Source organism: Luteimonas sp. GW821-FHT14E02 (genome assembly GCF_058803905.1).
Genome location: NZ_JBXAPK010000006.1, coordinates 113397 through 170346, shown reverse-complemented (window position 1 = coordinate 170346; position 56950 = coordinate 113397). Strand labels below are relative to the sequence as shown.

Annotated in this window: 52 protein-coding genes (2 of these 52 only partly in view); 22 read left to right on the top strand and 30 right to left on the bottom strand. The window is 65.4% G+C overall.

Features of this window, described 5'->3' with window-relative positions:
- From AC1RNP_RS11795 to AC1RNP_RS11785, 3 genes are all read left to right on the top strand, one after another.
- Positions 1–240, top strand: partial view of a DUF5671 domain-containing protein gene (locus AC1RNP_RS11795; protein ID WP_493051461.1) — the end only. The gene continues 405 nt to the left of window position 1, outside the view; only the last 240 of its 645 coding nucleotides appear in the window; its start codon lies beyond the left edge, outside the window; its stop codon occupies positions 238–240.
- Complete coding sequence (locus AC1RNP_RS11790) at positions 237–668, top strand: hypothetical protein (RefSeq protein WP_493051460.1); 432 nt, start codon at positions 237–239, stop codon at positions 666–668. Before AC1RNP_RS11795 ends, AC1RNP_RS11790 begins: the two co-directional genes overlap by 4 nt.
- Positions 669–755: 87 nt before the next feature.
- A complete protein-coding gene (locus tag AC1RNP_RS11785; protein ID WP_493051459.1) occupies positions 756–1571 on the top strand; it encodes an aminoglycoside phosphotransferase family protein in 816 nt (271 codons plus the stop codon).
- Between the two features lie 21 nt (positions 1572–1592).
- Here the strand turns inward: AC1RNP_RS11785 and AC1RNP_RS11780 are convergent, their stop codons facing one another.
- From AC1RNP_RS11780 to AC1RNP_RS11760, 5 genes are all read right to left on the bottom strand, one after another.
- Positions 1593–2720, bottom strand: coding sequence for an MvdC/MvdD family ATP grasp protein (locus AC1RNP_RS11780; protein ID WP_493051458.1), 1128 nt, complete (start codon positions 2718–2720; stop codon positions 1593–1595).
- 93 nt (positions 2721–2813) lie between these two features.
- Complete coding sequence (locus AC1RNP_RS11775; RefSeq protein ID WP_493051457.1) at positions 2814–2984, bottom strand: hypothetical protein; 171 nt, start codon at positions 2982–2984, stop codon at positions 2814–2816.
- Between the two features lie 100 nt (positions 2985–3084).
- A complete protein-coding gene (locus AC1RNP_RS11770) occupies positions 3085–3249 on the bottom strand; it encodes a hypothetical protein (protein ID WP_493051456.1) in 165 nt (54 codons plus the stop codon).
- Positions 3250–3347: 98 nt separating this feature from the next.
- Positions 3348–5483: a peptidase domain-containing ABC transporter gene (locus AC1RNP_RS11765; RefSeq protein WP_493051455.1), complete on the bottom strand. Its 2136-nt coding sequence runs from the start codon at positions 5481–5483 to the stop codon at positions 3348–3350.
- Positions 5480–6757, bottom strand: a complete 1278-nt coding sequence (locus AC1RNP_RS11760) for an HlyD family secretion protein (protein WP_493051454.1) — start codon at positions 6755–6757, stop codon at positions 5480–5482. Before AC1RNP_RS11760 ends, AC1RNP_RS11765 begins: the two co-directional genes overlap by 4 nt.
- A gap of 377 nt (positions 6758–7134) precedes the next feature.
- Here AC1RNP_RS11760 and AC1RNP_RS11755 point away from each other — a divergent pair, with 377 nt between their 5' ends.
- Complete coding sequence (locus AC1RNP_RS11755) at positions 7135–9843, top strand: TonB-dependent receptor plug domain-containing protein (protein ID WP_493051452.1); 2709 nt, start codon at positions 7135–7137, stop codon at positions 9841–9843.
- A gap of 74 nt (positions 9844–9917) precedes the next feature.
- Here AC1RNP_RS11755 and AC1RNP_RS11750 read toward each other — a convergent pair whose 3' ends face one another.
- From AC1RNP_RS11750 to AC1RNP_RS11735, 4 genes are all read right to left on the bottom strand, one after another.
- Entirely contained in the window at positions 9918–11384 is a 1467-nt protein-coding gene (locus AC1RNP_RS11750) for a DUF1501 domain-containing protein (protein ID WP_493051451.1), read from the bottom strand.
- A gap of 10 nt (positions 11385–11394) precedes the next feature.
- A complete protein-coding gene (locus tag AC1RNP_RS11745; protein ID WP_493051450.1) occupies positions 11395–13194 on the bottom strand; it encodes a DUF1800 domain-containing protein in 1800 nt (599 codons plus the stop codon).
- Between the two features lie 270 nt (positions 13195–13464).
- Positions 13465–14664, bottom strand: coding sequence for an esterase/lipase family protein (locus tag AC1RNP_RS11740; protein ID WP_493051449.1), 1200 nt, complete (start codon positions 14662–14664; stop codon positions 13465–13467).
- A complete protein-coding gene (locus AC1RNP_RS11735; protein ID WP_493051448.1) occupies positions 14661–16064 on the bottom strand; it encodes a GntP family permease in 1404 nt (467 codons plus the stop codon). Before AC1RNP_RS11735 ends, AC1RNP_RS11740 begins: the two co-directional genes overlap by 4 nt.
- A gap of 200 nt (positions 16065–16264) precedes the next feature.
- On the opposite strand from AC1RNP_RS11735, the gene AC1RNP_RS11730 reads away from it, so the two are divergent.
- Positions 16265–18493 carry a TonB-dependent receptor gene (locus AC1RNP_RS11730; RefSeq protein WP_493051447.1) on the top strand — a complete coding sequence of 743 codons (2229 nt, stop codon included), beginning with the start codon at positions 16265–16267 and terminating at the stop codon, positions 18491–18493.
- A 232-nt stretch (positions 18494–18725) separates the two neighbouring features.
- Complete coding sequence (locus tag AC1RNP_RS11725; protein WP_493051446.1) at positions 18726–22091, top strand: hybrid sensor histidine kinase/response regulator; 3366 nt, start codon at positions 18726–18728, stop codon at positions 22089–22091.
- A gap of 140 nt (positions 22092–22231) precedes the next feature.
- Here AC1RNP_RS11725 and AC1RNP_RS11720 read toward each other — a convergent pair whose 3' ends face one another.
- On the bottom strand, positions 22232–22897 hold the full coding sequence (locus AC1RNP_RS11720; protein ID WP_493051445.1) for a response regulator transcription factor: 666 nt from the start codon (positions 22895–22897) through the stop codon (positions 22232–22234).
- A gap of 96 nt (positions 22898–22993) precedes the next feature.
- On the opposite strand from AC1RNP_RS11720, the gene AC1RNP_RS11715 reads away from it, so the two are divergent.
- From AC1RNP_RS11715 to AC1RNP_RS11685, 7 genes are all read left to right on the top strand, one after another.
- Positions 22994–24847, top strand: a complete 1854-nt coding sequence (locus AC1RNP_RS11715; RefSeq protein WP_493051444.1) for a 3-hydroxybutyrate oligomer hydrolase family protein — start codon at positions 22994–22996, stop codon at positions 24845–24847.
- Between the two features lie 96 nt (positions 24848–24943).
- Positions 24944–25564: a CDP-alcohol phosphatidyltransferase family protein gene (locus AC1RNP_RS11710; RefSeq protein ID WP_493051443.1), complete on the top strand. Its 621-nt coding sequence runs from the start codon at positions 24944–24946 to the stop codon at positions 25562–25564.
- A gap of 86 nt (positions 25565–25650) precedes the next feature.
- Positions 25651–26892, top strand: a complete 1242-nt coding sequence (phaE, locus tag AC1RNP_RS11705; protein ID WP_493051442.1) for a class III poly(R)-hydroxyalkanoic acid synthase subunit PhaE — start codon at positions 25651–25653, stop codon at positions 26890–26892.
- Between the two features lies 1 nt (position 26893).
- Positions 26894–27961, top strand: coding sequence for a class III poly(R)-hydroxyalkanoic acid synthase subunit PhaC (locus AC1RNP_RS11700; RefSeq protein ID WP_493051441.1), 1068 nt, complete (start codon positions 26894–26896; stop codon positions 27959–27961).
- Positions 27936–28436: a YfeK family protein gene (locus AC1RNP_RS11695; protein WP_493051440.1), complete on the top strand. Its 501-nt coding sequence runs from the start codon at positions 27936–27938 to the stop codon at positions 28434–28436. The genes AC1RNP_RS11700 and AC1RNP_RS11695 overlap by 26 nt, the downstream gene beginning before the upstream one ends.
- A 32-nt stretch (positions 28437–28468) precedes the next feature.
- A complete protein-coding gene (locus AC1RNP_RS11690; protein ID WP_493051439.1) occupies positions 28469–28669 on the top strand; it encodes a PspC domain-containing protein in 201 nt (66 codons plus the stop codon).
- On the top strand, positions 28666–29154 hold the full coding sequence (locus tag AC1RNP_RS11685; protein ID WP_493051438.1) for a hypothetical protein: 489 nt from the start codon (positions 28666–28668) through the stop codon (positions 29152–29154). The genes AC1RNP_RS11690 and AC1RNP_RS11685 overlap by 4 nt, the downstream gene beginning before the upstream one ends.
- Positions 29155–29450: 296 nt before the next feature.
- On the opposite strand, the gene AC1RNP_RS11680 is transcribed toward AC1RNP_RS11685, so the two are convergent.
- Positions 29451–30242 (bottom strand): NRDE family protein, encoded by a 792-nt coding sequence (locus AC1RNP_RS11680; RefSeq protein WP_493051437.1) that lies wholly within the window; start codon positions 30240–30242, stop codon positions 29451–29453.
- A gap of 179 nt (positions 30243–30421) precedes the next feature.
- Between AC1RNP_RS11680 and AC1RNP_RS11675 the strand changes: the two genes are divergently transcribed.
- The 4 genes from AC1RNP_RS11675 to AC1RNP_RS11660 all read left to right on the top strand — a co-directional run bounded on the left by AC1RNP_RS11675 (position 30422) and on the right by AC1RNP_RS11660 (position 33436).
- A complete protein-coding gene (locus AC1RNP_RS11675) occupies positions 30422–30778 on the top strand; it encodes a DUF1428 domain-containing protein (protein WP_493051436.1) in 357 nt (118 codons plus the stop codon).
- Positions 30779–30873: 95 nt separating this feature from the next.
- Positions 30874–31473, top strand: a complete 600-nt coding sequence (locus tag AC1RNP_RS11670; protein ID WP_493051435.1) for a YceI family protein — start codon at positions 30874–30876, stop codon at positions 31471–31473.
- Positions 31474–31543: 70 nt separating this feature from the next.
- Positions 31544–31963 (top strand): YciI family protein, encoded by a 420-nt coding sequence (locus AC1RNP_RS11665; RefSeq protein ID WP_493051434.1) that lies wholly within the window; start codon positions 31544–31546, stop codon positions 31961–31963.
- The gene (locus AC1RNP_RS11660) at positions 31964–33436 is read left to right on the top strand and encodes an MFS transporter (protein WP_493051433.1); all 1473 of its coding nucleotides are present in this window, start codon (positions 31964–31966) and stop codon (positions 33434–33436) included.
- 147 nt (positions 33437–33583) lie between these two features.
- Here AC1RNP_RS11660 and AC1RNP_RS11655 read toward each other — a convergent pair whose 3' ends face one another.
- The 11 genes from AC1RNP_RS11655 to AC1RNP_RS11605 form a co-directional block, all read right to left on the bottom strand.
- Entirely contained in the window at positions 33584–34846 is a 1263-nt protein-coding gene (locus AC1RNP_RS11655) for an RNA polymerase sigma factor (protein WP_493051432.1), read from the bottom strand.
- A gap of 183 nt (positions 34847–35029) precedes the next feature.
- Entirely contained in the window at positions 35030–35449 is a 420-nt protein-coding gene (locus AC1RNP_RS11650; RefSeq protein ID WP_493051431.1) for a VOC family protein, read from the bottom strand.
- A 33-nt stretch (positions 35450–35482) separates the two neighbouring features.
- Positions 35483–35908: a YciI family protein gene (locus AC1RNP_RS11645; RefSeq protein ID WP_493051430.1), complete on the bottom strand. Its 426-nt coding sequence runs from the start codon at positions 35906–35908 to the stop codon at positions 35483–35485.
- 217 nt (positions 35909–36125) lie between these two features.
- The gene (locus AC1RNP_RS11640; RefSeq protein WP_493051429.1) at positions 36126–37343 is read right to left on the bottom strand and encodes a hypothetical protein; all 1218 of its coding nucleotides are present in this window, start codon (positions 37341–37343) and stop codon (positions 36126–36128) included.
- Between the two features lie 213 nt (positions 37344–37556).
- Positions 37557–38810, bottom strand: a complete 1254-nt coding sequence (locus tag AC1RNP_RS11635; protein ID WP_493051428.1) for a TCR/Tet family MFS transporter — start codon at positions 38808–38810, stop codon at positions 37557–37559.
- Between the two features lie 271 nt (positions 38811–39081).
- A complete protein-coding gene (locus tag AC1RNP_RS11630) occupies positions 39082–40098 on the bottom strand; it encodes an NADP-dependent oxidoreductase (RefSeq protein WP_493051427.1) in 1017 nt (338 codons plus the stop codon).
- Positions 40099–40132: 34 nt separating this feature from the next.
- Positions 40133–40921 (bottom strand): SDR family oxidoreductase, encoded by a 789-nt coding sequence (locus tag AC1RNP_RS11625; RefSeq protein WP_493051426.1) that lies wholly within the window; start codon positions 40919–40921, stop codon positions 40133–40135.
- Positions 40922–40967: 46 nt separating this feature from the next.
- On the bottom strand, positions 40968–41747 hold the full coding sequence (locus AC1RNP_RS11620) for an SDR family oxidoreductase (protein ID WP_493051425.1): 780 nt from the start codon (positions 41745–41747) through the stop codon (positions 40968–40970).
- Between the two features lie 23 nt (positions 41748–41770).
- On the bottom strand, positions 41771–42463 hold the full coding sequence (locus tag AC1RNP_RS11615) for a histidine phosphatase family protein (RefSeq protein WP_493051424.1): 693 nt from the start codon (positions 42461–42463) through the stop codon (positions 41771–41773).
- Positions 42464–42465: 2 nt separating this feature from the next.
- Positions 42466–43542 (bottom strand): phosphotransferase family protein, encoded by a 1077-nt coding sequence (locus AC1RNP_RS11610; RefSeq protein WP_493051423.1) that lies wholly within the window; start codon positions 43540–43542, stop codon positions 42466–42468.
- Entirely contained in the window at positions 43539–44747 is a 1209-nt protein-coding gene (locus AC1RNP_RS11605; RefSeq protein WP_493051422.1) for an acyl-CoA dehydrogenase family protein, read from the bottom strand. The genes AC1RNP_RS11610 and AC1RNP_RS11605 overlap by 4 nt, the downstream gene beginning before the upstream one ends.
- A 134-nt stretch (positions 44748–44881) precedes the next feature.
- Between AC1RNP_RS11605 and AC1RNP_RS11600 the strand changes: the two genes are divergently transcribed.
- The gene (locus AC1RNP_RS11600; RefSeq protein WP_493051421.1) at positions 44882–45817 is read left to right on the top strand and encodes a LysR family transcriptional regulator; all 936 of its coding nucleotides are present in this window, start codon (positions 44882–44884) and stop codon (positions 45815–45817) included.
- A 26-nt stretch (positions 45818–45843) separates the two neighbouring features.
- On the opposite strand, the gene serA is transcribed toward AC1RNP_RS11600, so the two are convergent.
- Positions 45844–47079, bottom strand: coding sequence for a phosphoglycerate dehydrogenase (serA, locus tag AC1RNP_RS11595; RefSeq protein WP_493051420.1), 1236 nt, complete (start codon positions 47077–47079; stop codon positions 45844–45846).
- 468 nt (positions 47080–47547) lie between these two features.
- Between serA and AC1RNP_RS11590 the strand changes: the two genes are divergently transcribed.
- Together AC1RNP_RS11590 and AC1RNP_RS11585 are read left to right on the top strand one after the other, a co-directional pair.
- Positions 47548–48936, top strand: coding sequence for an FAD-binding oxidoreductase (locus AC1RNP_RS11590; RefSeq protein ID WP_493051419.1), 1389 nt, complete (start codon positions 47548–47550; stop codon positions 48934–48936).
- A 135-nt stretch (positions 48937–49071) separates the two neighbouring features.
- Positions 49072–49395, top strand: a complete 324-nt coding sequence (locus AC1RNP_RS11585; RefSeq protein ID WP_493051418.1) for a hypothetical protein — start codon at positions 49072–49074, stop codon at positions 49393–49395.
- Between the two features lie 110 nt (positions 49396–49505).
- Here AC1RNP_RS11585 and AC1RNP_RS11580 read toward each other — a convergent pair whose 3' ends face one another.
- The 7 genes from AC1RNP_RS11580 to AC1RNP_RS11550 all read right to left on the bottom strand — a co-directional run bounded on the left by AC1RNP_RS11580 (position 49506) and on the right by AC1RNP_RS11550 (position 55602).
- A complete protein-coding gene (locus tag AC1RNP_RS11580; protein WP_493051417.1) occupies positions 49506–49892 on the bottom strand; it encodes a hypothetical protein in 387 nt (128 codons plus the stop codon).
- 1 nt (position 49893) lies between these two features.
- The gene (gene yeiP / locus AC1RNP_RS11575) at positions 49894–50460 is read right to left on the bottom strand and encodes an elongation factor P-like protein YeiP (RefSeq protein WP_493051416.1); all 567 of its coding nucleotides are present in this window, start codon (positions 50458–50460) and stop codon (positions 49894–49896) included.
- A 171-nt stretch (positions 50461–50631) separates the two neighbouring features.
- Entirely contained in the window at positions 50632–51402 is a 771-nt protein-coding gene (locus AC1RNP_RS11570; RefSeq protein WP_493051415.1) for an SDR family NAD(P)-dependent oxidoreductase, read from the bottom strand.
- A gap of 79 nt (positions 51403–51481) precedes the next feature.
- Positions 51482–52381, bottom strand: coding sequence for a hydroxymethylglutaryl-CoA lyase (locus AC1RNP_RS11565; RefSeq protein WP_493051414.1), 900 nt, complete (start codon positions 52379–52381; stop codon positions 51482–51484).
- A gap of 1 nt (position 52382) precedes the next feature.
- On the bottom strand, positions 52383–54413 hold the full coding sequence (locus tag AC1RNP_RS11560) for an acetyl/propionyl/methylcrotonyl-CoA carboxylase subunit alpha (protein WP_493051413.1): 2031 nt from the start codon (positions 54411–54413) through the stop codon (positions 52383–52385).
- A 1-nt stretch (position 54414) separates the two neighbouring features.
- Complete coding sequence (locus tag AC1RNP_RS11555; RefSeq protein WP_493051412.1) at positions 54415–54807, bottom strand: VOC family protein; 393 nt, start codon at positions 54805–54807, stop codon at positions 54415–54417.
- Positions 54808–54810: 3 nt separating this feature from the next.
- The gene (locus tag AC1RNP_RS11550; protein WP_493051411.1) at positions 54811–55602 is read right to left on the bottom strand and encodes an enoyl-CoA hydratase-related protein; all 792 of its coding nucleotides are present in this window, start codon (positions 55600–55602) and stop codon (positions 54811–54813) included.
- Between the two features lie 393 nt (positions 55603–55995).
- Here AC1RNP_RS11550 and AC1RNP_RS11545 point away from each other — a divergent pair, with 393 nt between their 5' ends.
- On the top strand, positions 55996–56244 hold the full coding sequence (locus AC1RNP_RS11545; protein WP_226468638.1) for a FeoA family protein: 249 nt from the start codon (positions 55996–55998) through the stop codon (positions 56242–56244).
- On the top strand, positions 56241–56950 hold the 5' portion of the coding sequence (gene feoB / locus AC1RNP_RS11540) for a ferrous iron transporter B (protein WP_493051410.1). Its footprint extends 1183 nt past the window's final position; the window shows 710 of its 1893 coding nt (coding positions 1–710); the start codon lies at positions 56241–56243; its stop codon lies beyond the right edge, outside the window. Before AC1RNP_RS11545 ends, feoB begins: the two co-directional genes overlap by 4 nt.

Here is a 56950-nt window from a genome sequence, read left to right as displayed (position 1 = left end):
CGTGAAGTGGCGAAGCATCCGATCAAGCGATTGTCGCCGGTTCGGCGCTGGCTGACCTATCTGACCTTGTTCATCGCCGCAGCGGTGCTGATCGGGGACATGACCACCTTGGTGTACAACCTGCTCGGTGGCGAACTGAGCACGCGCTTCCTGCTCAAAGTGCTAGTGGCGGCGGTGATCGCCAGTAGCGTCTTCGGCTACTACCTGTACGATCTGCGTCGCGAGGAAGGTGAGGCATGAGCACCAAGCCGGTGGGAAAGTGGATGCTGATTACGGCGTCGATAGCGATCGTTGCCGCGGTGGCAGGAGCGGTCGCGGTGATGGGATCGCCGGCGGCACAGCGTGAGATACGGCTGGATCAGCGCCGGGTGCGTGATCTCGACGAGATTGCGAACACCGTGCGTGCATACGCGAAGAAACATGGGCAACCACCGCCGGATCTGGGAACGCTGACCCGCCAGCCCGGCTCTCATCTGGACATCACCGACCCCATCGACGGCACGCCTTATGCCTACAGCACGGATGGAAAGGACAATTTCCAGCTGTGCGCGCATTTCACCACCGATACCGCCAAGACGCGTGACGTGGACTGGGTCGCCAGGAACTGGGAGCATGGAGCCGGCAAGCAGTGCTTCGACTTGAAGATCAAGGATGAAGACCTCAACTGATCCGGGTGGTTCCGATCTTCGTTTGCCAGTCGTCCTCGCGGACACGCGTAACTGGCATTCGAAGCGAATCTCCGGAGATGTCAGCTGATGCCTTTCGCGCCTTATCTCGACCGCTGGGAACTGACACCCGACGGCGAGGCTATCAACACCCATAGCAGCGATCTGATGCCGGTGCGATGCGCCGACGGCACGCCGGCAATGCTCAAGCTCGCGCGCGAGGCGGAAGAGAAGCTGGGTGGCCTGCTGATGGCCTGGTGGAACGGCAACGGCGCCGCGCACGTGCTGGCGCATGACGCCGAGTGCGGCGTCCTGCTGATGGAGCGTGCCACGGGAACGCGTTCGCTGACGCGCATGGTGCAGGAGGGCAGGGACGACGAAGCCTGCCGCATCCTCTGCGCCGCCGCCGGTCGGCTGCATGCGCAGAAGGCGCCACCGCCGCCCGGACTGCTGACGTTGCAGGAATGGTTCCGCGATCTGGAACCGATGGCGAACCAGTACGGCGGCGTGCTGACGGAATCGCTCGCCATTTCCAGGCAGCTGCTCGCCGATGCGCAAGACATCGTGGTACTGCACGGCGATCTGCATCACGACAACGTGCTCGATTTCGGCGAGGAACGCGGCTGGCTCGTCATCGATCCTAAGCGCGTCTACGGCGAGCGCGGTTTCGACTACGCGAACATGCTGTGCAATCCGGAAGAAGAATTCGGTCTCGCACCGGAACGAGTGGCGGATCGCCTCGAGATCATCGCCGAGGCCGCCGCGATCGAGCGGCGGCGGCTGTTGCAATGGTTGCTGGCCTACACCGGACTGTCCGCCGCGTGGTGGCTGGGTGACGGCAACGAGGAGGATGCTGCCCCTCCGCTGGCGGTCGCGTGGGAAGCCTCGCGGCTGTTGGCGGTCTGATCGGGGACTGATGCGGCGCAGCTATTCCAGGCTCACGCCAGGAATTCGTCCACCTTCGCGGATGCCCCCACTGACGCTATCCCACCATTCCCGGTGTTCCTCGCCAGCGAGATAGTCGGCATACGACACGTCCGCGATCGCATCCAGCGTGTAATCGGCGCGACCTTGCGCCAGCATCGCGCACATTGCCTGCAGGATTGGCAACTCCGGCACGGAATCTTCCAGGAACAGGAATTGCCCGGATTGATTGATCTCCAGGAAGTGGGCATCGCCATCGGCGTCGATGGCCAGATCGACACAGCCGAAGACGATGCCGAGTTCGCGCATCAGCGCGGAGATCTTTGTTTCCAGCGCCGTGGGCAGGGTCGCGACACCGCTGCGAACGCGATTGCCGATGGAGGAGGAACGCCAGTCGACGAAGGTCGGATCATCATCGCCTTCAAGCCTGGCGGCGAAGAAGTGATCGCCGATGACGGTGACGCGAACATCGTGTGTCTTGCGCACCAGCACCTGATAGATGCCGGGGCATTGGCGCAGGCTGTCATCGTCCTCGAGCATGCCGGCGTCGATGGTGCGCGCGTAGGTGCTGTACATCCGGCCATCGGTGTCCTGCCAGGTATGGGTCTGGAAAGGTTTGTAGACGACATGCTTGTGCTCGGCGACGAAGCGGCGGATTCGCGCCGGGTCCGACGACACCAGCGTGCGCGGGAACGTCAACCCGCAACGCTGCGCGGCGAGCAACTGCACCAGCTTGTTCTCGGCCTCGACGGCTGCGTTCGGACGATTCACCCAGAACGCGCCGGGAAGCGCATCGGCGACGGCGTAGGCGTTGTGGATGAAGCGCTTCCATTCGTTACGCACGAACGGGAGATCGCTCTCGCGAGTGTTGGGAAACTCTTCGGGAATCCTCGGACGCCGGAACCAGATGCTGCCGACCGATTCCGGCGCGAACGCTCCCGTGGCGGCGAGGCCGTTGTGATCATCGCATTCGAGCGAGATCGGCGCGAGCACATCGTCGGCCAGGCTGCGCGCCCAGACCGGCGCGACGCCGTTGCGGCGCAAGCCCCAGCACACCGCATGGGCATGGATGTCGTGGGCATAGACGGAAAGGATCAGCGGACTTCTGTTCATGCGGGATGCACTGCTCATGCGCGATGCGGACTCCGGCGTCTCTGGATACAAATGCGCCCCGGCTTGCGGGGCGCACGTTCTGCTGCCGCCCAAGCGGGCGGTGGGATAGCGTCAGACGCCGGGATCGCTGGGATCGTCGCCGTTGGCGCCCGTGGCATGGGTGTGATCCGGCGGCGGACGGCCGCCGGCGATGACTTCGATTTCTTCCTTCGTCAGCTCGCGTGCGGCGACGCGGGCGAACGGACGCGCCGACTGGTCTTTCTGCGTTTCAAACTTGCTCACGGATGTCTCCTGAAAGTCGCGGGCCGGCCCGTGCGGCCGGTGCGAATGCGTTGTGTCGGATTGAAGCAGGATGCGCGTCCGTGCGTCGGCCTGTGCGGCCTTAGGCGAGATCGCCAGGATCGGCCGGGTCGTCACCGTTCGGGCCGGTGGCGTGGGTGGTTGCGGGACGGCCGCCGGCGATGGCTTCGATTTCGGCCGGCGTCAATTCGCGAGCGACGTTGCGGGCAAGCGGGCGGCTGGTTTCGCTGTTGTCTTTCTGGCTCATGACATGTCCTCTTGTGCCGGAAACGAAAGCCGTCCGGCTTCGGCTGTGGTCGTGTTCGATGCTAAGACAAAGTTCGTCATTTGGTTGTTAGAAGCGTCTTAATCGTGATGCCTCGCACGCTCCATGATCGATACGCCTGCGTATTCTGATGCGCTTCGCACGATTGCTGCGCCGTTGCGCAATTCGATAACGCGATCGGTGCTGAGGATCGTCTCCGGACGATGCGCGATGACAATGCGCGTCATCGCCAATTCCGCGATGCAGTCGTTGATCGCGCGTTCGCGCGCGACATCGAGATGGCTGGTCGCTTCGTCCAGCAGCAGGAAGGCGGGCTCGCGATACAGCGCCCGCGCCAGCAGCACGCGCTGTTTCTGGCCGCCGGAAAGCGTGGAGCCCATGTCGCCGACCAGCGATTCGTAGCCCATGGGCATGCGCAGGATGTCGTCGTGGATCTGTGCGGCGCGGGCGGCGGCCTCGATGGTTTCCGGCGTCGCGTCGGTATCGAAGCCGCTGATGTTCTCCGCGATCGATCCCGCGAACAGGGCGTCGTCCTGCATCACGGTACCGAAGCGTGCGCGATAGTTGCCGAGGCCGTAATGGCGGATGTCGATTCCGCCGATCTTGATCTTGCCGTGCGCGGGATGCAGCAGCCCGAGCAACAGCTTGGCCAGCGTGGTCTTGCCGCATCCCGAGGGCCCGACGATGGCGACCGATTCGCCTGCCTCGATACGCAGGCTGCAATCGCGCAGGATCCACGGCTCGTCCTCGGCGTAGCGGAAACTGATGCTATCCACGACCAGCGTCGGCTCCGGCGCGGGGCCGGAATACTGGCCGATGACGTGCGGTTCCGGCGGTTCCAGCGCGACGTCGGCGATGCGCTGGCCGTGCAGGCCGAGCAGCCGCAGATCGACGAACTTGTCGATCAGGCTGCTCGTGCGGGTGGCGAAGAGATCGGCATAGGCGACGAAGACGACGAGCATGCCGGCGCTGAACTGTCCGCGCAGTGTCATCCAGGCCGCGATCCAGATCAGCAGCACGCGTTGCGTGCCGAAGACCAGCCGTGACAATCCGCCGAACAGTGCAGCCACGCGGCCGATCGCGGCTTCGCGGTTGGCGACTTCCACCGTGGCGTTGGCGACGCGTGCGCGTCGCTGCGCCTGTTGGTTCGCCAGCTTGATGGTTTGCACGCCGTGGATGGATTCGATCAGTTGGGTTTGCTGGCGCGCCACGAACGTCAGCTGTTCTTCCTTCAGCGACCACAGCTTGCGATAGGCCAGCCAGCGCAGCAGGGCATAGATGGCGAAGGCGCCGAGCACCAACCCGGTGAGCAGCGGGCTGTAGAGCAGCAGCAGGATCAGCACCAGCGATACCGTCAGGCCGTCCAGTACCGCTTCGACGAAGCTGCCGGTTAAAGTCTGCTGGATCGTCTGCAGTGACATGAAGCGCGACAGTACGCCGCCAACGCTGCGCTTCTCGAAATAATCCAGTGGCAGCCGCAATAGATGACCGAACAGGTTGGTCAGCCATTGCGAATTGAGCGAGGCGCCGATGCCCGCCACCACCCAGCCGCGCATCGCGGCGGTCGCGGATTGAAGCACGACGATGGCGAGGAAGCTGATGCCGATCAGTGTCAGCAGCCCGAGATCGGCCGAGACCAGGACATCGTCGACCACCCATTGCATCGACAACGGTAGCGCCAGCGTCAGCACTTCCAGTGAAACCGCCAGCAGCAACACTTGCACCAGCGCGCGGCGCACGCCGGTGACGCGGCCGACCAGCGACGACACGGAGATGCGCTGACGCTCGCGGGCTGGTTCGAATCCGGAAGCAGGCACCAGTTCCAGTGCCACGCCGGTGTAGTGACGTCCGAATTCGGCCAGGGACATCGACACTTTACCGCGTGCGGGATCGTGGACGACGGCGCGCTCGCGATCGATCTGCTTCAGCACGACGAAGTGGTTGAGATCCCAATGCAGGATGCAAGGCGGGGCGATCTCGCGCAGATGTTCCACTTCGGCGCGCAGCGGTCGCGTCTCGAAACCGAGCGTGCCGGCGATCGAGATCAGCCGCGACAGGCCGGCGCCTTTGAGCGAGATCGGGAAGCGACGCCGCATGCTGGCCAGATCGATATCGTGGCCGTGATAGCGGGCGACCATCACTAGACAAGCGAGGCCGCATTCGGCGATCTCGCTTTGCTGCACCACGGGCAGCCGCTTCTGGTCCGAAAGCTTCACGGCGTGCCTCCGGCCGTGCCTTGCGGCGGGTCAATGGTACGTAGCGGGGTGCGCAGTGGATCGAGGATGAACTGGTACAGGCGCCTGCGTTCAAGCAGAAGATCGGCGTCGAGCGTCATGGTCGCGCGCAGAGGCAGGGTGGCGCCGGGAGCCGCGTCCAGCGTGACGATCGCGCGATAAGCCGGCGCATCGAGGCGAATGCCGCTGCGTGTCAGGATTTCCTGTGCCGGCAACGCGCTGCCGGAAAGCTCGACGATGCGGCCGAAACGTTGTCCGTATTGCTGATAGGGAAAAGCGTGGTAGCGCATCGCCACGCGCGTGCCGGTCTTCAGCATGCCGGCGGCGCGGCTCGGCACCCACAGTTCCGCTTGCAACGCGGAGTGCTCCGGAATGAGCGAGAGCAGGCGCTGGCCCTGGCCGATGGCGTCGCCGGCCGCGACCGACAAGCCCGTGATCGTTCCCGCGCGAGGTGCCCGCAGTCGCAGGCCGCCTTCCACACGATTGCGTGCGCTGTCCTCGGAGATGTCCGCCAGCAGGCGTTCGATCTCGCTGCGGCGCGTCGCGGTGTCCAGCGGCAGCGCATCCAGCTCGGCGCGCGTCGCGGCGAGTGTCTGTTCGATGTCGAGTTGTTCCTGCCGACTGGTTTCCGCCGAGGCTTCGGCTTCCAGCGCGGCGGCTTCGTAGCCCTGGATCTGCACCGCGCTGACGATCTGCTGTTTTTCCAGGGGCTGCACGCGTTCCAGTAATGCACGCGCATTGCGGGCCTGGGTGCTGCGCAGGTGATGGCGTTGTTCGGCCGCCGTGCGCTGCTGCGACAGCGATGCGATCTTTTCCCGCAACGCCGCCGTGCGTTGTGCTTCGCTTTGGCGCAGGTCATGGAGGTCGGTTTGCAGGCGTTCGCGCTTCTGCTGCAATGCCGCGCCGATGGTCGCGCTCAGGCCGCCTTCCATGTCGGGGGCGTCGAGGTCCGAGGAGATTTCCGCAAGTTCCTGGCCGCGGCGCACAGCATCGCCCTCGCGCACCAGCACCCGCGCGACGACGCCCTTCGCCGGCGCGGCCACGCTCAACAATCCTCCGGACGGGATCAGGCGCCCCTGCACGCGCTCCTTGCGCGCGTAACTGCCGAACGCCAACACCAATAACAACGCCAGCACAGCGGCAGCGGCGATCAGCGCCATCGGCCAGCCCAGCCGCGACGTGGTCAATCGTACCGTCCCTAGCCATTGCTCCTTTCTGGCGTCGAGTACTTCGCGCCGGAACAATCCGTCATTCATGGCATCGGGAGGATGTGCGGAGATCGAGCATGGTCACGCGGTGCACGGAGTCCGGGGATCCGTCGGGGCAGGGGCGTGATCGGTCATGGTGTCCGCTGCAGAGGGAAAGTGCGGAGGCTGGCAAAAGCCGGCAAGTGTTGCAAGCGCTGGCTGTGCGTTCGCAGCACGAAGCGGACGCGGGTCGCAAATAAGTGTCGGGTATCACGACATGACGTGCCTTCATTGTATGCCGCGGTGCAGCAAAGACAGAATCGTCGCATGGCTCCCCGCACGATTGCGCGCGCAGGGGCCGCATTTTCCGTTGAGGACATCGAATGTACGCCGCAAGACGATCGCGACGCCCATTGTCGTGGGCATCCCTTTTTCTTCTCGCCGGGTTGTCCGGTGCCGCTGTCGCGCAATCCGTGGAGGACGCGAAACCCGCATCGCAGGGCGAGATCACCAGCCTGGAGAACGTCGTGGTCACCGGCTCGCGCATCCCGCGCGCGACACTCGAGGGGCCGTCACCGGTCACGGTGATCAAGAAGGAGGAAATCGATGCACAGGGCTTCCGCAGCGTGTTCGATGCGATCAGTTCGCTGGTCCAGAACAACGGGTCGGTGCAGGGCGAGGATTTCGGCAACACCTTCACCCCGGCGGCCAATACCATCAACCTGCGCGGTTTCGGGCCGAACCACACGCTGATCCTGCTCAATGGCCGGCGTCTGGCCGACTATCCGCTCGCATACGAGGGATCGCTCAGTATCGTCAATCTGGCCAATATTCCCAGCGCCCTGATCGAGCGCATCGAGGTGTTGGCGGGCGGCGCATCGGCCGTGTACGGATCGGATGCGGTCGCCGGGGTGGTCAACATCATTCTCAAGAAGCATTACGACGGCAGCGATCTCAACGTGCGCATCGGTGGCACCCAGGAAGGCGGCGGGCAGAACCAGCGCCTGCAGTTCACCAGCGGGTTCTCCAACGACACCATCGATGTGGTGTACGGCATTGAATTCCTGCATCGCAAGCCGATCTGGGGTTCGCAGCGTGATTACATGGATTCCTATGCCGACGAGCCCACCGGAGTGCCGGGATTGCCGTATGCGGTGTTCACGCGCCGTCGTGCCGACCTGTCGCGCAACAGCTATATCGATCCGGGCGAGGAAGCCTGCTCGGCGGCTGGCTATCTGGCGGGGGACAGCGTGTTCCGCGCCTTCAATCCGAGGCAGGGCTACTACTGCGGCAGCTACGAAGCGCGGCCGTTGTACTGGACTATCCAGACAGAGAAGAAGAACGCCGATGCCTACGGCGCCCTGACCTGGCACTTGAACGATCGCACTGAACTCTTCGCCGACGTCGCGCTCGGCATCGCCAGCATCCAGAACAACACCAGCGTGCCGACCTGGACTTCCGATGCCAGCAGCAATGGTTATTTCATCAACCAGGCAACTGGGAATACCGAAATCCTGCGTCGCGACTTCATGCCCGAGGAAATCACATCGGCGCATGCCAACAATCGGCGTTACTTCGAGAAAAGCTGGGCCTTCACGGTCGGGGCGAAGGGTAGCTTCGGTGATTCCGGCTGGGGATACGAGGCCGCCTACAATCGCGGGCGTTACGAGAACCGCACCAGGCGGCGCGCGTTGCTTGCTGGGGTCAACGAGTTTTTCCTCGGTCCGAAGCTGGGTGAGATCGATGGGATCAACGTCTACAACCCGGATCTGTCACGGTTCTACAGGCCGCTCAATCCTTCCGAATACGACGCGCTGACCGGCCGCTATGAGAGCGTCAACAGCTCCTGGATCGAGAATTTCAGCTTCACTGTCAACGGCAAGCTCTTCGACTTGCCGGCGGGCGGTGTGGATCTGGCCGCCGTGGTCGAGGCGGGACAGCAGGGCTACAGCAACAGGCCCGATCCGAGACTGGGGCAGGGCGTCTTCTGGAATACGACCGCGGGCGTGCCGGCCAGCGGCGAACGCGATCGTTATGCGATTGGCGCCGAAATCAAGGTGCCGGTCTTCGAGAAACTGACGGCGAACGCGGCAGCGCGCTATGACGAATTCCGTTTCGGCGGCCGCAAGATCAGCAAGAGCACATGGAATGCCGGCCTCGAGTTCCGTCCCGTGCAGAGCCTGCTGCTGCGCGCCACCGCCGCCACCAGTTTCCGCGCGCCGGACATGAACTATGTCTTCGCCGCCGAGACGCGCGGCTACAACCCCGGCATGACCGATTACTGGCGTTGCCGCACCGCCGGGCAGCCGTATGACGAATGTGATTACTCGGGATTGGCGATCGACTACACCAGTACCGGGAACCCGGAATTGAAGCCGGAAAACGGAAAATCCTACGGTGTCGGCTTCGTGTGGTCACCCTCGCAGAACTTCGATCTGTCCGTGGATTACTACAACGTCCGTCTGGACAATCAGGTCACCGATCTCGATACCGATCGCATCCTGCGCACCGAAGCGGATTGCCGCCTCGGCAGTACCCTCGGCGGCGAACCGCGCGACATCAATTCGCCGCTTTGCCAGGATGCGATCAGTCGCGTGCTGCGCAATCCTCCGGATGCTTCCGTGCAGCCGGACCAGGTCCGGCGCGTGCTCACCAATGCGATCAACGCGTCCTACGAGCGGGTCAGCGGCATCGACCTGAAGACCAACTATCGCTGGAATGCCGGCGCCTACGGCGATTTTCGTGGCGGCTTGGCCTACAGCCTGGTGATCAAGCATGAATATCGCCAGTTTCCCGACGATCCCGATACCACCGACATGCGCAACGGACTCGATTTCTACGACTGGCGCAGCAAGCTCAACGGCAATGTGAGCTGGCAGCGCGGACCGTGGTCGGCGACGCTCTACGGCATCCGCTACGGCAGTCTGCCCAATGCCGATGGCACCGGTCGCATCGCGCCCTACATGCTCTACAACGGCAGCGTCGGCTATCGGTTCGACGACAACAATACGCTGTCGCTCATCGTCAACAACCTCCGCAACACGCATCCGCCGTTGGACAAGACGGGCGAGGGCGGTTGGCCGTATTACCCGGTCGGCAATTACGATCCTTACGGACGGCAGTTCTGGCTGGAGTACAACCTGCACTTCGAGTGAGCCAAACGCAAAGCGCGCCGGCCAGAGATATGGCCGGCGCGCTCCGCTGCCGCGTCATCGGCGTGGCAGCGCGATTATTTGAACAGCAGCTCCAGCCAACGCAGCACATGCCAGTAGAACGTGCGCCGCTTCGTCGAGATGATTCTTCTCGTCGGAACTTCGATGCGGCGCGTAGGCGTGCCGGGCAGCGCGGGCAGCGTGCCTGTTGGGGGCGGCGTGAGGCCGCTGCCGGCGAACAGGCCGAGTGGCACGTAGCCGCTGTAGCCGGGGAACACTGTGCCGATCTGCGAGTTGCCCATGCGCTGGATCAGCAGTTCCGAGAGCACGCGCCGGTAATCGGTGGTGACCGGAATATCGCCGAAGTAGGACGACAGCACTTCCGGATCCAGTCCCTTCCATTGCCCGTACATCCTGCGGCCGTTGACCGCGCCGCCGAGCACCAGGAGCGGATTGCCGTAGCCATGATCGGTGCCGCCGCTGCCGTTCTGGCGCACGCGGCGGCCGAATTCGGATTGCACGATCACGGTCACGCGTCCGATCTCGCCGCCCGCCTTGAGATTGGCGTAGAACGCGGTCAGCGCCTGCGACAGCTCGGCGATCTTGTTCTGATAGTAGTGGTAGCCGCTGCCGGCGGTGCCCTGGCTGTCGTGCGTGTCCCAGCCGCCGAGATCGATCGCGGCATAGCGCATGCCGAGGTTGAAGCGGATCGATTGCGCCACCGTCCACAGCTGGCGCGCGAATTCGGTCGTCGGCCACCCTGTCGGCAGCGCGGCGTAGGGTTGTGCCGCGATCACGCGCAGCGACCGGTCGGCGCGTTGTCCGCTCGCTTCCAGCGCGGTGTTGCCGGCCCACAGCGACGCCAGCGTTTCGCTGACGCCCTTGTAGCCGGCCGGATCGCCGTCGCGTCGTTTCTGCCATGCCCAGGCGCTTGCATTGAGCGCGAAGTCCTGCGGGTTGCCCATGCTGAGCGCCTGCGTCGCGCCGAGCAGGTTCGCCGGCGTGCGGCTGTTGACGGCCAGCGCCGGCATGATTTCGTTGCCGATGGTGCCGGGCTGCGTGTTCCAGGCGCGGGTGATCCAGCCGCTGCTGCCGCTGTGCTGCCCGGGCGTGCCGAGATCGAGATAGAGCTGGGCATCGAAATGGCTGCGCGTCACCGTCGTCAGCATGCCGCAGGACTGCACGATCGCGAGCTTGCCGTCGACCCAGATGTCGCGCAGGCCAGTCGCGGAGGGATGCAGGCCGAAGCCCGTGGCGCTGCCGTCGGCGAGCGTCAGCGGCAGCGCGGCGTAGGTGCCGGTCGCGGCGATGGCGAGGTCCGGTCGCGCCTGTTCGTAGAACGTGCGGTCGTTGCCGGCAATCGGCGGCACCAGGTTGAGCCCGTCGATGCCGCCGCGCAGGAACACGTGCACGACGGTGTCGTAGGAGTTGACCGCGGCGAAGGCGGGATCGGAGAAGAACAGCGCGGGGCCGGCGACGCCGCCAGCGACCGTGGCGCCGCAGCCCTTGAGGAATTCGCGGCGATTGAGGATCAGTCGTGACATGGCATCCTCCTCAGCGCGCGAAGAATTCGGGCGACAGCAGGATCATCGCGACCATGCTGCGCAGCCGTTGCTGGTTGTAGTGCTTCCTCAGGTCGTTGAGCGACCACGTGTCGGTATCGGTGATGACCTCCGTCTCGGCGCCGTTCTGGCGCATGAAATCGACCAGGATCTGGCGGCGCGCCGGCAGGTAGCCGAGGATGCGCTGGCACCAGAAGTCGACGAGGTTGCGCGATGTCCACTGCGTCACGCTGCTGCGGGTGGTGGCCAGGATCGGTGCGATCGGCACGGTGTCGATCGACTTCTCCGTGAGCCAGCCGAGCAGGTTCCAGGTCATGCCGAACGTGTTCGAGCCCGACCATGCCGCCGCCGTGTCCGGATAACCGTTGGGCGAGGGCCAGTCGTAGGGCGTATGGCCCGCGAGTCCCATCCGCCATGCGTATTCGTCGCCGGGCTGGCCGATGGGTAGCGTCCATTGGCTGCCGAGCGCGCGCAGCGCAGCGGCGACGGCCTCGAACGGCCGCCGGATCTTCTGTCCCCAGCTGTTGTAGGCGGCGGAGGAGAGCAGGATGTGGCGCAGGGTGAGCTTGATCTGGTCCGTGCGCTGCCAGTTGGCGCGGAACACGGCCGCGGCGCTGTCGATCAGGGCCTGATCGGGCGTGTCGGTGAAGAAACGGCGAATCAGCTTTTTGCAGATGAACTTCGCCACGCGCGGATGCTGCGCGATGCGGTCGAGGATGTCGCGGCCGTCCTTGAGCGCGGCCTGTTCGGGATACAGGAACATGCCGAGCGGATACTTCGGCCCGGTGTCGTGCCAGGTGGAGCGATAGACGAAGGTGCCGTCGTTCTCGGTCGGGAATTGCCAGTGACCGTTCTTGATCGCCCAACCGGTGAAGGCCGCGGCGGTTTCGTAGACGTCGATGTCGGTGTAGCCGATCGGGAAGTTCGGGTCTTCCGGGCACGGGGGTACCTGGAACGGGTCCATCAGGCCCAGGTAGTTCTCGCTGCCGAAGGTGTGCAGTTCGAGCAGTTCGCGCGCGAAGTTCTCGTTGGGGCCGGCGCGCGTGTTCGACTGGTTGTCGAGGTAGTACAGCATCGAGGTGCTGGAGGCGACGGATTCGAGCATCGCGCGGAAATTGCCGAAGGCGTGCTGGCGGATCACGTCGCGGTCGTAATGCACGTAGACCGGACCGGTGGAGAAATCCGTGGCCATGACATTGAAGTGGTCATGCCAGAACATGACCATCACTTCGCGCAACTGCCGCTTGGAATGCACCGCGCGCACGAGAGCGGCGCGTTGCACTTCCCAGGCCGGTCGCATGCGGATGTCCCACGTCGGGTCGGGCAGCACGTGATCGGCCCAGAGCTGGGTGAGGCTCTTGCCGAGTGTGTTGTAGCCGGCGGCGGTGAGCCGTGATTCGACCGCGCTGTCGTCGATCGCGCTCCAGTTCAGCTGCTTGTCGACGTAGGCGGTGAGCCGCGCGGTATCGCTGCTGCCCAGCGCGTTGAATGCGGTGATTTCGGCGGCGGTCACGCCGAAACTCAGGTTGTTGAGCACGCGCACCGCGAATGGCGGTACCGGTAATTGGGGAACGGTGGGCTGTCTTGGGGGAAGCGGCGATGAGATCGGCGGGATCGCCATCGCCGAATTCAGGGCGGTGCCTGAACGGCTGGCCGCGCTCTGTTTGAGGGCGGACGGGCTCAGGGGAGGTTGCTTCAGATTGGGCCGGTAATGCAGCGGCTTGCCGTGGCCGTAGCGTTTTTCCAGCATTGCGCGGATGTTGGCCTGGCTGGGTGCGATTCCGCTAGGCATGCTTCCACCCGATGTGCTCCCGCTGTATGCGCTTGGCGCCGGCGGTGTCTTGCCCGAAGAATCAACAGGACCGGGACGACGGAGAAATCTCTCCGTATCCGTGAATTTCAGAGAAGACATTCGGTTTCCCCCTGGCATATCCCCTGTTTTCGAGTATAGGAGGGAAATGTTCAAAAAGAATGATCAACAGTCCGTTGTCGTTCGCTGAATTGACGCCGCTGCTACCTGATCACGATGCGGAATGTGGCATCTGTCATGTTTCTTGGCGGGTCACGCCAGCCAGCGTTTGAGCTGGCGATAGACGTCGCCTCCGCCGAGCAGGTCAAGATGGTGGATGTCATACAAGATCCGCTGCCGCGCTTTCGGGAGCTGCAGGTCGAACGCCGTATTGGCATGCTTGCCCAAAGCGCTGGAAACGGGAACCAGGCCATCGCCAGTGGGCAGTTGGTTTTTGCGCGCACGTTGTCGCGCGGTGCTGGCGGCCATCGTGTAAGCCGCTACATTCCGGGGCAGCGGCGTCGGCACGCGAACATCATCGAGATGATCGCCATTGTATTGGCGCCAATCCTCGTCGCGGATGTTGCCGTAGCGCAGGTCCTGGATTCCGGCACTGCGCATTTTCCCGAGCCTCACGAAGGGCGCGCTGTACGGGCTCATGCCGATCAGCATGTCGGCCCAGCCGCCGGCGCGTTCGAGCGGAGCGCCGTGGTGCGGCGTGCCGAGGAACACCAACGTGCTCAGGCTGCGCAGCCAGGCATGTCTTTCACGTTCCGCGACCAGGCAGGCGGCGCGTGTCACCAGGCCTCCCATGCTGTGGCAGACGATGTCGAGCCGTTCGACCGGAACCGGCCAATGCCGCACCAGTTGCTTCAGCAGCGCCGCGAAGTCGCGGCCGTTCTCGGAGATATGGCGGCCGCTGTTGTAGCGCAGATAGACCGGCGTGCAGCCGAGATCCCGCGCCAGCGCCGCGCCGTGATCGTGCCCGCCGTAGTTCCATTGCAGATCGTTCATGCACAAGCCGTGCGCCAACACCAGCAATCGCCCGCTGGATGCGGGCAGTGCGGCGGCGAGCCTGCCGCGATGCATGGGCAATGACGTACCGCCGCTGCGCAGCGCCATCGTGATGGCGAGCGGATTGCCGGAGGCGTCGAGATGATCGCCAAGGACGCCATTGAGTGCCGCGATGGCGGCTTCGCGTTGCGGTAGCGGTCCGATCCTGTCGAGAAGGGGCGAGAGCCTGCCGATGATCGCATCGAGTCCGTTGCCGACAACGCCGGTGACGCCGCGGATGCCGCGGTAGACCAATCCGGGGATACCGCGGGTCGGGCCCTGCACAGGCTTGGCCAGGATGCCTGGCAACTGCAAGATGCTGGCATGCATCTGTTCGACCAGATCGACGACTCCGGTGATCGCGTCGACGGTCAGCCGGTTGATACCGCGCAGATCGTCGCCGTGATGCGGTGGGGTCATGTCAGTCCGGTCAGGTGGAACAGGGCGATCACCACGAATACGGCCAGCGTCTTCACGATCGTGATGGCGAAGACGTCCTTGTACGCCTGACGATGGGTCAGGCCTGTGACGGCTAGCAGGGTAATGACTGCGCCGTTGTGCGGCAACGTGTCCATGCCGCCGGAGGCCATCGCGGCGACGCGATGCAGGACTTCCATCGGAATGCCGGCGGCATGCGCGTTGGCGATGAAGGTCTCGCCCATGGCGGCGAGCGCGATGCTCATGCCGCCGGAGGCCGAACCGGTGATGCCGGCCAGCGCGGTGACGGTGACGGCTTCGTTCACCAGCGGGCTCGGGATCGAAGCTAAGGCATCGGCGACGATCAGGAAGCCGGGCAGGGCGGCGATCACCGCGCCGAAGCCATATTCCGATGCCGTGTTCATCGATGCGAGCAGGGCGCCGCCGATCGCCGACTTGCTGCCTTCGGCGAAGCTCGTGAGCACGGGCTTCCAGGCGAAGGCCAGGATCGTGGCGATGCCGAGTAGCAGCGCGCCCTCGACCGCCCAGATCGCCGCGACCTTCGAGATTTCCTGCACCACCGGCGCCGCCTTGCCGGTAACGGCCGGGACGAATTCATGGCTGCTGCCGTAGGCCTGTGGAATCCAGACAGAGAGCAGTTTGTTGGCGACACCGACCACGATCAGCGGCAGGATCGCCAGGATCGGATTGGCGAGCCTGCCGCCGGTGAACGGCGCGGGTTCGTTCACCAGTGCGGCCGCATCGCCGTAGCCTTCGCCGGCCGCGAGCGCGCTGCGGCGGCGCCATTCGAGATAGGTCATGCCCACGATGAGGATGAAGACGCCGCCGAGCGTGCCGAGCCAGGGTGCGGCCCAGGTGTCGGTGCCGAAGAACGAGGTGGGAATGATGTTCTGGATCTGCGGCGTGCCCGGTAGCGCGTCCATGGTGAAGGTGAAGGCGCCGAGCGCAATGGTGCCCGGGATCAGGCGCTTGGGGATGTTGCCCTGGCGGAATAGTTCGGCCGCGAACGGATACACCGCGAACACCACCACGAACAACGACACGCCGCCGTAGGTGAGCAGCGCGCAGACCAGCACGATCGACAGCATGGCGCGGCGAGCGCCAACCACCTTGATGACGGCAGAAACAATTGCCTTGGAGAACCCGGAAAGCTCGATGAGCTTCCCGAACACGGCACCCAGCAGGAACACCGGGAAATACAGCTTCAGGAAGCCGACCATCTTGTCCATGAACAAGCCGGTGAACATCGGCGCCACCAGCGACGGATCGGTCAGCAGCACCGCGCCCAGCGCGGCGACCGGCGCGAACAGGATCACGCTGTAGCCGCGATAGGCGACGAACATCAGGAAACACAGCGCGGCCAGAACGATCACAAAAGCCATTCGACGATCCCTGCGCGTGGAGGCCGCGCATCGCGGGGGGCAGTGTCGGCGCGCGGCCGATACCGGCCCATTGTCCGAAGGTACGATGCGGGCATCCCCGCGCCAAGCCTAGAGTCTTGCCCCATCGGCGGCCGTTGGTCGCCACCGTCTGCGCGCGGCGATCGGTCGCGCGTATCGCCATATCCGTCGAGGGGACTTCGATGACGCGCGCCACCCGCAAGCACAGCACACTCAGTTTGGCCATCGCATTGGGCCTGTCGGCCGCTCCCGCGCTGCATGCGCAGGAGGCGGCCGCGCCCGCCGAGCCTGACCGTGCCGCCGCGACCACGCTCGACAGCATCACCGTCACTGCGCGCAAGCGCGAGGAAACGCTGCAGGACGTGCCGGTCGCGGTCACCGCGTTCACGCCGGCCCTGCTGGACAAGCTCAACGTGCAGGATCTGAGCGATCTCGACGCGCAGGTGCCGAACCTGACCATCTACGCCGCGCGCGGTTCCAGCAGCACCGCCACCGCCTACATCCGCGGCGTCGGCCAGGCCGATCCGCTGTGGGGCGTGGATCCGGGTGTGGGCATCTATCTGGACGACGTCTACATCGCCAGGCCGCAGGGCGCGCTGCTGGATGTGTTCGACGTCGGCCGCATCGAGGTGCTGCGCGGACCGCAGGGCACGCTGTACGGCAAGAACACCATCGGCGGCGCCATCAAGTACATCTCGCGCGAACTGCCCAAGGAGGTTCACGGTTTCGGCCAGATCACCGTGGGCAGCTACAACCAGCTCGACGCCAAGGCGGCGATCGGCGGCCCGATCGGCGGCAGCGAGGCATTGCGTGGGCGCCTGTCGGTGGCCAGCCTCAACCGCGATGGTTTCGGCAAGAACCTAGTCAACGATCAGGAAGTGAGCGACAAGGAGATCAACGCGGTCCGCCTCCAGCTCGGCGCGTTCGCCACCGAGCAGTTCGACGTGCAGTTCGCCGTGGACTGGCTGGACGATCAGTCCGGCGTGCGCGGCGCCAAGCTGCTGGCGCCCAATCCGCTGGCGCCGGCCTATCCGCCGCTGAGCGATCGCTACGACATCCGCAGCGGCATGCCCAACGTCAATGACACGACCATGAAAGGCGCCTCGGCCACGGTCAACTGGCGCCCGAACGCGGACTGGGCGTTCAAGTACGTGGTCGCCAAGCGCGAATCCGATACGGAGACCAACATCGACTTCGACGAGACGCCGCTGCCGCTGGTCGACGTGCTGGCGTTCTACAACGACGAGCAGGTCAGCCACGAATTGCAGGCCAACTACGACGCCGGCGGCCGCGCGCGTGGCGTGATGGGCCTGTACTTCTTCGACGGCGAAGCCGGCGGCCAGGTGCGCAACCATTTCGAGAATCCGTTCCTGCCGCCCTCGCTGACCAATCCGCTGTACGGCGATACACAAGGCAAGGTGCTGACCAAGAGCGTGGCGCTGTACGCGGACTGGACGTTCGATCTCACCGATCGCCTCAAGCTCGACGTCGGCGCGCGCTACACGGACGAGGAAAAGCACGCGATCGCATTGAACCGCTTCTACACCAACGGCAACTACGACACGGCCTGGGGCACGGCGGCCAATTTCGACAAGACGGTGAGCTTCGAGAACGTCTCGCCGAAGATCTCGCTGGATTACCAGGTGACGCCGGACATCATGATCTACGGCCTGGCCAGCCGCGGCTTCAAGTCGGGCGGCTTCAACATCCGCGCCAATACCACCGCGGTGCCGCGTTCGGGCGAGCCCTTCGACGACGAATCCGTGGACAGCTACGAGATCGGCAGCAAGATGTCGCTGCTGGATCAGCGCCTGTTCCTGAACCTGTCGCTGTTCCACAACGTGTACAAGGACATCCAGCTGTCGGTGTTCACCTCCTACACGTTGCCGGACGGCAGCCAGAGCTTCTTCGGCGACTTCACCAACGCCGGCAAGGGCACGGTTGATGGTGCTGAAGTCGAATTCCAGTACCTGCCGACGCCGAACTGGGTCGTCAGCGGCAACCTGGCCTGGCTCGACGCCAAGTACGACGAGTTCATCACCGCCGGCGTCAACGTTGCCGACACGCAGAAGTTCACCAATGCGCCGGATTTCTCGGGTGCGCTCAACGTGGAATACCGCACCGATCTGGCCAACGGCGGCAATCTGTCGGCGCGCGTGGGCTACAGCTACCAGAGCGAGGTGTGGCCGACCACTGACCTGAGCCCGCTGATCCGGCAAGGCGCTTACGGCCTGCTCGGTGCGGGTGTGACCTGGCGTCATGACGACCATTGGTCGTTCTCGCTGCAGGGCAGCAACCTCACCGACAAGGAATACCGCACCACGGGTTACAACATCGCCGCTTACGGCGTGCTCACCGGCTTCTACGGCGCGCCGCGCCAGTACATGCTCAGCGCGCGTTACGAATTCTGAGGCAGCAATCAAGGAAAGGGTTTCAGCAGGGGATGCTGCGGCCGCAGGGATGCGGCGACTGCCCCGGGTGGCCAGGCCGCATCACGGTGCCGTCGCTGCGACGCATCGCGACTTCCGTCGCGTCCGCCGCTATGCTCCCGCGTGAGGCGGGGGCAGGCATGGACAGGATCCAATCATCGCGAGCGCAGGCATCCCGGATGCCAGCATCCTGGGTGCAAGCAGGATCGCACCGATGCTGAGCATCGGCGTTGTCGTGCTGGCCGCGGTGCTGTGGCTGGCGCTGATGTTCGGCACGGCCTTGTACGGCGAGCGGCATCCGGCGACGCTGGCGCGTCACTGGCGCCACGTCTATGCGCTGTCGCTGGCGGTGCATTGCACCTCGTGGTCGTTCTACGGCACCGTCACCCAGGCTGCGCGCTACGGCTGGCCGCTGCCGCCGACGTTTCTCGGTGCGATCGCGTTCTACGCGCTGGCCGTCGCTTTCATGATGCGATTGGTCCGGCTTGCGCGCGAGACCAATGCCACCTCGCTGGCCGATCTGATCGCCACGCGCCTGGGCAAGGACGCGTGGCTCGCCGCGGTGGTCACGTTGATCGCCGCGCTCGGGCTGATTCCGTACATCGCGCTGCAGCTGAAAGCGGTGACGATGAGCTTTTCCACGCTGACCGGCGGTGGTGCCGTCGCCGAAGTGTCGTTCTGGCGCGACGGCGCACTGTACGTGGCGCTGGCGATGGCGTTGTTCGCGATGCTGTTCGGCACGCGCCGTGCCAGTGCGGTCGAACACAATCGCGGGCTGGTGCTGGCGATCGCGTTCGAATCCCTGTTCAAGCTGGCGGCGATGCTGGCGTTGGGCGCCTTCGTCTGGTTCGGACTCGATGCGTTGCCGCAGACGCCGCCTCCATCCGCACAACAAACCAGTGATGGTTTCGCGCCGCTGGTGCTGCTCGGTGCGCTGGCGATGTTCATCCTGCCGCACCAGTTCCACGTCGGCGTGGTCGAGTGCCGCGAAGAGGGTGACGTGCGCACCGCGCGCTGGCAGTTTCCGTTGTACCTGCTGCTGATCGCATTGCCGGCATTGCCATTGGCACGCGCGGGCGCGGCGTTGCTCGGCGACAGCGTGCCCTCGGACATGTACGCGCTGGCGCTGCCGTTCTCGCGCGGGCACGAAAGCGTGGCGCTGTTCGCCTTCCTCGGTGGCCTGAGCGCGGCCACCGGCATGGTGGTGGTGAGCACGCTGACGCTGAGCCTGATGATCGGCAACCACTGGTTCGCGCCGGGCCTGCTGCGCGGTGCGTGGTCGCGCGGGCGCAGAAGCGGCGACACCGATCGTCGCGGCGACGTACTGCTGCTGCGGCGCGGCGGCATCGTCGCGATCATGCTGCTGGCCTGGGCGTACAGCCGGTTGATCGCGGGCAACGACGCGCTCGCCGACGTCGGCGCGGTGTCGTTCTCGGCGCTGGCGACGCTGACGCCGGCATTGGCTTTCGCGGTGTGGCGACCGCAGACGCCGGCGCGCGCGGCCAGCATCGGCGTACTCGTCGCTTTCGCGACCTGGGCCTGGGTGATGCTGGCGCCGATGTGGGCGGGCGCGAGCGGGAGCACGGATGACGGCGCGGACTGGCTGCGACATGGCCCGATGGGCCTGACGTGGCTGTCGCCGGATGCATTGTTCGGATTGACCGGCTGGAGCCGGCTCGGTCGCGCGGTCGGCGCCAGCTTGTTCACGGGCACGTTGGCGACACTGTCGGTGGCGGTGGTGCGCGTGGCGCCACGCGCGGTCGCGCGCGGCGCCGATGTGCGCACGTTGCGTGGTGCCGGACGCCGTTTTCTTTCCGCGCGCAGCGTCGACGAATTGCTCCGCGATGCGCCCGAGAGCGGGCCGGTGCCGGCGGAGATCGAAGCGCGGCTCGAGCGTGAGCTCGCCGCCGTGCTCGGCAGCGCGTCTGCGCGGCTGCTGCTCGATGCCGCGCGTCGGCAGGCGGGGCCTGACATCGGTCCCGACCTTGACACCGTCGCCACGATCGTCGGCGAGGCCTCGCAGGATCTGCGCTTCAACCAGCGTTTGCTCGAAGGCGCGCTGGAGAACATGAGCCAGGGCATCAGCGTGGTCGATGCACAACTGCGGCTGGTGGCGTGGAATCGCCGCTACGCCGAATTGTTCGGCTATCCGCCGGAGTTGTTGCAGGTGGGCCGCCCGATCGCCGATCTCAGCCGCTGGACCTTGCGGCGATTGCTGCCCGAACACGAGATCGAGCACGCGCTGCAGCGGCGCCTGGCGTGGATGCGTGCCGGCACACCGCATTTGTCCGAGCGGGTAATGCCCGATGGCAACAGCGGGGAAGGCATCATCGTCGAAATCCGCGGCAATCCGCTGCCGGGCGGCGGATTCGTGGCGACCTTCACCGACGTCACCGCGTTCCGGCGCGTCGAACGCGGCCTGCGCCAGGCCAATGAAACACTGGAGCAGCGCGTGGGCGAACGCACCGCGCTGCTGGAATCGGCCAAGCGCGAGGCCGAGCATGCCAACGATGCCAAGAGTCGCTTCCTTACCGCCGTCGGTCACGACCTGATGCAGCCGCTGCATGCCGCGCGCCTGTTCACGGACACGCTCTCGCAGCAGATCGTCGGGCCGGCGCAGCGCGAGGCGGTGATCCAGATTCGTGGTGCGTTGGATTCGACAACCGATCTTCTCACCGGATTGTTCGACATGTCGCGGCTGGAAGCGGGCGGACTGGTGCCGCAGCCGCGCGAGTTCCCGTTGGCCGAGGTGCTCGATCCGCTGGCCTCGGAGTTTCGCGCATTGGCGGCGGAGCGCGGGTTGAGCTTCGCCTGCGTGCCGACCGCGGCCTGGGTGCGCAGCGATCCGCAATTGCTGCGTCGCGTGCTGCAGAACTTTCTTGCCAATGCCGTGCGCTATACGACCCGTGGCGGCGTGCTGCTCGGTGTTCGCCGCGACGGTGGTCTGTTGCGCATCGAGGTGCACGACACCGGCCCCGGCATCGCGGAGGAGCAGCGCGCGGCGATCTTCGAGGAGTTCCGTCGCGGCGAGGGCGCGGTCGGGCAGGGGTTGGGCCTTGGCCTGGCGATCGCCGATCGCATTGCGCGATTGCTGGAAGCGCCGTTGTCGCTGCGCAGTCGCGTCGGTAGCGGCACCGTGTTCGCGCTGTCGGTGCCACGCGTGGCTGCGCGCGCACAGGCGGTGGCGACGACGGGACGTGCCGGCATCGCCGGCACGCGCGTGCTGATCGTGGACAACGAGCCGGCGGCGCTGCAATCGCTGCGCGCGCTGCTGGAAGGGTGGGGCTGCGAGGTGACGGCGGCTGCCAACGGCACGCAGGCCGAGGCGGCGCTGACGCAGCGCGAAGCGGCGCTATGGCTGTTCGACTATCACCTCGACGATGGCGATACCGGCGCCGCGCTGCACGCGCGGCTGACGCAGCGCTTTGGCCCACGCCCGGTGCTAATCCTCAGCGCCGATGGCGGCGAGACCGTGCGCCGCGCTGTGCATGAAGCGGGGTTGCCGTTGCTGGCCAAGCCGCTCAAGCCGTTGGCGCTGAAATCGGTGCTCGACAGGTTGCTTGCCGCACGTGCGGCGTAAGGCAGTTAGAAGTCAAGCTGCTTGCAGCTGCGATCGCCCGGACTTTTGTACTCGTCATCCCGGCGAAAGCCGGGATCCAGTTTTTCAATCAATCGCCGAAGAGCTGGACCCCGGCTTTCGCCGGGATGACGCGTTGAAGCTCAGGATGCGATCTGCCGTGCCGGATCACGCAATTCCAATTCGCGCAGCACGACACCGGCTTGAGTGCGATTGCGCACGCCCAACCGATCGAAGATCGCCGAAAGATGCGCCTTCACCGTGCGTTCCTGCACGTCGAGCCGATCGGCGATCTGTTTGTTGAGCAATCCTTCCGCCACCAGCGCCAGTACCCGGAACTGCTGCGGCGACAGGCTGGCCAGCCGCGCCGCGAGCGCGCTGTCGTAGCCGGACGATTGCGCGCGCGCCACCGCCGCGCGCAGCGAGGCGGGCAACCACTGCTCGCAGGCCATCACGCTGCGGATCGCCTCGCGCAGTTCGTCCAGGCCCGCGCTCTTGGGCAGGTAGCCGGCGGCGCCGTGATCGAGCGCGCGCCGTACCACCTGCGGGTCGTCGTTGGCCGAGACCACGATCACCGCCACGCCGGGATGTTGCGCGCGGATGGCGGCCAGCCCGGCCAGGCCGTGATTGCCGGGCATGTGCAGATCAAGCAGGACCAGGTCGATGCCCGGTTCCGCGTCCAGCGCCGCCAACACGCCATCCAGCGAATCGGCTTCGCGCACCTGCAGGTCGTCGACGGCGTCGGCCGCGGCCTGGCGCAGGGCGGCGCGGAACAGCGGGTGGTCGTCGGCGATCAGCAGGAGCGGCATGTCCCGATTCTGGCAGGAATCGGAGCCGGTGCGCGCACGCGTGTCGTGGTACCAAAGTACGATGAACGCCCGCCCGGCGCCTGTTAGCGTTTCAGAATGACCAGACTTCCCATTCGCGCCAGCGCCGTCCTGCCCCTTGTCCTGCTGCTCGGTGCCTGCGCCAGCGGGCCGCAACGCAGCGCCACGGAGCCTTTCATGTTCACGTCCGAACGCAGCAGCGAGCATCGCGGCACCGACGATCTGCTCAGCGCCGGGCTCGGCCGCGACGGCCTGCGCGCGATGACGCCGACGGCCTTCGCCGATGCCGCCCATCCGAGCGCTTCCGAACTGCGACGGCGTGCGATCTGGCACAACTGGCGCGGCATCGCCGATCTGGCGCCGGGCGGCGGCTTCGGCGAGTTGTACGGAACGCTGGCCGCGGTGCCGGGCCGCGAATACTCGGCCTACGCCAAGGTGCCGGGCGCGCATCAGCCGCATCGCGTGCTGGTGCAGGTGCCCGATACCTTCGATGCGAAGAAGCGCTGCGTGGTGGTGACCGCGTCCTCCGGTTCGCGCGGCATCTATGGCGCGATCGCCGTCGCCGGCGCCTGGGGCCTGCCGAAGGGCTGCGCGGTGGCGTACACCGACAAGGGCGCGGGCACCGATTATTTCGATCTCGACGCGCAAGCAGGCGCGCGCGCCGACGGCACGCCGGGCGCGCTCGGCGTCGACACCGATCTGGCCTTCGTGCCCGATGCGCCGGTGAACGCCTCCGGCGTGGCTTTCAAGCACGCGCATTCGCTCGACAATCCCGAGGCCGACTGGGGCCGGCACGTGAAGCAGGCCGCCGAGTTCGCGCTGCACGCGCTCGGCGAGGCGATGCCCGGCGCCGCGCCCTTCACCTTCGACAACACGCGCGTGATCGCCGTGGGCATTTCCAATGGCGGCGGCGCGGTGTTGCGCGCGGCCGAACTGGAAGGTGACTGGCTCGATGCGGTGGTCGCCGGCGAACCCAACGTGCAGGTGGAGGGCGCGCGTTCGCTCTACGACTACAGCACCGAAGCCGCGCTGCTGATGCCTTGCGCCTTGCTGCATCTGAAGGATCTCGCGCAACCGCCGCAGCGCGCCCTGGTGGAGCCGTTCTGGACGGCCCGCTGCGCCTCGCTCAAGACCGCCGGCCTGATCGACGGCGACGACGTCGCCGCGCAATCGGCATCGGCCTACCGGCGCATGCTCGACAACGGCTGGAGCGAAGGCTCGCTGCGTGCCGGCGTGGCCTCGACCGGTTTCGATCTGTGGCGCGCGATCGCCGCCACCTATGCCTCGGCCTATGGGCGCTATGGCGTGGGCGAACACCCTTGCGGCTATTCCTTCTCGGCCCAGGGCGCCGACCCCGGATCCAGTCCAGGGCAGGCTCTGCGCCCGCGCGCGGCCACCGCCGAGGAGCGTGCGGCGTGGTGGAGCGATGCGGCCGGCATTCCACCGGGCGCCGCGGTGGGGCTGGTCGATGCCAAGGCGGCGTTGCCTGATCTGGGCTTCGCCGGCCTGCAATGCCTGCGCGCGCTGAACGACGGCGACAGCCCCGACGCGCAACGCGTGCGCAAGGGCATCGCCGAGGTCCGCGCCGGTTTGCCGCGCCGCGACCTGCCGGTGCTGGTGGTGCATGGCATCGACGACGGCCTGGTGCCGATCGCCTTCAGCAGTCGGCCATGGGTGACCAAGGCGCAGGCCGCCGGCCGCGATGTGCGCTACTGGCAGGTGCGGCACGCCCAGCATTTCGACGCCTTCCTCGGCTTCCCGGGCTATGCCGCGCAGTACGTGCCGCTGCTGCCGTATGTGTATGCCGCGCTCGACCGCGTCGACGCCGTGCTCGACGGCACCGCGCGCATGCCCGCCGATGCCGTCGTCGAGAGCACGCCGCGCGGCGCGGGCAAGCCGCTGGCCGCGGAGCATCTGGCGCTACCGCGCTAGCGGCGGAAAAGAGTGACGAATGCGGCGATCCTGGAGGGATCGCCCCACACGCACGCGGAATTTGGCACGCTGTCGCTTTCCACGCCGGACCCCGTCATGCAGCGCCCCCGCCATTTCTCCATGCTCCGCGACTTCCAGCTCGCCGACTGGTTCACCCTCGGCAACGCGTTCTGCGGCACGGGGGCGGTGTTCGCGGCGATGCGCTTCCTGCAGGACGGTGTCGTCCGCGACCTGATGATCGGCATGGCACTGATCCCGCTGGCTTTCATCTTCGACGCGCTCGACGGCCGGATCGCGCGCTGGCGCAAGGTGGCGTCCACGCTCGGGCGCGAACTGGATTCGCTCGCCGATGTGATCTCCTTCGGCGTCGCGCCGGCCGCGCTGGGCTACGCCTGCGGCCTGCAGGGCGGGTGGGACTGGGTGATCCTCAGCTACTTCGTCGGCTGCGGCGTCAGCCGCCTTGCGCGCTACAACGTCACCGCCGAAACCCTGGCCGACGGCGGCGACAAGGTGAAATATTTCGAAGGCACGCCGATCCCGACCAGCCTCGCCATCGTGATCGTGCTGGCGATCGCCGCTTATGGTGGCCACATCGGCGAGGCGTTGTGGCTTGGCGTCTGGTCGCTGGGGCCGTGGCAGCTGCATCCGCTGACGCTGCTCTACGCCCTGTCCGGGTCGATGATGATCAGCAAGACGCTGCGTATCCCCAAACTCTGAGGCCGCGGCCCGGAAACCCAACACCTGGCGAACGTTTCCTGTCGCCGGGCATTGTTATCATCGCGCACAGGTTTCGGAGGACGGTGATGCAGGACGGCTATCAAGGCGGCGCCGGCGCGCCGGACGGTTTCGACGCGCTCACCCGGCAGTACTGGAAAGCCTGGAACGAGGCACTGCGCGGCATGGCGTCCGGTGCCGGCTTCGCGCCGCCACGGCCCACGCCGGCTTCGCCCTGGCAGGCCGCGCTGGACGGTTGGGCGGCGTTCGCGCAGGGCGGCTTGCCGGAGGCGAACGACGCGGTCGGACGGCTCAGGACTCAGGCCGGCCATTGGCTCGGACAGATGCAGCAGCTGGCGGCGCAGTTCGCCGGCGGCGATGCGGGTGCGGGCGAGATCGCGCAGGCCTGGAAGCGCATGATGGGCGCGGCGGGTGGCAATCCAGGTGTTAATCCATTTGTTGCGCACGTCACCGGTTCGATGCACGGGCAGGGCGCGCAGAGTTTCGAGCGCTGGCTCGCCCAGGCCGCGCCCTGGATGAATACGATGGAGGCCTGGCGCCACGAAGGCGCGGCCTGGCTGCACATGCCGACGTTCGGCCTGTCGCGTGAACACCAGGAACGCTGGCAGCACCTGGCGCAGGCGCACCTCGACTACCAGCAGCGCACCCAGGACTACAACGTGCTGATGCTCAAGGCGACCGAGGGCGCCTGCGGACTGTTCGAGCGCAAGCTGTCCGAAAGCGCGGAAAGCGGCAAACCGATTGAATCGGCGCGCGCGCTGTTCGATCTCTGGATCGACGCGGCCGAGGACGCCTACGCGAAGATCGCCCTGTCGCGGGAGTTCCGCGAGGTCTACGGCAAGATGGTCGATGCGCAGATGCGTCTGCGCGCGGGCATCCAGCGCGAGGTGGAGCAGGCTTGCGCCTTGTTCGACATGCCCACGCGCACCGAACTGGATGGCGCGCATCGCAAGATCGTCGAACTGGAACGTCAGATGCGGCGTCTGCGCGAAAGCCAGGGACGTGCGTCCGCAGGCCAACCTTCGTCCAATGCCTCCGCCGCGCATGCGGACACGGTGACCGCCACCACGGAAGCGAAGAAGCCATCGCCACGCGCGCCGAAAACCGGTGCTTCCGCGCGACGCAAGCCGGCGCGCGCGCCGGCCACCGAACCCGCCAAGAAGAAGACGGCCGCCAAGGAAACGCATGCGGCGCGCAGCGTGAAGCGCGGCCCGCTGTTCGCCATGTCCGGCATTCCCACGCCGCTGGCACCGGAGCCGATGTCGGCAGGTACGACCAAGACGGCGAAATCCGCGAAGAAGGGGCGCTGAGATGAACGGTCCGCTCAATTTCAGCGCCGACGCGCTGGCGGAGGAAGCCGCCACGTTGCAACAGAAACTCGGCGCCGGCCTTGCCACCTTGCGCGAGGTGGACGATGTCGACTTTGGCGCCACCACGCGGCAGGAAGTCTGGCGCGATGGCAAGACGGTGCTGTACCGCTTCATCGGCGAGAAGGCACCCACCGCGAAAGTGCCGCTGCTGATCAGCTATGCGCTGGTCAATCGTCCGTACATGGTCGATCTGCAGAGCGACAAGTCGATCGTCCGCAATCTGCTCGCGTATGGCGAGGACGTCTACATCATCGACTGGGGCTACCCGGACCGTTCCGATCGCTTCCTCACGCTCGAGGATTACATCGAACGCTTCATCGGTGGTGCCGTCGATTATCTGCGCGACACCCACGGTCTCGATGCCGTGAACCTGCTCGGCATCTGCCAGGGCGGCGCGTTCGCACTGTGCTACGCCGCGCTGCATCCGGACAAGATCAAGAACCTGATCACCATGGTGACGCCGGTGGATTTCCACACCGATGACAACATGCTGTCGAACTGGGTGCGGGACATGGACGTCGACCTGTTCGTCGACACGCTCGGCAACGTGCCAGCCGATACGATGAACCTGTGCTACCTCACGCTCAAGCCGTGGCGGCTGTTCGTGCAGAAGTACGTCGGGCTCGTCGACATCCTCGACGACAAGCGTGCGGTCGAAGATTTTCTGCGCATGGAGAAGTGGATCTTCGATTCGCCCGATCAGGCCGGCGAGGCCTTCCGCCAGTTCGTGAAGCAGTTCTATCAAGGCAATGGCTTCGTCAACGGCGGCATCACGATCGGCGAGCGTGAAGTGCACCTCGGGCTGGTCGAAATGCCTGTGCTGAACATCTTCGCCGAGCAGGATCATCTGGTGCCGCCGTCGGCGTCCAAGCCGCTGAAGGGTCTGATCGGCAGTCGCGATTATTCCGAGCTTTCGTTCCGCGGCGGCCACATCGGCATTTACGTGTCGAGCCGCGCGCAGAAGGAAGTGCCGGGAGCGATCCATGAGTGGCTTCGGGATCGCGCTTAGCCGATGCCCTATCGGCATCGGCTGCGATTCCGAAGGCCCGGCCAGGGATTTCGAGCCGCGCCGTCAGCGCGGCGAGGGGGCAGGACCTTCCATGCTGATGATGTTGCACCATGGATGGCATCGAATATTTCTATTGGGAGTGCTTTGCGCAGTTTCCGTCTGCGTCAATGCTGCCGAAGCGCCGAAGGAAATCGATGGCTTGATCCAGGCCGTCGGCCGATCGGGTTGTCAGTTCGAACGCAACGGGAAGTGGTACGAGGCCGCCGCCGCACAGTCGCATCTGCAGCGGAAATACGATTGGTTGCGCAAGCGCGACACGGCCGGAACGGCCGAACAGTTCATCGAGCGCGCCGCGACCCGCAGCAGCATCAGCGGGAAGGCCTATCACATGCGCTGCGGCGATCAGGCGTCGATTCCGGCATCCGAGTGGTTCGAGCGCGAGCTGCGACGCCAGCGCGGCGGCGGGACGCGCTAGACTGCCTCCGTCGCCAGCCGCTGTCGTATCCGATGAGCCAGCCACGAACTCTTTCCCGTTCCATCAACGATCGCGTGCTGGCCGGCGTGCTCGGCGGCGTCGCGCGCCGCCTTCGCTGGAATTCGACGCTGGTGCGGGTGCTTTACGTCGCGGTGTCGGTCCTGTCGGCGGCGTTCCCCGGCATCCTCGTGTATCTGATCCTGTGGCTGTTGATGCCGGAAGGCGACGATTGAGCGCCGAGCCGACGCGCACGTGGTTCGCGCGCGCCGGATTGCGCGCGTTGCAGGTCTGCGGGATCGTCTGGGCGCTGCCGAACACTTTGATCGGTTTGGTATTGGGTTTCGTCGGAATAGCGTTCGGCGCGCATGTGCATCTGCGGCGTTCCGACCTTGCGCTTGTCTTCCACAACTGGCCCTGGGGGCCGGGCGGGGCGCTCACGCTCGGCAACGTCATCCTGCACACGGGCGACACGCTCGACGCCACGTGCATCACGTATGCGCATCGCGCGGGACTCGGCGAAGAACCCGAGATCCTGCTCGCTGATCACGAGCGCGCACATGTTTACCAGTACATGACGCTGGGTCCATTGTTCCTGCCGCTGTATCTGTTGTGCGGGGGCATCAGCGTGCGCAATCGTTTCGAACGCGCCGCCGATCGTTACGCGCGCGAAGGGCGCGGCTGGTGGCCGTTCGCGCGGGGACGCGCGCAGCGCGTGTAATCAAAGTTTCAAATGATTGACGCACGAAGTGCCGACGAACGGTCATCGTGTTTTACAGTCACATAACGGTCATTGAGATACGCTGCAACTGTCGGAGAAAAAGCGAAAGGTGAAAGCCGGACGCAATCGCTCCGACAAAGAAGGCTCAGCCGAACGGAGAAATCCGCAAGACTGGGCCTTCTGCTTTATGCGGATTCGTTTCCTTGGATCGTGTTCTATGGCCGCGATCAGAAGGATGGCGCGAGAAGTGCATAAATTTTCTTACGAGCGCGCCGAAAATCCCTGAGCAGGCGTGGTCACGCAATCGTCAACGTCGTGAACGTTTCGCCCGCCGCGTTGGCATTCGGGCCGAAACGGCGTTCAGCGAAAGCGATCCTGTCTTCCCCGATCAACACGACGCTGCTGCAGCGCGTGCCGTAATGTTCCCCGAGCACGAAAGGGGACGACAGGGCCCGCTCCAGGTCGAGGCCGACCTTGGTGTCGGGAAGCTCTTCGTCCGGCGCCGGCGTCGCATCCGCGAGTGCATCGAACAGGGGCGAGAGCACCGCGGCATCGCCTTCCGCCCAGGCATCGACCGCGGGTGTTTGCAACCATGCCGTGAGCGCCCGCGTCGCCCGGCCGCTTTTCGGCCACGGGGCATCGAAGGCGCCGTTCGACATCGCATGCACGCCCGGCGCGACGGCGAAGGAGGCGAAGTGCGGATGATTGCTGGCGAAGGCCAGCGCGCTGCCGTCCCAGGTCAGCAGATTGAAGCGTCCGTACTCGGCCGCCGTCGGCGCCAACGCCTGCGCGGCGGGCAGGGCATCGCTCGCCGCGCGGATGAAATCCCGCACCAGGCCGCCGCGTGATCGCGGGGCGGCTTCCTTGGAGATGCCGTCGCGCACGTTGGTAACCGCCGCCAGCCGCCCGCGCGTGGACACCTGTAGCCAGCTGCCGCCCTGCAGCAGATCGCGGCCGCCATACACGTCGGGCGCGTCCGGATCGGTGCCGGCGGCAGCGGTGGGGCGGGCGTGGAACTCGTCGCGATTGGCGATCAGGGCGAGCGGATAGCGCGGGTGGACCCGCCAGGCGACAGCGATCAGGCACATCGCCAGATGCTATCCGATCGCCAAGGCCTGGTGTGCCGGCCGATTTTGATAAACGAAGCCTGAATATTTCGGCCGCGTCGAATGTGCCATGTCGATTCCGGCCGTCCTGGATCGACGTTGTCATGAGCGCCAGGCAACGCGACGCCGGTGCCGCCTACTTCCCATACAGGAGTTCTGCCATGAGTTACGTCGACGGTTACGTGCTTCCGGTCCCGAAGAAGAACCTCGCCAAATACCGCGCCCTGGCCCGCAAGGCCGGCCGCATCTGGATGGAATATGGCGCGCTGCAATACGTGGAGACCGTGGAGGATGACGTCAAACCCGGCAAAGTCACCTCGTTCCCGCAGAGCGTCAAGCTCAAGAAGGGCGAAGTGGTGATCTTTTCCTGGATCGTGTTCAAGACACGCAAGCAGCGCGACAGCATCAACAAGAAGGTGATGGCCGATCCGCGCCTGGCCAACATGAATATCAACACGATGCCATTCGACGGCAAGCGCATGTTCTGGGGCGGCTTCAAGCCGATTGTCCAGTTCTGAGCATCCGCGCAGTCCGTCACGTCCCGGCCGAAGGCGCGCGCAGCAGAATGGCGCGCCTCCGGCACTCATCCAAAAACAATCTGGGGAAACCCAACATGTCCAACATCAGGAATCGCATCACGACTCGGCTGTGCCGGCTGGCGTCTCTGGTTCTGCTGGTTTCGGGCGCCGCCAGCGCCGCCGAGACGACATATGAAATCGATCCGATGCACACCTATCCGAGTTTCGAAGCCGACCACATGGGCGTCTCGGTATGGCGCGGCAAGTTCAACAAGACTTCCGGCACGATCACGCTCGACAAGGCCGCCAAGACGGGTTCTGTCGACATCACGGTGGATGTGGCGAGCATCGACTACGGCCTGGACGCGATGAACGACATGGCCAAGAGCGACAAGCTGTTCGACGCCGCCAAGTATCCGACCGCGACCTACAAGGGCAAGCTGGCCGGATTCGTCGACGGCAAGCCGACGAAGGTGGAGGGCGAGTTGACGCTGCACGGCGTCACCAAGCCGGTCACGCTGACGGTCCGCTCCTTCAAATGCGTGCCGCATCCGATGTTCAAGCGCGAATTGTGTGGCGCCGATGCCGCGACCACGATCAAGCGCGACGCGTTTGGCATGGATGCGGGCAAGGATTACGGGTTCAGCATGGATGTCGAATTGCGCATCCAGGTGGAAGCCGTCGTCAAGGAATGACGGTTCTTGACGATCGGCAAGCGAAATCCATGCACACGTCATCGCATCGCAAAATCTCAGGTGCTGAGAAATGAAATTCATATGCTTTTGCTACTACGAGCCGGAAAAATTCGAAGCGATGACTCAAGACGACATCGACGCGATGGTGCGTGTCTGCAAACCGCATGATGAGCAGCTGCATGCCGATCCTGGCCTGGAATTCGTCGCCTCTCTGGCGTTTCCTTCGGAAGCGGCGATCATTCGGCCGGGCGGAAGCGCTCCGACGGTCAGCCGTGGCGCCTATACTGACGGCCGCGAACAGATCGGCGCCTTTTTCATCGTCGAGGCGGAAGACCTCGAGGCCGCCACCGCGATCGCGGCGAAACATCCAGGCGGGTATGTCGGCCAATACGTGGGCGGGGGCATCGAGGTCAGGCCCTGCGAACAGGTCGTCACTCTGGGGCGCAATTCAAGAATCCACAAACAAGAAGCCGCCTCAAGGAGCGACTGAGTGAGTATCGAAACGAATGCTTCGGGCGAAACGAAATACGCCCATGACCATCGCTGGCAGGCGCTGATCGTCGTCTGCCTCGGCGTGCTGATGATCGTGCTCGACTCGACGGTCGTGAACGTCGCGCTGCCGTCGATCCGCGACGATCTCGGATTCTCCGATGCCGCGCTGGCCTGGGTGGTGAACGCCTACCTGCTCACGTTCGGCGGCTTCATGCTGCTCGGCGGGCGATTGGGCGACCTGTTCGGGCACCGGCGCCTGTTCCTGATCGGCATCACGCTGTTCACACTGGCGTCGCTGGCGTGCGGGTTGGCCAATTCGCAGACGTTCCTGGTGGCGGCGCGCGCGATCCAGGGTTTCGGCGGCGCGGTCGTCACCGCGGTGGCGCTATCGCTGATCATGATGCTGTTCACCGAAACAGCCGAGCGCGCGAAGGCGATGGGCGTGTACAGCTTCGTCTGCGCGGGCGGCGGCAGCATCGGCGTGCTGCTCGGCGGTCTGCTGACCAGCGCGCTGAACTGGCACTGGATCTTCCTGATCAATATTCCGATCGGCGCGGTGGTATTCCTGCTGTCGCACAAGCTGCTGCCGGCCTCACACAACGCGCCCGAAAGCCGCGAACTGGACGTGGCCGGCGCCGTCACGGTGACGGTGTCGCTGATGCTGGCCGTGTACGCGATCGTCAACGGCAACGAAGTCGGCTGGCTGACGGCCAGGACGCTTGGCATGCTCGCCGTTTCCGCGGTGCCGCTTGGCGCGTTCCTGTGGATTGAGGCGCGCGTGCGCGTTCCGCTGATGCCGCTGCGTCTGTTCGCTTCGCGCAACGTCAGCACGGCGAATGTTATCGGCGTGCTGTGGGCGGCGGGGATGTTCTCCTGGTTCTTCCTGTCCGCGCTCTACATGCAGTTGGTGCTCGGCTACGGGCCGATGCAGGTGGGGTTGGCGTTCCTGCCGGCGAACCTGATCATGGCGGCGTTCTCGCTCGGCCTGTCGGCAAAGCTGGTGATGCGTTTCGGAATCCGGGCGCCGCTGGCCGGTGGGTTGATCCTGGCGACTGCGGGCCTGGTGCTGTTCGCGCAGGCGCCAGTGGGCGGCAATTTCGTCGCCCACGTGTTGCCCGGCATGCTGCTGCTCGGATTGGGGGCGGGCATGGCCTTCAATCCGTTGCTGCTGGCGGCGATGAGCGATGTGCCGGCGGACGAGTCCGGACTCGCTTCCGGCGTGGTCAACACGGCCTTCATGATGGGCGGCGCGCTCGGCTTGGCGGTGCTGGCCAGTCTTGCCTCGGCGCGTACCAGCGCGGCGTTGGCGGGTGGTGCCGATCAACTGATCGCGCTCAACGATGGCTATCGCATCGCGTTCCTGGTCGGTGCCTGCTTCGCCGGACTGGCGGCGATCCTCGGCGCCTTGTTGCTGAAATCGGCGCGCACGCCGAGTCCAAATGCCGAAGTTCCGGATTCGCCCGCGGCGTGACGCGGCGCGGGTAAATTCGCTTGTCATCCCCGCGAAGGCGGGAATCCAAGGACGTTCGATCCGATCACTGTGATCTTGACGGAAGTCCATGGATTCCCGCCTTCGCGGGAATGATGAGATAGAGAGTCCTGATGAAGTACGTGCCGATTACTCGACACAAGCTTGCGCGCGGCTCAGCAACAACTCGCGTTCGCGCGCATTGCGCGTGAGCGATGCGGCGCGTTCGAATTCCGCGCGCGCCTCATCCAGGCGGCCAAGCTTCTTCAGAAAATCGCCGCGAACGCTCGGCAACAGGTGATAGTCCTTGAGCGCCGGCTCGGACTGCAGCGTATCGACATGCGCCAGTCCGGCCGCGGGCCCATCGGCCATCGACAACGCCACGGAGCGATTGAGTTCGACGATGGGCGAGGGCATCACCGCGGCGAGCCTTGCGTAGAGCGCTGCGATGCGATGCCAATCGGTGGCGTCGGCGGTCGGCGCGCGCGCATGGCAGGCGGCGATCGCGGCTTGTAGCGCATATGGGCCATCGGTGCCGCCCAGACGCTCGGCGCGCTGCAGCGCTTCGAGGCCATGGTTGATCAGCAATCGATCCCAGCGCGCGCGATTCTGTTCGAGCAGCAGCACCGGCTCGCCGGATGGCCCCGTGCGCGCACGCGTGCGTGAGGCCTGGATCGCCATCAGCGCGACCAGCCCATGGACTTCCGGTTCGCGCGGCGCGAGACCGGCCAGCACGCGGCCGAGGCGCAAGGCTTCGTCGCACAACGCCGGACGCATCCAGTCGTCGCCGGCGGTCGCCGAATAGCCTTCATTGAAGATGAGGTAGATCACGTGCAACACGGCGGCCAGGCGTTCGGCGAGTTCCTCGCCGCGCGGCACTTCGTATGGCACCTGTTTTTCGGAGAGCGTGCGCTTGGCGCGCACGATGCGCTGCGCGACGGTCGGTTCCGGCATCAGGAACGCGCGCGCGATCTCGTCGGTGGTGAGGCCGCCAAGCAGGCGCAGTGTGAGCGCCACGCGTGCTTCCATGGGCAGTACGGGATGGCAGGCGGTGAAGATCAGTCGCAGCAGGTCGTCGCCGATGTCGTCGTCGAGCGCATCGATGGCATCAGAGTCGGCCATGTCTTGCTCGGATTCCAGCTCGTAAGCGATCTCCTCGTGCTTGCGCTGCTGTAGCTTGCTGCGGCGCAAACGATCGATCGCGCGATGCTTGGCGGTCGCCATCAGCCAGGCGCCCGGATTGTCGGGGACGCCGTCGTCCGGCCAGCGCTCCAGCGCCACGACCAGGGCGTCCTGCGCCAGTTCTTCCGCCAGTCCGACGTCGCGCACCATGCGCACGAGACCGGCGATCAGGCGCGGCGATTCCATGCGCCAGACCGTATCGATGGTGCGGTGAATGTCGGCCGTCGTCATGGCGGCCGATCACAACATCATCGTTGGGTGCGCGCAAGTCCCGCATGGGTGTGAGACTCCGTGAATCGATATGACGACTGTCCAGGAACGAAGCGTGGGATCAGCCGTTGTCTGCGATCTCGGTGTTCAAGGGACTCCGCCCCGGCACATGCCGGGGCGATCCGGTTTTCGCGATACGTCGGCTCACGCCTGCGGCAGTTCGCACGGGCAGTTGATGAACCAGGGCGTGCCGAAACGGTCGGATAGCATGCCGAAGCGCTTCGCCCAGAAGGTTTCACCGAGTGGCATGACGATGTTTCCGTTTTCCGACAGCGCTTGGAAGATGCGTTCGGCTTCCTCGGGCGTGTCGACCTCGACCGCGACGTGCAGGCCTTGCGGCTTGTCGTAGGGCTGTCCGCAGTTGTCGGAGGCCATCAGCACCTGATCGCCGACGATCAGGCAGGCGTGCATGATCTGGTCCTCGGCGCCGGGCGGCGCATGCTCCGCGGCCGGCGAATCGCGAAAGCTCATCATGGCCTGGATCTTGCCGCCGAAGGTCTTCGCGTAGAACTCAAATGCTTCGCGACAGTTGCCGTTGAAGGTGATGTAGGGATTGAATTGCATGGGAAAGGTCTCCTAGGTTGATGGGGATGGAAATCAGAAGTTCTGGCCGATCTGCTCACGCAGACGGTTTTCCTGTTCGCGCAGCTCAGGAGTGAACTCCTCGCCGAAATCCTCGGCTTCGAACAGCGGACGGATCTCGATGTCGCACGCTTCTTCGTGCGGATTGGGACAGCGCTTCACCCATTCGATCGCCTCGTCCAGCGAGCGCACATGCCAGATCCAGAAACCGGCGACCAGTTCCTTGGTTTCGGCGAACGGGCCGTCGATGACGCTGCGGTTGCGGCCGGCGAAGTGGACGCGGGCGCCTTTCGAACTCGGATGCAAGCCTTCGCCGGCGAGCATGATGCCGGCCTTGACCAGTTCCTCGTTGTAGCGGCCCATGTCGGTGAGCAATTGCTGGCTGGGCAGGATGCCCGCTTCTGAACTCTGGGTGGCTTTGACGATGACTAGAACTCTCATGGCTGTCTCCTCAGGTGACTGGTGAACCGGCTTGATTGCCGGCTCTTGTCAGGGCGACGAGCGGAGAGAGGGCGGATCGACAATGCGATCGCTTATGTTCTGAATTGTTCAGCTAGCGTTTTGCTGGCCGGCGAACGGGCACAAAAAAGGGCCGGCGGCCCTCCAACCGCCGGCTGGCAAAGAGCCGAACCCGGACAATCGCTACGGATGGCAGACGTTATGGATAGCGGATGAGGTAGGGTGTGGCGACGAACGCCACGGAGGCTCCGCTGGCCGCGTCGATCGCCTGTCCTGCGATTCGGCCGAAATCGTCGATATCGTTGGCGGTGAAGATCGTTCCGTCGAAACTTGGCGAGAGCAGGGTGTTGAGATCGGTCATCTTGCCGCTCTGCCACAGGAAGCCGACGCAGTGGTCGCCGGCGTCGCAGGATTGGCCGACGACCTGCCGCCATTCGTTGATGCCGAGCGCCTGGCTGCTGCCTTCGCCGGTGATCGTGCCGAGGTTCTGGATCTTCTGTCCCGGAAGTTTGAGGAAGGCGCGTGGATTGAAGGCGGTGCCGTCATCCGCCGATCTGTTGGCGAAGCCGACGATGTCGCCGCGCTGATTGATCGCCATCGGCGTGTTCCAGGCGATGCCGCCGAAATCGCCGATGTCGGTCGGTTGGCCATTCTCCCAAAGCACGTTGCGTTTGGCGCTGAGGCCGCCGACGGCGTTGCTGCAACTGCCGGAAATGCCCACGACCTGGCCGCGATCGTTCAACGCGGTGGCGGAACTGACGGAATCGCCGGGCAGCGGTGGCAGTTCACGAATCTGATTCTGCTTCGGCCCCCAGACCACGGCGCGGAATTGCAGTACCTGTGGCGCCACACAACCGGGATCGTGCACGGTGTTCTCGGCCCAGCCCGCGACTTCGCCGAAATTGTTGGCGCCCGTGGCGAAGCCGTGCGTGCCGCCGAGCGTCGGCAGCTCCGTCATCACGCCGTTTTCCCATTTGAAGCCGACGCAGCGCTTGCCCATGCGATTCGGGCCCGGGAAGAAGTAGTAGCAGCTCCAGCGTTCCTTGAGCGGATCGTCCTCGGCGGTCTGCGTGATGCCGGTGACGATGCCGCGCAGGTTCTTCACCGGCCAGAGCACGGCGCTGTTGGCATTCGGACCACCGAGCGCGCCCAGATCGGTGAATTCCCCATTGCGCCACAACGCCGCATGCACGCCCTGGTTGTCGACGAGATTGGAGGTGCCCGCCACCCAGCCGCGATCGTTGATGCTGCTGCCCGAAGTGGAAGTCCCTGTGGATGAGGGCAGGAGCGCGATGCGATAGCGGATGACGAATGTGCCAGTCGCGCTCGTTTCGCTTCGTTCGCCACCGTGCGCGGCGCTGGCGAGCAATGCGGTCAGTGCCGCAGCGAGCAGGGAGGATTTGCGGAGTGGCTTCATGAGGTCTCCTGCGGGCCAAGCGAGCCCGTTGCGACGGCGCGACGCCGTCGGAGTTGGAAAGAATGCCGTTGTCTCTGCTGCGCGATGAGAGGGGACATCGCGTGCGATCGTTATGCCGCGCCGGCGCTCGTCGCGCTGGCCGTTTTCGGACAAGTTTCCCCGCAGGAAGAACCGCCGCTTCGCGAATAGAAGCGGCGGTTCGAGGACGCCGGATCAGGAATCGGTGACGATCTCGACGTCGTGGTCGCGCTGCGCGCGACGCGCCACCCGCCAGCCGAGCACCGCCGCGGCCAGCAACACGAGCGCCGCGATCAGGAATGCGGCACCGATGTGCGGGAACGGCGCATCGGGCCCGACGGATGCGGCATACACCGCACCGAAGAACAGGGGCGACAACACGCCGGCGATACTGCCGACGCTGTGGTTGGCGCCCTGCAGCTGTCCCTGTTCCGACTCCGAAGCGCGCTGCGTCATCAACGATTGCAGCGTCGGCATCGCCAGCGTCCACAGTGCGTTCGGGAACAGCGCCAGGGCGAAGGCCAGGCCGGTCGGTGCCAGTCCCATGCAGGCGATGCCGACGGTCCCGGCGAACAGGCCGAACACCATCACCTTGCGATCGCCGAAACGCTTCACCGCGGGACCAGTGAGCACGCCCTGCACGATCAACTCAAGCACACCCGCCAGCGCGAGCAACAGGCCAACCTGCCATGCGCCCAGTCCATAACGATGTCCCGCATACAGCACGAACACAGCGGAGAACACGTGATGGGAGAAGTAGAGCAGGAAGTTGACGGTCGCCAGCCCGGTCAGTTCCGGATGCGAGCGCAGCAACCGCAAAGCGCCGAGCGGGTTGGCGCGCTTCCACGAGAATGTCATGCGCCGTTCCTTCGGCAACGACTCCGGCAGGATGAAAGCGCCGTAGAAGAACGCCACGGTGCTCATCGCTGCCGCCACCCAGAACGGCGCGCGCGGCGACCATTCGCCGAGCACACCGCCCAGCAGCGGACCGGCGACGAAGCCGGCGCTGAACGCCGCACCGATCAGGCCGTAGCCACGGGCCCGGTTTTCCGGCGTGGTGACATCGGCCATGTAGGCGTAGACGGTGGTGAAACTTGCGGAGGTAACGCCGGCGATGATGCGGCCCACGGCCAGCCACCACAGGTTCGGCGCCAGCGCCATCAGCAAGTAGTCGGCGGCGAGTCCGGCGGTCGATAGCAGGATGATCGGCCGCCTGCCGTACTGATCGGACAAGGAGCCGATGACGGGCGACGCCACGAATTGCATGAACGCCCACAACGCCACGAAGACGCCGTTGATGATGCCGGCGCGTGAGCTGTCGCCTGCGAATTGTTCGATGAGAGGGGGCAGGACGGGGATAACGATCCCCATCGCCACGATGTCGAGCATCGCGGTGACGAGGATGAACGCGATCGCCGCCTTGCCGGCGCGAAAGGCAGGAATAGACATGATGGATTTGTTTCCGAAAGGCGTGCGGCGACACCGCACACGGGAAGTGCGCTTCAGCAGGATTCAGTGCTGAGACGTGCTGACCAGCGGGGCTGGTGGGCGACCTGAGGCGGGATTGCCTGCGTCAGGCGCGGATGCGGACACTTTGCATGAAGGCTTCCTCGGCGAAGCGAGCGGCGATCATACAGAACGCGCGCGGCACATGGGAAGTCCCGCGCGGAGGCCGTTTATTGAAATGCAGGACTCTTGATGGCGAGGTGGAGGCGTATGCTCAGGCGGACGGATCAACGCGCAGCACCAGCTTGCCGCGATGGCTGCCGTCGAACAGGCGGTTGAGCACGAGGGGCGCATTCTCCAGGCCGTCCGCGACGGTTTCCTCGGCCTTGAGCTTTCCTTCGCGCAGCCATCCGCTGATCGCCTGCACGGCTTCCTTGGCGTGCTTGTAGTCGAGGATGAGGAAGCCGCGGATGGTCAGGCGCTTGAAGATCGCGACGCTGAAATCGTCGGCGGGACGGCTGTCGCCGCTGTAGCTGGTGATCATGCCGCACAGCGCGACGTGGCCGCCGATCACCATGCGCGAGAGCACAGCGCGCATGATCTCGCCGCCGACGTTCTCGAAGTTCACGTGTACGCCGTCGGGCGTGGCGGCCTTGAGCGCCTGTTTCCAGTCGGCGGCCTTGTAATCGACGGCGGCGTCGAATCCGAGTTCCTCGATGAGATAACGACACTTGTCGGCGCCGCCGGCGATGCCGACCACGCGCGCGCCGTGGATCTTGCCGATCTGTCCCGCGATCGAACCGACCGAGCCGGCGGCGGCGGAGACCACCAGCGTTTCGCCGGGCTGCACCGGCGCGATTTCGGTGAGGCCGTAATAGGCGGTCATTCCGCTCATGCCGCAGGCGCCGAGCAGGGTGGGCAGTGGCAATCCAGGTTGCGCTGGGAATTTGACGTAACCCTGCGCCTTGTCCCCATGGAACAGCGCGTAGTCCTGCCAGCCCAGCAGGCCTTGCACCAGATCGCCTTCGGCGTAGCGCGCGGACTTCGATGCCACCACGCGGCCGATGCCCGCGGCTCGCATCACCTCGCCGATCGCCACCGGCGGCATGTACTGCGGGATGTCACGCATCCACACGCGATTGGTCGGGTCCATCGACAGGTACAGCACGCGCACCAGCACTTCGCCGTCCTGGAGTTCGGGCAAGGGCTGCTCGACGAGATCGAAATCCTCTTTGCGCACGGCGCCTTCAGGGCGGGTCTTGAGGCGCATCTGACGGTTGGAAGCGGACATCGGGAACCTCGCAGGGAATTCGGGAAGAGGGAAGTCAGACGGCGCGGGCGCCGCCGTCGATGACGAGTTCGGCGGCGGTGACGTAGCGGCTTTCATCGGAAGCGAGATAGATCGCGGCATAGGCCACGTCGTCCGGATCGCCGAGCCGATGCATTGGAATGCCGCGCACCAGCTTGCGGGTGGCTTCCTCTTCGCCCAATTGCTGGAAGAACGGCTCGACGATGCCGGTGCGGATGAAAGCCGGGTGGATCGAATTGCAACGCACGTCGATCTTCTGTCGCGCGCAATCTACGGCGATGGACTTGCTCAGCGATGCCACGGCGGCTTTCGAGGCGTTGTAGGCGGTGTAGTCGGGCTCGATCTTGAAGGCAGCCAGCGAGGAAATATTGACGATCGATGCCGGCTGCCGTTCGCGCAGGTAGGGCAGGGCATGCTTGCAGCTGAACACGATGCTCTCCACGTTCACCGCCATCACGCGGCGCCATTCCTTTTGCTCGATCTGCTCGATCCGGCCCATCGAGCCGGTGCCGGCATTGTTGACCAGGATCGAGAGTCCGCCCATGGCTGCGTTCGCCTCGCTCAACAACGTTTCCCAGACCGCTTCGTCGCGGACATCCTGGGCGGCGGCCCAGGCGATTCGTGTCCCGGCTTCGGCATTGATGGCGTCGGCGACTTCGGCGACACGTGCACCGTCGAGATCCGTGATGAACAGCTTGGCGCCCTGTTGAGCGAAGCGCTGCGCAATGGCGCGGCCCAGTCCGCCGGCGGCGCCCGTGATGAAGGCCTGCTTGCCGGCAAGACGTGGGGCGATGGAGTGTGGCATTCGAAAATCTCCGGAGGGAGTGACGAAGAGCGGCGGATGCAAAGAATCAGACGGAGAGATAACCGCCATCGACGTTGAGCACGGCGCCGGTGGTGTACGACGATGCTGGCGAAGCGAAATATAGGGCCGCGCCCGCCATTTCCGAGGGCTGCGCCACGCGCCGCATCGGCACGTGCGCGAGCGCGAGCTTGAGGATTTCCGGCGTGTTCACCAGTACGGATGCGAACTTGGTGTCCGTCAGGCCGGGCAGCAAGGCATTGCAGCGCACGCCGACCGAAGCGCATTCCACCGCGAAGGCCTTGGTCATCGAGATCACCGCGGCCTTGGTGATCGAGTAGATGCCTTGCTGAAAGCCGGGCACCACGCCGTTGACCGAGGCCACGTTGACGATGGAGCCGCCACCGTTCGCGGCCATCAGCTTTGCGGCATTGGTGGACATGTAGAAATAGCCGCGGATGTTCACGTCCACCGTTTTCTGGAACACGCCGGGATCGGTGTCCACGATCGGCCCGAAGTAGGGGTTGGTCGCGGCGTTGTTGATCAGGACATCGAGCCGGCCATGTTTTGCCGTGAGCGCGGCGTACAGGGTGTCGATCTGCGCCGGCTCGCCGATGTGGCAGGCGACGGCCTCGGCCGCGCCGCCCGCAGCAGTGATCTCGTCGACGACTTTCTGGCAGTCGTCCTGCTTGCGGCTGGACACGATCACGTGCGCGCCCTTGGCGGCGAGCAGTTTGGCGATCTCGGCACCGATGCCGCGGCTGGCGCCGGTGACGAGGGCAATCTTGCCGCTGAGGTCGAAGGGATCGGAGAAGGAAGCGTCGGTCATGGCAGTGGTTCCAAAGGAATCGATCAGCGATAGGTGATCAGTCGTGCATCTTCCGCATCGGCCAGATGCGGCCAGGCGTTGTAGGTGATCAGTTGCGCGCCGCTACGCCGGAAACGGATGCGGGTGATGCCGGTGTTCACGAGATTCCAGCTGAGCGAGAACGTGCGTTCGATCGGTGCACCGAGCAGTTCGGTGGCGATCACCGCGATCGGGCCGCCGGAGGTGAAGGCCCAGATTTCGCGGGCAGGATGTTCCGAAAGCGTGCGCAGCGCAGCGAGTGTCTCCCGGCGGAAATCCGGCCAGCTGCGAGCATACTCGTGATCGTGGTTGCCGCCGCTCCAGCGCGCCACCGCCTCGGCGAACATTTCCTGGAAAGCGCGATGCGGATCGGCGTGGCTGCGCAGTTCGCGCGAAAAGCTGTCGTAGTCGGCGAGGTCGGGGCGGTGACGTTTCAACACTTCGACGTGGTCGAGTTCATCCAGGCCGGTGAGTTCCAGGCGTGGAAGAGCGGCGGCATCCGCGGTTTCGAGGCACAGCGCTGCGGTGCGCGCGTGCCGCTGCATGCGTCCGGTCGCGACCAGTTGCGCGCTGGCGCCACTGCGCGCGAGCCAGGCGCCGAGCCGGCGCGATTGTTCCTCGCCGGTGTCCGACAGCCTGTCGTAATCGGCCGCGCCGAAGCTGGCCTGGCCGTGCCGGATCAGGAGCAGGTCGGCCATCGTTACAGCCCCGAACGCGCGATCACGTTGCGGCACCGGTGTCCCATGTAGCGCGCGGCCTGTCCGAAGCCGGCGAACTGCGGGTTGGTGGTCTGGCCGAGCACGAAGCGGCGGTAGATCTGCTGGATGATCACCATTAGCCGGAACAGGCCGAACACTTCGTAGAAATCGAACACGCCCACGTCGCGGCCGGTGCGCGCGGCGTAGTAGTCGACGATTTCGCGGCGGCCGAGCATGCCCGGCGCGTTGGTCGGTTGGCGACGGAACATCTGGAAGGTGTCGTCGTCATCGGCCTGTACCCAGTAGGCGAGGGAGCCGCCGAGGTCCATCAAAGGATCGCCGAGCGTCGCCATTTCCCAGTCGAGAATGCCGATGATGGACAAGGGCTGCGAGGGATCCAGAACGATGTTGTCGAAGCGGTAATCGTTATGGATCACGCAGATCGCGGTTTCGCGCACGGGCTGTTTTTCGGTCAGCCAGGCCAGCACGTCTTCGCAGGCATCGGTGCCCTCGGTGAGCGATTGCCGCCAGCGCTCGCTCCAGCCGGTGACCTGACGTGCGACGTAGCCTTCGCCCTTGCCGAGCGCGGCGATGTCCGGTGCGTGCGCGTCGATGCCGTGCAATTCAATCAGGCGATCGACGAAGCCGGTGCACAGGCGGCGCACGCCGTCCGTATCCAGACCAAGCCCGTCGGGCAGGTCGCGGCGCAGGATCACGCCGCGCAGCCGTTCCATCACATAGAAATCCTGGCCGATCACATCGGGATCGTCGCAACTGGCCAGGATCGTCGGCACGTGGGGATAGTGCGGCTTCAGTGCCGCCATCACACGCGCCTCGCGCAGCATGTCGTGCGCGGATTTGGCTTTCACGCCGGCGGGCGGGCGGCGCAGGACGAGTTCGCGATCGCCATAACGCAGCAGATAGGTCAGATTCGATGCGCCGCCGGGAAACTGACGCAGTTCCGGAGTACCCGACAGGCCTTCGATGCGGCTCTTGAGGAAGGTGTCGACGCGGGCGAGATCGAACGCATCTTCTTCGCGTACCGGACGGGCCTGGTCGATCGCGATCTCTGCGGTCATGCCCGCGCTCCCAATTGCTGCTTGATTTCGAGTTTGGCGACCACGGCGCGATGCACTTCATCGGGGCCGTCGGCGAGTCGCAGCACGCGTGCGTATGCGTAGAGCGCCGCGAGCGGGAAGTCGTTCGACAGGCCGGCGGCACCGTGGATCTGGATCGCCGCATCGGCGGCACGCTGTGCCACCGCCGGCACCACGACCTTGATCTGCGAGACCAAACTCAGCGCCGCCTTCGGGCCTTGCGTGTCGATCGTCCACGCGGCTTTCAGCGTGAGCAGCCGTGCCTGTTCGATCGCCATGCGCAGGTCGGCGATGAGATCGGCGTTGCCGCCCAGTCGGATCAGCGGCTGGCCGAACGCCTGCCGGTCCGCCGCGCGCGCGCACAGCAGGGCGAGCGCGCGTTCGGCCGCGCCCAATGCGCGCATGCAATGGTGGATGCGGCCCGGCCCCAGTCGGCCCTGTGCGATTTCGAAGCCGCGACCAGGCCCGAGAATGATGTGGGTGGCCGGCAAGCGCACATCGGTGAAGCTCACTTCGCCATGGCCGAATGGTTCGTCGTAGGCGTTGAACACGGGCAGCATGCGCTCGATCTTCACGCCCGGTGCGTCGAGCGGGCAGATCACCATCGCATGACGGCGATGTGGTTCGGCTTCGGGATTGCTCAGGCCCATGAAGATCACGAAGCGGCAGTTCGGATGGCCGATGCCGGTGGACCACCACTTGCGGCCGTTGAGCACCACGTCGTCGCCGTCGATAATCGCGGTCGCCTGCATGTTGGTGGCGTCGGAGGAGGCGACCTGCGGCTCGGTCATGCAGAAGGCGGAGCGGATTTCACCGTTCAACAAAGGTGTCAGCCATTGCCGTTTCTGTTCGGGCGAACCGTAGCGGGCCAGCACTTCCATGTTGCCGGTGTCCGGCGCGTTGCAGTTGAAGACCTCGGGCGCGATGAAGGAATGGCCCATGATTTCGGCCAGGGGCGCGTAGTCGACATTGTTCAGGCCCGTGCCGCCGTGATCGGCGTCGGGCAGAAAATCATTAGACAAAAACAGATTCCACAACCCGGCCGCGCGGGCCTTGGCCTTCAGTTCCTCCATCACCGGCGGCTGTCGCCAGCGGCGCCAGTCGTCACCGCCGGCCAGTTGGGCGGCATGGGTGGATTCGGCCGGCAGGATTTCCTCCTGCATGAAGCGGCGCAGGCGCTCGCTCATGGCTCGGCAACGGTCGGACGGGGAGAACTCCATGGCGCTCGGCTCCGGGTTGGCGCGGTCGAGCCTACGCTGGTTCCTGTCATCCATGAAATGAATATGTTTTATGCAGGGTCATTCGTATGGATAATGGGTTGATGGCCAGCCCGGACAGCCGTGTCGACCTCAACCTGTTCCGCATCCTGGACGCGGTCTACGTGCATGGCGGCATCGGGGCGGCTGCGCGCGCGCTGCATCTCACCCAGCCGGCGGTCACGCATGCGTTGAACCGGCTGCGCGCGCATTTCGACGATCCGCTGTTCGTGCGGCAGGGCAACCGCATGTTTCCCACCGAGCGCACGCGCGCGGTGATCGCCGAAGTGCAGGTGCATCTGAAGGGATTGCAGGCGGCTTCGCGCATCCGCGCCGATTTCGATCCGGCCGTGCTGGAGATGGAGTTCTCGGTGGGGTTCCGCGACGCGCTGGAATCGATCGCATTGCCGCCGCTGCTCGCGCAACTGGCACGATCGGCGCCGCGGTTGCGGCTGGTGAGCCGGCGGGTCGCGGTGGGCGAGGTCGAGCGCGAGTTGAGTGTCGGCCGGGTGGATCTGGTGATCGATCGCCGGCTTCCGGTGGGGCCGCGCCTGATCACCGATTACCTGATTGACGACACCCTGGTGGTGGCGATGCGCCGGGAGCACCCCTTGGCCACGGGAGCCTTGCGCCGCGCCGACTATCTCGGTGCGCAGCACGTCGCGGTGTCACTGCTCGGCGAGCCGCACACGCTCGACGTGCTGCTGGGGCAGAGCGGGCTGTTCCGCGCGATCCGTCTGGTCTGCCAGCACTATTTCGCGGCCTGTCAGGTCGTCACGGGCAGTGATCTGCTGCTGACATTGCCGCAGTCATACGCGAAGCATCTTTCTGGCCTGCTGCCGATCGTGGTACGGCCGTTGCCGCTGCGGGTGAAGCCATTCCCGATCCTGGCCTACTGGCACGAGTCGCGGCAGCACGATCAGGCGCATGCCTGGTTCCGTGGACAGGTGATCGACATCATCCGCGGCGCGACGGAAATCTCCGCCGGCGGCCGGGCATAGCGGCCGCCAGCTGATCGGATCGCGCGTCAGTACAGCACGCGCGTTTTCAGCGTTCCCGGAATCTCCGACAGCGCCACGCGCAACTCCCCGGCCTGCACCTGATCGGCGGTTACGTCGATCACCACGTAGCCGACCTTGGAGTCGGTGCGCAGGAACTGGCCATCGATGTTGATGTTGCGCTTGCTGAAGATGTCGTTGATCTGCGACAGCACGCCGGGCACGTTGCGATGGATGTGCAGCAGGCGGTGGCTGGCGGCATGCTCGGGCAAAGTGACCTCGGGGAAGTTCACCGCCGAGAGCGTGCTGCCGTTGTCGCTGTAGCGCACCAGTTTTGCGGCCACTTCCACGCCAATGTTGTCCTGCGCTTCCAGCGTGCTGCCACCGACGTGCGGGGTGAGAATGGTGTTGTCGCGGCCGCGCAGCGGCGACTCGAAGGCATCGTCGTTGCCTTTCGGTTCCACCGGGAACACGTCCACGGCCGCGCCGCCGATGTGGCCGGATTGCAACGCCGCCGCCAGCGCGTCGATATCGACCACGGTGCCGCGCGAGGCATTGATCAGGTGCGCGCCAGGGCGCATGCGCGCGATCTGTTTGGCGCCGAACATCAGTTTCGTGGCCGGCGTTTCCGGCACGTGCAGCGTGACCACGTCGGAGCGTTGCAGCAGATCGTCCAGATCGGTCGACGGGCGCGCATTGCCGAGCGAGAGCTTGGTCTCGATGTCGTGGAACAGCACCTGCATGCCGAGCGACTCGGCCAGCACGCCGACCTGTGTGCCGATGTGGCCGTAGCCGACGATGCCGATGGTCTTGCCGCGCGCCTCATGGCTGCCGGCGGCCGACTTCGACCAGCCGCCGCGATGGCATTCGGCGGATTTCTGCGGGATGCCGCGCAGCAGCATGATCGCCTCGGCCACCACCAGCTCGGCCACGCTGCGGGTGTTGGAGTAGGGCGCGTTGAAGACGGGGATGCCCGCCAGTTCCGCCGCGTCGGTATCGACCTGGTTGGTGCCGATGCAGAAGCAGCCGATCGCGAGCAGGCGCCGGGCCTCGGCCAGCACCTCCGCGCTCAGGTGCGTGCGCGAGCGGATGCCGATGAAGTGGGCGTCGACGATGCGGCGCTTGAGCTCGTCTTCCGGGAGCGATTTGGCGTGCTGCTCGATCTGGGTGTAGCCGGCGGCCTGGAAGGTCTCGACGGCGGTGGGGCTGATGCCTTCGAGGAGGAGGATGCGGATGTCGCGCTTGGGATAGGACGTTTTTTTCATCGTCGCCGGGCTGTAAGGCTCAATGGGGGAGGGGTGTTGCCCTTGTTCGTCGTCCCAGCGGAAGCTGGGATCCATTTTGCTGTTGCTTCTATCTTTTGTTGATTCAAAGCTAAAGGCGTTTCGCCCCTTCGGGCCGAGTTCATTTCTTTTGATAAGCGTCAAAAGAAACGAACCAAAGAAAAACGCTTTTCCCGACGAAGCAATCCCACCGCTTCGTTGCTATCGGGATTTTTCGACTCGCCATCCATGGCTCGGTCGAAAAACGGCGCACATCCTGTGCGCCGCCCTCCGGGTCTCCCATTGGTCCTGCCACTTCGGGATTCTTAGCAGCGAAGAGCAAAAAGCGGACGGGGCGGGCAGCGCACGTTCTGGAGTGTGCCAGCAATTCCTTGTCTTTGCTGCACTGCCGCACTGGACGCCGGCCGGGCCTGCTGGCACGCTGGCTCTCCCGCCGATGTTTCCGACCCCATGGCCGATCCGCGTCTCGATAGCCTGCAGCAAGCCGCGCCCGGACTGCGCCTGAAAACCGAAGCGGCCGATCTCGAGCATTACGGCCGTGACTGGACCCGGCGCTGGACGCCGGCGCCGCTGGCGATCGCACTGCCGGGTGACATCGAAGAGGTGCAGGCGGTGGTGCGCTGGGCGCGGGCCAATGGCGTCGCCATCGTGCCGTCGGGCGGCCGGACCGGCCTGTCGGGCGGGGCCGTGGCCGCGAACGGGGAACTGGTGCTGAGCCTGGAGCGCATGAACCGGGTGCTCGGCTTCGATCCCATCGACCGCACCCTGACCGTGCAGCCCGGCATTGCGCTACAGGCCGTGCACGAGGCCGCGCGCGAGCATGGCCTGGTCTATCCGGTCGATTTCGCCGCCCGCGGTTCCTGCAGCATCGGCGGCAACATCGCCACCAATGCCGGGGGCATCCGCGTGATCCGCTACGGCAACACCCGGGAATGGGTCGCCGGCCTGAAGCTGGTGACGGGAACGGGCGAGTTGCTCGATCTCAATCGGGGGCTGATCAAGAACTCCAGCGGCTACGACCTGCGGCATCTGGCGATCGCCTCGGAGGGCACGCTCGGCATCGTCGTGGAGGCGACGCTGAAGCTGACCGATCCGCCGCCGCCGACCAATGTGATGCTGCTGGCGCTGCCTTCGTTCGAGGTGCTGATGCAGGTGTTCGCGGCGTTGCGCGAACGGCTGCAGCTGGAGGCGTTCGAATTCTTCACCGATCGGGCGCTGCATCATGTGCTCGCGCATGGCGCGCAGGCGCCATTCGCGGAAGTGCATCCGTACTACGTCGTCACCGAATTCGCCATCGGCGACGATGCACAGGAGGCGAGGGTGCTCGCCGCGTTCGAGCATTGCATGGAGCAGGGCTGGGTGAGTGACGGTGTGATCAGCCAGAGTGAAGCGCAGGCCGCGCAGCTGTGGCGATTGCGCGAAGGCATCACCGAGAGCCTGGCGCGCTACAAGCCCTACAAGAACGACGTCTCGGTGCGGATTTCCGCGATGCCCGCCTTCCTCGAGGAAACACAGGCGTTGATCGGACGTGAGTACCCGCATTTCGACGTGGTCTGGTTCGGTCATATCGGCGACGGCAATCTGCACATCAATGTGTTGAAGCCGGACGATCTCGGCGACGAGGCGTTCCTCGCGCAATGCGAGCACGTCACCAAGCTGCTGGCCGAGGCGCTGAGGAAACACGACGGCAGCATTTCTGCCGAGCATGGCATCGGGCTGGTCAAGAAGCCCTACCTGGCATCGACGCGCAGCGCCGGGGAAATCGCGTTGATGCGGGGCGTGAAGCGCGTCTTCGATCCCGACGGGATCATGAATCCAGGCAAGTTGTTCGACCCTTAAGGCCTGCCGCCTCGGTGGAGCGATCGCGCCAGCGAGGGCGCGATGAGCCGTTCCCGCCATGGATTCCGAGTTGAGAGGTGCCGCGATCTCCTGTTCCAGGGAGGCGGCCATCACTCAAATCCATGGAGAGCAGCTATGAAATATTCGATCCTCGGCGCGGCGGCGCTCGTGGGCGCCTTCCTGATGGCACCCGCGCAGGTGCGGGCGCAAGAATCCGTCTACCTGGAATGCACGGACGGCAACTACTGCTTCACGCTCAGGCCGGGCCCCACGCACGACCTGATCGCATGGAGCATCGACTCCCAGGGAACCGACGCGGTCTTCCCTGCGAATTGCACGAACAAGTATTCCTGTTCCTTCTACTGCAACAGGCGACCGGGCACGATCAAGGCCACGGTGAATTTCTATTTGAACAATCAGCTCACGGGGTCCGCGACCGCAACCGGGCCGTGTACCTAAGATCGAGAGAGCGATCGGCAATTCCGCCGGGCGTGGCCGATATCGGCGCACGCCCGGTGCGTTTTCCTGATGGGCCTCGAAAAGTCGCTCGATGCCCGAATCCAGCGAGATTACTTGCCGATGTTCTGGAGCTTCGACAGAAACCGGGTCACTCCGGCGTTCTTGCGATATTTCTTGTGCAGCGAAGAAAGTCGATCATCAAGACCGTTGCATGTCTTGTTGACCGCCTGATTGATGATGGCGCGTCGAGTCGCGTCGTAGCCGGTTTCACCAAGCCAGTGTTCGCAGATGGCGCGATCGTCCAGGAAAGTCAGGACGTCATCGGGATATTTGCAATCCGATGCCCGCACTTCGCTTTTCGTCATCCTGGCGCAGGTCATCGGATCCTGTGGCCCGCTGTTCACCTCCGCCGCAGGAGGCCTCTTCGGCTTGGCGGAAAATGCGGGCATGGATGCCACCGCGAGTACGATGAAAAAACTGGTCGCGATCGGTTTCATGTCAGTCCGCGCGCCCGGAGAATTCGCCGGTCGAGGTGTTCACCCACACCCGCTCGCCGTTGCCGATGTATTCCGGCACCTGGATTTCCAGGCCGGTGCTGAGCTTCGCCGGCTTCGGCCGCTTGGTGGCGGTGCCGCCCTTGAGTTCCGGCGGCGTGTCGATGACTTCCAGCACCACGCTCTGCGGCAGTTGCAGCGCGACGGGTTGTTCGTCGATGACCTGGACGTAGCATCCGGTCAGCCCTTCGGTGATGTAGCCGGCGCCATCGCCGACGACGTCGGCGTCCAGCATGTACGGCGTGAAGTCCTCGTCGTCCATGAAGACGAAGGCTTCGCCGTCCTTGTAGGAGAAGCTGGCCTGGCGGCGCATCAGGTCGACTTCCTTCAGCTCGTCGTCCGCGTCGAAGCTGGCGTCGGTCTTGTTGCCGCCGGGCACGCTGTACATCACGAAGCGGAAGCGCACATTGCCGCCGCGCCCTTGCGGCGAGCTGCGCTCGATATCGCGGATCTGGTAGACGTTGCCGTTGTGTTCGACCACGTTTCCTTTCTTGACGTCGTAGGCTTTCATATGGATGAGATTCTGAGATGGAAAATCTGAAATCGCGACGAAAAAATCGTCTCGTCATTCCAGCGAAAGCTGGAACCTATTTTGACTTCGTTCTTGACGGAGAAAAGCAAAACAGGTCTCAGCTTGACAGCCATTCGGCCGTTAAAAGCAGCTGAAAATGACGAGTATGTGTTACTTCGGCGTCAAGCGCGTTGCACCGTCGATGCGGATGGTTTCGCCGTTGAGGTAGCGGTTGCCGAGGATGTAGGCGACCAGGTCGGCGAATTCCTCCGGCCGGCCGAGGCGCGACGGGAAGGGGATCGAGGCGGAGAGTGACTTCTGCACGTCCTCGCTCATGCCGTCGACCATCGGTGTCCAGAACACGCCAGGCGCGATCGTCATCACGCGGATGCCGAAGCGGGAGAGTTCGCGCGCCATCGGCAGCGTCATGCCGACCACGCCGCCCTTGGACGCGGAGTAGGCGGCCTGGCCGATCTGGCCCTCGAAGGCGGCGACCGAGGCGGTGTTGACGATGACGCCGCGCTCGCCGTCATCGCCGGCTTCGTTGTGCTGCATCAGCGCGGCGGCGGCCTTGGCGACGTTGAAGCTGCCGACCAGATTGACCAGCACCGTGGTCTGGAATTGCGACAGCGGCATCGCGCCTTCGCGGCCGAGGACGCGGCCGGAGCCGAGGATGCCGGCGCAGTTGATCGCCGCGTTCAGCCCGCCCAGGAATTCCTTGGCGGCGGCGACGTTGGCGGCGACGCCGGCCTCGTCGGTGACGTCGGTCTTGAAGTAGCGCGCCTTGTCGGCACCGAGTTCGGCGACGGCGGCCGCGCCTTTCTCGTCATTCACGTCGAACAGCGCGACCTTGCCGCCGTTGGCGACCAGGTGTCTGGCGACGGCCAAGCCTAGGCCGGAAACGCCGCCGGTGACGACGGCGCGGGCGTTTGCGATCTGCATACGGAACCCTGCGAGGGAAAAACCATATTTTAGCCCAGAGCAGGCCCGGCTCAGCTTCCCGATGCGGTCATACCGCGGGTCATGCCGCTGATTTGGCCTTGTTGACCCTGCTGTTGGTCTCGTGGCCCAGCAGCGATGCCAGCCAGCGCCCCGTCTCGACGAGGCGGTCGAGGTCGACGCCGGTGGTGATGCCCATGCCGTGCAGCATGTACACGACGTCCTCGCTGGCGACATTGCCGGTGGCGCCCTTCGCGTAGGGGCAGCCACCCGTGCCGGAGACGGCGGCATCCACCACGGCGACGCCTTCCTCCAGGCAGGCGAGGATGTTGGCGAGCGCCTGCCCGTAGGTGTCGTGGAAATGCACGGCGAGCGCGGACATCGGCACCGCTTCGGCGACGGCCAGCAGCATCGCGCGGGCCTTGCTTGGCGTGCCGACGCCGATGGTGTCGCCGAGCGAAATCTCGTAGCAGCCCATCGCGTGCATCGCGCGCGCCACGCGCACGACATCGGCGACCGGCACCTCGCCCTGGTACGGGCAGCCGAGCACGGTGGAAACGTAACCGCGCACCGCCACGCCATCGGCCTTGGCGCGCGCGAGCACCGGTTCGAAGCGTGCCAGCGATTCGTCGATGGTGGCGTTGATGTTCTTCTTGTTGAAGGCTTCCGACGCGGCGGTGAAGACGGCGATCTCCTCGGCGCCGACGGCGCGGGAGCGATCGTAGCCTTGCTCGTTCGGCACCAGCACCGGATAGCGCACGCCGGGCTTGCGATCGATGGCGGCGAAGACCTCGGCGGCGTCGGCCAGTTGCGGAATCCATTTCGGGCTGACGAAGCTGGTGGCCTCGATGGTCTGCAGGCCGGTGGCGCTGAGGCGGTTGATCAGTTCGATCTTCGCGGCGGCCGGGATGATCGTCTTCTCGTTCTGCAGTCCATCGCGCGGGCCGACTTCGACGATGCGGACATGTGGGGGAAGCGCCATCTCAGGTCTCCAGCAAAACCAGTGCGGTATCGGCCTCGACGAAATCGCCGGCGACGGCGCGCAACTCAGCGATGACACCATCGCGCGGTGCCTTGAGGGCGAGTTCCATCTTCATCGCTTCCATCACCAGCAATTCCTGTCCCTGCGACACCGTATCGCCAAGCGCGATCTTGATCAGCACGATGCGGCCGGGCATTGGCGCGGCGACGCGGTTGCCGCCGCCGGAAGCGGTGGCGCGTTCCGGCTCGTAGGCCGGGACGCGCGCGTAGCGTTGGCGGCGTTCGCCATCGTGCAGCAGGACGCGATGGCGGTCGGCGTCGACGCGGTAACGATACGATCGTTCGTCGATGCGTGCGCTGAGGTGGCTGCCGTCCGGCGAATCGCCATCCAGCCGGGCGCCGCGGACTTCAATGCTGCGTCCGTTGAAATCGATGCGGTAATCGCCGCTGGCGCCGTGGGCGACGATGGTGTGGCGAAGATCGCCCTCGCGCAGGACCAGCCGGCGTTGGCCGGCATGCCCCAGGCGCCAGCCGGAAGCGTCCGCCCAGGGCGAGTAAGGATCGCCGCTGCTTGCGGCAAGCGCGCGCATCTCGGCCTCGTCTTGCAGCAATGCGACGACCGAGGCGGCCACGACGGCATCGCCAGCGCTGTCACCGGCATCGTTGCCGACGAATTCGTCGAGATGACGGTCGAGATAGCCGGTGTCGATGTTGCCACCGACGATGGCCGGATGTCGCGCCAGCCGTTCGAGAAAGGCGATGTTGGACTTCGGGCCTTCGACCTCGCATCGCGCCAGCGCTTCGCGCAGGCGGGCGAGGGCGCGTGGGCGATCGGCATCATGGACGATCAGCTTGGCGATCATCGGATCGTAGAAGATCGTCACCGTGTCGCCTTCGATCACGCCGGAGTCGATGCGCACGTGTGCGGAAGGCGTCGGCAGGCGCAGCCGCTGCAGGCGGCCGGAGCCGGGCAGGAAGCCGGCATCCGGGTCTTCCGCGTACAGGCGCACTTCGATGGCGTGTCCGTGCTGGGTGACCTCGTCCTGTGTGAGCGGCAGCGGTTCGCCGGAGGCGATGCGCAGCTGCCATTCGACGAGATCGAGGCCGGTCACCAGTTCCGTGACGGGATGTTCCACCTGCAGGCGCGTGTTGATCTCCATGAAATAGAAATTCCCCGGACGGCCGTCAGCATCGGGCGCGACGATGAACTCCACTGTGCCCGCGTTGGCATAGTCGATCGCGCGCGCCGCCTGCACGGCGGCCGTTCCCATCGCGGCGCGCAGTTCCGGCGTCAGGAAGGGCGAGGGCGATTCCTCCAGCACCTTCTGATAGCGCCGCTGCGCCGAGCATTCGCGCTCGAACAGATGGATGGCGTTGCCATGGCTGTCGCCGAACACCTGGATCTCGATGTGGCGTGGCTGCTCGATGTAGCGTTCCAGCAACACGCGGTCGCGGCCGAAGGCGTTCCTCGCCTCGCGCTGGCAGCTTTCCAGATTGGGCAGGAATTCCGCGGCGCTGCGCACGATGCGCATGCCCTTGCCGCCGCCGCCGTGCGCGGCCTTGATCATCAGCGGGAAGCCGATGCGCTCGGCCTCGCGCGACAGCACGTCCGCGCTCTGGTCCTCGCCGGTGTAGCCGGGCACCACCGGCACGCCGGCGGCCTGCATGAGTTCCTTGGCGCCGGCCTTGCTGCCCATCTTGCGCATCGATGCCGCTTTCGGGCCGATGAAGACGAGGCCGGCCGCTTCCACGGCATCGGCGAAATCCGCGTTTTCGCTGAGGAAGCCGTAACCGGGATGGATGGCCTGCGCGCCGCTGCGCCTGGCGGCGTCGAGGATGGCATCGCCGCGCAGGTAGCTGTCGGCCGGGCGCGGTCCGCCGATCGGCCAGGCCTCGTCGGCCAGACGCACGTGCTGCGCATCGGCGTCGGCTTCCGAATACACGGCCACCGTGCGGATGCCGAGGCGGCGTGCGGTGCGGATGACGCGGCAGGCGATTTCGCCACGGTTGGCAATCAGGATCTTGTCGAACATCTCAGGCTTCCGGCGCGTGGCAGACGGCTTCGATATTGTGGCCGTCCGGATCGAGGACGAACGCGCCGTAGTAGTTCGGATGGTAGTGCGGCCGCAGGCCCGGCGCGCCGTTGTCGCGGGCGCCGGCCTGGATGGCGGCTTGATGGAACGCATCGACGGCGCTGCGGCTAGCGGCTGAAAAGGCGACGTGGACGCACGTGTTGCCGGCCGCGCCGGTGCCGATCCAGAAATCCGGCTTGCCGTCCTTGCCGAAGCCGCAGTGGCTGCTGCCGTCGCCGGTGATGTCCGGCGTGACTTCCATGACGACACCGTAGCCCAGTGTCGCCAGGACAGTGTCGTAAAACTGCTTGGAGCGCGCGTAGTCGGAAACGGGAAAACCCAGATGGTCGAGCATGGCCTATTTCTCCGGAATCCAGGCGGGCGGGCGTTTGTCGAGGAATGCGCCCAGGCCTTCCTGGCCTTCGGGGGAGACGCGCAGCTTCGCGATCAGCGCGGCGTTGGCGGCGTCGAGCGCGTCGCGGTCGGATTGCGCGGCGACCGCGCGCACCAGCGCCTTCGCCTGCGCCGAAGCCAGGGGGCCGGCCTTCAGCAGCAGACCGATCTGGCGTTCGATCGCGGCGTCGAGCGCATCCGCGGCCACCACTTGATGCAGCAGCCCGAGTCCGAGCGCCGTGTCGGCATCGAAGATCTCCGCGCTGGCGAAATAGCGCCGCGCCTGGCGCCCGCCGATCGCGGCGATCACGTAGGGCGAGATCACCGCTGGCAGCAGGCCGAGCTTGCTCTCGGTGAGGCCGAACTTCGCCTCGGGCGTGCCGATGGCGATGTCGCAGCAGGCGACCAGTCCCACGCCGCCGCCGAACGCGGCGCCGTGCACGCGCGCGATGGTCGGTTTGGGCAATTCATCGAGCGTGCGCATCAGGCGGGCGAGGGCGAGTGCGTCGGCGCGGTTCTCGGCTTCACTGGCCGATGCCATGCCACGCATCCAATTCAGGTCGGCGCCGGCGGAGAACGAGGCGCCTGTGCCTTCCAGCACCACGACGCGGACGGTCGCGTCGCTGGCGAGGCGCTCCAGCTCGTCCGTCAAACCGGCGATCAGGGCCGCGTCGAAAGCGTTATGCAATTCAGGTCGGTTCAGGCGCAGCCGGGCCACGGCGTCGGTGCGTTGCAGGAGCAGGGTGTCGGAAGGCATCGGCGAGCACAGGGACCGGGCGAAGAACCGAAATGATAGCCGTTGCACCGTTGCGTTCCGGCGGGAGGGCGGTATCGCCGGACGTATGTCGGTTGTACAATGAGAACAATTCCCATTCGGATGTAAGAACCTGCCTAATGCCTTCTCATGGCCCGCGTTGCTCCGCAATGGCCGCCAGGTGGTGTCGCGCGGTGCCGCGCCTTGCTGCCTGCAAGGTCAAGCCGTGCGGCGCGGCATGGCGGCCATTGCGGGGCAACCCGAAGGGCCGGGACTATCTGCGCGCAGGGCGGCGTCATCGCCCGGTCGTGGATCGGCATCCACTCTCTCGCTCTTCCTTGCCCTGCACGCAGATAGTCCCGGCGCGGGCCATGAGAAGGCATTAGGCAGGTTCTGATGAGGCTGTCCGATTTGCCGCGACGCGCCAGCGCCACGGTCGAGCGCGTGGAGGACCAGATGCCCCATGACCCCATCGCCCGCCGCCTCCGCGAACTCGGTTTCGTGGCCGGTGAAACCGTGCAACTGATGGCACAAGGCCCCATCGGTGCCGAGCCGCTGCTGGTGCAGATCGGCTTCACGCGATTTGCGCTGCGCCGCAACGAGGCCGCGCGCGTGATCCTGAAGAACGGAGACGCTCGCGAATGAGCAACGCCGCCGCATCGTCGTTGCGCCTGGCGCTGGTGGGCAATCCCAACTGCGGCAAGACCGCGCTGTTCAACCAGCTCACCGGTAGCCGGCAGAAAGTGGCCAACTACGCCGGCGTCACCGTCGAGCGCAAGGAAGGCCGCCTGATCGCGCCGTCAGGCCGCAGCTACGCCTTGCTCGATCTGCCGGGCACCTACAGCCTCCATCCGGCCAGCCTGGACGAGGCCATCACCCGCGACCTGTGCCGCGGCTTCTATCCCGGCGAGCCCGCGCCCGACGTGCTGGTGTGCGTGATCGACGCCACCAACCTGCGCCTGCACCTGCGCTTCGTGCTGGAAGTGCGCGAACTCGGCCGGCCGATGGTGGTGGCACTGAACATGGCCGACGTGGCCGCGCGCCGCGGCATCCGCATCGACCGCGCCGCGCTGGAAGCCGAACTCGGCGTGGCGGTGGTGGAAACCGTGGCGGTGCGCCGCAATGGCGCCAAGGCGCTGGTTGAGCGCATCGAGTCGCTGGCTGGTGCGCCGCATCCGCCGCGCGTCCGGCTGCCGGAAGGCGACGGTTCGCACGAAGATACCTACCACGAGCAGGCTTATCACGAAGAGACGCGCCGCCTGCTCGCGCTCGCGGTGAGCATGCCCGCGCGCACCGCGCGCATCGACGACGCGCTCGATCGCTGGCTGCTGCATCCGGTGTTCGGCCTGCT

Bases quoted from the DNA above. Each gene is read 5' to 3' on its own strand.
- AC1RNP_RS11790 (WP_493051460.1), top strand. From the start codon at position 237: ATGAGCACCAAGCCGGTGGGAAAGTGGATGCTGATTACGGCGTCGATA.
- AC1RNP_RS11785 (WP_493051459.1), top strand. From the start codon at position 756: ATGCCTTTCGCGCCTTATCTCGACCGCTGGGAACTGACACCCGACGGC.
- AC1RNP_RS11780 (WP_493051458.1), bottom strand. From the start codon at position 2,720: ATGAGCAGTGCATCCCGCATGAACAGAAGTCCGCTGATCCTTTCCGTC.
- AC1RNP_RS11770 (WP_493051456.1), bottom strand. From the start codon at position 3,249: ATGAGCCAGAAAGACAACAGCGAAACCAGCCGCCCGCTTGCCCGCAAC.
- AC1RNP_RS11760 (WP_493051454.1), bottom strand. From the start codon at position 6,757: ATGAATGACGGATTGTTCCGGCGCGAAGTACTCGACGCCAGAAAGGAG.
- AC1RNP_RS11750 (WP_493051451.1), bottom strand. From the start codon at position 11,384: ATGTCACGACTGATCCTCAATCGCCGCGAATTCCTCAAGGGCTGCGGC.
- AC1RNP_RS11745 (WP_493051450.1), bottom strand. From the start codon at position 13,194: ATGCCTAGCGGAATCGCACCCAGCCAGGCCAACATCCGCGCAATGCTG.
- AC1RNP_RS11740 (WP_493051449.1), bottom strand. From the start codon at position 14,664: ATGACCCCACCGCATCACGGCGACGATCTGCGCGGTATCAACCGGCTG.
- AC1RNP_RS11735 (WP_493051448.1), bottom strand. From the start codon at position 16,064: ATGGCTTTTGTGATCGTTCTGGCCGCGCTGTGTTTCCTGATGTTCGTC.
- AC1RNP_RS11730 (WP_493051447.1), top strand. From the start codon at position 16,265: ATGACGCGCGCCACCCGCAAGCACAGCACACTCAGTTTGGCCATCGCA.
- AC1RNP_RS11725 (WP_493051446.1), top strand. From the start codon at position 18,726: ATGCTGAGCATCGGCGTTGTCGTGCTGGCCGCGGTGCTGTGGCTGGCG.
- AC1RNP_RS11720 (WP_493051445.1), bottom strand. From the start codon at position 22,897: ATGCCGCTCCTGCTGATCGCCGACGACCACCCGCTGTTCCGCGCCGCC.
- AC1RNP_RS11715 (WP_493051444.1), top strand. From the start codon at position 22,994: ATGACCAGACTTCCCATTCGCGCCAGCGCCGTCCTGCCCCTTGTCCTG.
- AC1RNP_RS11710 (WP_493051443.1), top strand. From the start codon at position 24,944: ATGCAGCGCCCCCGCCATTTCTCCATGCTCCGCGACTTCCAGCTCGCC.
- phaE (WP_493051442.1), top strand. From the start codon at position 25,651: ATGCAGGACGGCTATCAAGGCGGCGCCGGCGCGCCGGACGGTTTCGAC.
- AC1RNP_RS11700 (WP_493051441.1), top strand. From the start codon at position 26,894: ATGAACGGTCCGCTCAATTTCAGCGCCGACGCGCTGGCGGAGGAAGCC.
- AC1RNP_RS11695 (WP_493051440.1), top strand. From the start codon at position 27,936: ATGAGTGGCTTCGGGATCGCGCTTAGCCGATGCCCTATCGGCATCGGC.
- AC1RNP_RS11690 (WP_493051439.1), top strand. From the start codon at position 28,469: ATGAGCCAGCCACGAACTCTTTCCCGTTCCATCAACGATCGCGTGCTG.
- AC1RNP_RS11680 (WP_493051437.1), bottom strand. From the start codon at position 30,242: ATGTGCCTGATCGCTGTCGCCTGGCGGGTCCACCCGCGCTATCCGCTC.
- AC1RNP_RS11675 (WP_493051436.1), top strand. From the start codon at position 30,422: ATGAGTTACGTCGACGGTTACGTGCTTCCGGTCCCGAAGAAGAACCTC.
- AC1RNP_RS11670 (WP_493051435.1), top strand. From the start codon at position 30,874: ATGTCCAACATCAGGAATCGCATCACGACTCGGCTGTGCCGGCTGGCG.
- AC1RNP_RS11665 (WP_493051434.1), top strand. From the start codon at position 31,544: ATGAAATTCATATGCTTTTGCTACTACGAGCCGGAAAAATTCGAAGCG.
- AC1RNP_RS11655 (WP_493051432.1), bottom strand. From the start codon at position 34,846: ATGACGACGGCCGACATTCACCGCACCATCGATACGGTCTGGCGCATG.
- AC1RNP_RS11650 (WP_493051431.1), bottom strand. From the start codon at position 35,449: ATGCAATTCAATCCCTACATCACCTTCAACGGCAACTGTCGCGAAGCA.
- AC1RNP_RS11645 (WP_493051430.1), bottom strand. From the start codon at position 35,908: ATGAGAGTTCTAGTCATCGTCAAAGCCACCCAGAGTTCAGAAGCGGGC.
- AC1RNP_RS11640 (WP_493051429.1), bottom strand. From the start codon at position 37,343: ATGAAGCCACTCCGCAAATCCTCCCTGCTCGCTGCGGCACTGACCGCA.
- AC1RNP_RS11635 (WP_493051428.1), bottom strand. From the start codon at position 38,810: ATGTCTATTCCTGCCTTTCGCGCCGGCAAGGCGGCGATCGCGTTCATC.
- AC1RNP_RS11630 (WP_493051427.1), bottom strand. From the start codon at position 40,098: ATGTCCGCTTCCAACCGTCAGATGCGCCTCAAGACCCGCCCTGAAGGC.
- AC1RNP_RS11625 (WP_493051426.1), bottom strand. From the start codon at position 40,921: ATGCCACACTCCATCGCCCCACGTCTTGCCGGCAAGCAGGCCTTCATC.
- AC1RNP_RS11620 (WP_493051425.1), bottom strand. From the start codon at position 41,747: ATGACCGACGCTTCCTTCTCCGATCCCTTCGACCTCAGCGGCAAGATT.
- AC1RNP_RS11615 (WP_493051424.1), bottom strand. From the start codon at position 42,463: ATGGCCGACCTGCTCCTGATCCGGCACGGCCAGGCCAGCTTCGGCGCG.
- AC1RNP_RS11610 (WP_493051423.1), bottom strand. From the start codon at position 43,542: ATGACCGCAGAGATCGCGATCGACCAGGCCCGTCCGGTACGCGAAGAA.
- AC1RNP_RS11605 (WP_493051422.1), bottom strand. From the start codon at position 44,747: ATGAGCGAGCGCCTGCGCCGCTTCATGCAGGAGGAAATCCTGCCGGCC.
- AC1RNP_RS11600 (WP_493051421.1), top strand. From the start codon at position 44,882: ATGGCCAGCCCGGACAGCCGTGTCGACCTCAACCTGTTCCGCATCCTG.
- serA (WP_493051420.1), bottom strand. From the start codon at position 47,079: ATGAAAAAAACGTCCTATCCCAAGCGCGACATCCGCATCCTCCTCCTC.
- AC1RNP_RS11590 (WP_493051419.1), top strand. From the start codon at position 47,548: ATGGCCGATCCGCGTCTCGATAGCCTGCAGCAAGCCGCGCCCGGACTG.
- AC1RNP_RS11585 (WP_493051418.1), top strand. From the start codon at position 49,072: ATGAAATATTCGATCCTCGGCGCGGCGGCGCTCGTGGGCGCCTTCCTG.
- AC1RNP_RS11580 (WP_493051417.1), bottom strand. From the start codon at position 49,892: ATGAAACCGATCGCGACCAGTTTTTTCATCGTACTCGCGGTGGCATCC.
- yeiP (WP_493051416.1), bottom strand. From the start codon at position 50,460: ATGAAAGCCTACGACGTCAAGAAAGGAAACGTGGTCGAACACAACGGC.
- AC1RNP_RS11570 (WP_493051415.1), bottom strand. From the start codon at position 51,402: ATGCAGATCGCAAACGCCCGCGCCGTCGTCACCGGCGGCGTTTCCGGC.
- AC1RNP_RS11565 (WP_493051414.1), bottom strand. From the start codon at position 52,381: ATGGCGCTTCCCCCACATGTCCGCATCGTCGAAGTCGGCCCGCGCGAT.
- AC1RNP_RS11560 (WP_493051413.1), bottom strand. From the start codon at position 54,413: ATGTTCGACAAGATCCTGATTGCCAACCGTGGCGAAATCGCCTGCCGC.
- AC1RNP_RS11555 (WP_493051412.1), bottom strand. From the start codon at position 54,807: ATGCTCGACCATCTGGGTTTTCCCGTTTCCGACTACGCGCGCTCCAAG.
- AC1RNP_RS11550 (WP_493051411.1), bottom strand. From the start codon at position 55,602: ATGCCTTCCGACACCCTGCTCCTGCAACGCACCGACGCCGTGGCCCGG.
- AC1RNP_RS11545 (WP_226468638.1), top strand. From the start codon at position 55,996: ATGAGGCTGTCCGATTTGCCGCGACGCGCCAGCGCCACGGTCGAGCGC.